This is a genomic window from Oceanisphaera litoralis (assembly GCF_016907015.1).
In the GTDB taxonomy this organism is placed as follows: Bacteria; Pseudomonadota; Gammaproteobacteria; order Enterobacterales; family Aeromonadaceae; genus Oceanimonas; species Oceanimonas litoralis.
In genome coordinates this window covers 1-57,671 of sequence record NZ_JAFBBE010000008.1, presented here as the reverse complement: position 1 = coordinate 57,671, position 57,671 = coordinate 1, and the positions used below count along the sequence as shown (strand labels likewise).

Below are 57,671 nucleotides of genomic sequence, written 5' to 3'. Positions count from 1 at the left end.
TGCACCATTCCTATGCAAGTCTGTCATCCTGGCTGCGTATCCGTCAGGCTCGGGGGCAGGCGGATAACATGGTTATCTGGCAAAGCGGCAAGCCCTATGATCCCAGCGATAGTGCCTTCGTGTTGCTCGACGAGTGGCTGACGACGGGCCGACGCCCGGCGGCGGCGAAAGACGCCTGCTGGACCGACCAAGGTGAACTGATAGCCGAAGGAAGCAGGGTATGGAACGGCCCCTGGCGAGGCGATGCCGACATGGGTACCTGCCTGAGTCACTACCCGGCCTACCGCTCACCGCGCAATGCCGCCGGCAGCCCGCTGACCGGCGACCTGTTCAAGTGCGCCCGGGTGCCGGTGGCCGAAGCGGTGGCGCGGGGCTTCTATCATCCTCAGGAGGTGGGATCCTACGGCGGCATGCTGGAGGCGGTGTTTCCAGATGGCGTATGCGATTACCAACAGGGTGATGTGGCGCGCCCCGAGGATGCCGAGCTGGGGTTGACTCCCGTGAACAGGGCGATGGCGTCAGGCACAGACCAGCCCGAGGGTACGTCGTTCGCGCGTAAAGGGGTTATACTGAAAGTGGGTATGCAAGACGAAGATTTACCGAGGTGACCATGAAAGCGCACAACGGCAAAATAAGGGTAACGGGAGTGACCGCAGTCCTGCTGCTTGGGCTGTCTGCCTGCAGCAACATGTCGGACCGGGATCGTAACACCGCCATCGGCGCCGGTGCCGGCGGCGTGGCGGGTTCGGTACTGACCGGCGGCAGCACCATGGGCACCATAGGCGGCGCCGTGGTCGGCGGTGTTATCGGTAACCAGGTCGACAAAGACAAGAAATAACGGCCCCATGATCCAAAACGGAAGACGTGATCAGGTCTTCCGTGTTAATAGGCAGACTCTCCCAGGTAGTTGCCCGGCGGGTAGTAGTTGCATACCAGAATCATGTTGTTGTTACAGACCGAGGTGGCACAACCCAGTTCCCGGGTGGTAGGCCAGACCATCTGGGTATAATGGCCCACTCTGAGTGCCAGGCTACGGCTCAGTGGTTGGCCTGCATAATCCCGTTTTTCTTCCTCCCAGGCCTTGATGCCGTCCAGCTCGTCATAAAACCCCAGGGTTCCCATAAACAGGTTTTCACCGAAGCCGGAGCCCTGACTGTGTTCTATGTCGCAACGGCGCGCCAGCACGCCAGCCCAGCGTTGCGCCTGCGACTCGGCGGCGGCAGACCAGGTGAGCGGCGGTGCCTTCACCTCGGCACGCACCTCATTGTGGGCATCGAGTAGTTGTCGGTGCTTTTCTGTCGAATTGGAGATAGCCGTCAGCCTGGTAGCATGATTCTGTTCCAGGGTCGCTTTTGCGCCACTGCAACCCAGCAGCAGGACCAATCCCGGCAGCGTGATCATTCTGCTCATTCTGTTCATGCCGCTCCCTACCTTCTTTGGCCTTCCTGAAGTATTGCATAGATTTCGTATCCTTCTGTACCTGGCTGAGCCGGGGTGAACAGGATGACTTACCCAGAGGAGCCGATAACCTGACACACCGCCTTTTCGTTTTTTTGGTTGAAAATAGAGCAATATATTTACCTGTTAAAGCGGTATGTCCCGAATCATCTTCTATCTTCAGTAGAAGGGGTTGTACGTAAAGGGACCTTACCCATGACTCTGGTCTGGTTTGATATTTTGAAATGTTTCAGCGTTTTGAAATGTTTCAGCGTTTTGATTTTTCAAGCAGAACGGGAATGCTGCTCGGCTTTTAGGTTATGGCACCAGCCGACGGGCAATCGTTTCCTCGCCACAAGGATGTCAGAGATGCGTTTTATCGTTCTATTATTGGCCGCGTTACCGGTAGTGGTGAATGCTGCTCCTCTGGAACAGGTGGATCAGGCGCGTGAGGCGTGGGTTATCCAGGCTCGCGAGGGAAACCTGGATCAAGCGGCGGCGGGACTCGAACAGCTGTACCAGCAAAGTGGCAATATCAGGGTGCTGGATGATCTGATTGCCGTTCAGCTGTGGCGCGGAGATCGGAAGGCTGCACTCGACAGCTGCCATCCCTGTGAATTCAAAAAGCTATCGGCCGACTCCCTGGAAGGGTTGGCGAGGGCGGCCAGAGATGAAAAAAATTACGGAGAAGCGCTGACCTACTATCGACAGCTGCAGCGCAGTGCTCCCGGGAATACCAATGCGTGGTTGGGATTATTTCTTTCGGCGGTAGACAAGGGTGACGATATCCTCGCTAAACAAGCCTATAGAGAATACGAACAACGCTTTGGACTGGACACATCCATTCTCGAGGCCAGGCTTTATCAGGCCCAGTTGCGTGAAGATGCGCTGGCCGAATTACAGGCTCGTCAGCAATTGCTTGCGCTGGAGCCGAATAGTAGTGAGCAAATCCAGGCCATGTACCGAGTCGCGGTTTCCGTGGGGGCTGCGCCCGCCGCCCAGGCCTTGATGAACCAGAATCCCGAACTGTTTACCGCCATTGACCGATACTGGCTGGATTATTATCAGGCGGCGGCCTTGCTGCGCACAGGGCAGGAGGTAGAAGAGCGGGAGACCTACCTTAAGGCGCTTGCACTCGATGAGAATATCATTGCGAATGTACCTCATGAACATCCGCTATATACTCTGGCGCGGCGTGATGCGCTGGTGGCGCTGGTGGGGCTGCGCCGCTTCAAACAGGCGCTGGCGCTGTCAACGGAGTTGATGGCTGAAGGTGAGCAACCCGAGTATGTTCTGGCGGCCAGAGCCCATACCTTGCTGAAACTCGATCGACCCCGGGAAGCGGCTAAAATCTACGATCGGCTGACATTGCTCAACCCGGACGACAAGGACCTTCGAGAAGAGCATTTTTATTCCTATACCGATTCCGAGCGCTATCGTCTGGCGCACAAATTGCTGATGCGCTGGCATGAGCCTGCCGAACGCTGGGACTTCATCGGAGTATCACGGCTTCCCAATGAAGATTTTGATCGGCTGTTGCAGCTGAAGGTGATGCTGACCGCCTGGCGCGGTAAGGCAGAAGAGGCCGAGCAACAGCTGACGCGTATTTTGGCGGATACCCCGGCCAACCCCTGGCTATGGCAATTGATGGGAGACCTTAGGCGCTGGCGAGGCAAGCCTGAAGGTGCTGAACAGGCCTACCAGGAAGCCATGCGCTGGCTGCCGGCCCAGCGGCATTACAAGGTGGAAGCTGACGTGATGCATTCACGTCTGGATAGAGGTCTCTGGCGCGGTAATGCCGAAAAACTCGGGGAATTACGCCAGAAGGGTGACAGTGAAGCCGTTGAAAAGCTGGACAGACGCGTACGTCGGGAAACGGGCCCCCAGCTGGTGACCGAGTTCAGTCAGGCCACCAATAACGGCCAGGTTCAGGCCAGTGATGAGTGGCGCCATGATACCCGGCTCTATAGTACGCGTAACAGGCTTGGCCAACGCGTGTATATACGGGGGATGGGGCAGAAGGGAGAGTTTGACGGGCAGGATTTACGGGCCTCTTACTATGGACTGGGGGTGGATCTGCCGTTCGTGATGCCGGGTACGGCTCAGGACCCGGCCCAGCTGACACTGGAAGCCGGTACCGGAGAGCAGTTGAATAAAAGAGGATATGTATGGACCCGACTCGACTGGCGGCTAAGTGACCTTTGGGCGTTGTCGTTGAGCGGCCAGCTCAATAGTGCGGACACCCCACTGCGCGCCCTGAACCGGGGCAGTTACGGCGACCAACTCAGCGGTGAGCTGCGCTGGCGACAGGATGAAACCCGAGATGCCGGATTAACGGGGCAACTGATGACCCTGAGCGACGATAACCTTCGTCGGTTGTTGGCAGCCTGGTTACGACAGGATATCTGGCGTCATGATACCTGGCTGCTGGACGGTACCTTGAGAATGTCTGCCTCCGGCAACCGGGTGCTGGATGTGGACTATTTCAATCCGGAAGAGGATCTCGGCCTGGGGCTGGATCTGCGTGCCAGTTACCGCCACGCCATGGAGAAACAGCGCAGCCTGACCCAGGTGCTGGGAGTGGGCGGTGGTCAGTACTGGCAGAGACGCTACGACAGCGATAATAACTGGCGTTTGAGTTACACCCATGACTGGGTGCTGAGCCCAGGTTTGAATCTGAGCTACGGGTTGGCGCGAGCAAAGTCTGTGTTTGATGGTGAAGGTGAATACGGAAACAGTGTCTTTGCCAATCTGGAATGGAGCTTTTATTGATGAGAACCTCTATTTTTACGCTATTACTATTGTGCTCTTTGGCGGTGCAGGCACAGCGTCAGCCCGGTGATTATGTCGCTCTCAGTTATCACGACATTGTCGATCTCAGCCTGCCCCCGGAACGCCAGCTCTACCCTCAGACCATAAAGCGCGACACCCTGGTTCGTCATTTCAACTGGATGCGAATGAAGGGTTATCAGCCGGTCAGCTTTCAGCAAATACTGGATGCAAAGGCTGGCAAGCGGCCCCTGCCTGACAAGGCGGTTCTGCTGACCTTTGATGATGGTTATCAGAGTTTTTATCACCAGGTATATCCCTTGCTCAAGTTGTATCAATACCCGGCGGTGCTGGCGGTGGTCGGCAGCTGGATGGAGGTAGCCGAGGGGGAGCAGGTGGCTTACGGCAACGACTCCTTGTCTCGCCATCGTTTTCTCAGCTGGGAGCAGGTTAGAGAGCTACAGAGCTCCGGACTGGTGGAGATTGCCTCCCATTCCTTTGATTTACATAAGGGAATTATCGGTAACCCTCAGGGCAATTCACAACCAGCCATGGTGACCGCGGGCTGGAGTCCGTCTGGCTACGAAACACGCGAAAGTTACCTTTCCAGAGTCAAGCGCGACTTTGCACGAGCGGCCAGTCTGTTTCAGCAACGACTAGGGCGAATTCCGCGCATCATGGTATGGCCTTATGGCGCCTTTAACGAAGCTGCACTGGATATTGCCGCCGAAACGGGCATGCCTTATACCCTGGATCTTCAGGACGGGATTAATCAGGCAATAGATTCAAGCCGCAACATACGCCGCTATCTGCTCGATGAAGAGACCTCCCTGCAGACGCTGGATGAAGTCATCTCGGGGCGGGTATGGGAGATCAACGCCGAACGGGTCGTGCAGGTGGATCTCGATGATGTGTATGATCCGGACGAAGCCCGGATGATGGCCAACATGGATACCTTGATCGAGCGGATAAACAACTACGGTATTACGACCGTCTATCTGAAAGCCTTTTCCGATCAGGATGGCGATGGCACGGCGGAAGCACTCTATTTCCCCAATCGTCATCTTCCGGTCAAGGCGGATTTGTTCAATCGGGTTGCCTGGCAACTGGATACGCGGGTGATGGTCAAGGTGTTTGCCTGGATGCCGGTGATGGCATTCGATATGGGGCCTGGTTACCTTTATGTGTCTGACCGTAATACCGGAAAACCCAACCAACAACAGCCTCTGCGTTTATCTCCCTGGGATAGACGAAACCGACAGGTGATGCTGGATATCTATGAAGACCTTGGTTATTACACCCATTTTCACGGCGTGTTATTCAATGATGACGCTTTTCTGACCGAGTGGGAAAGAGCGGATCTGTCGACACAGCAGAAAGGCCGCGAATTGATCGACTTGACCGAACAATTGGCCAAAGCTGCAGTTCGGTATCGGATGGACGGACGTAAGTATTTGCTTACGGCGCGTAGCATCTATGCCGATCCGATCATGAATCCGGATGCAGAACGCCGGTTTGCCCAGAGGCTGGAATCATTTACCGAAGCCTATGATTATACGGTGATCATGGCCATGCCTTATCGGGAAAAGGCAGAACGGCCAGCCTCCTGGCTTGCAACCCTAGCCGATCGGGCGCTGACCCGGGCCGGTGGAGAAAAGCTGGTGTTTGGATTGCAAAGCAGAAACTGGCAGACCAGGCAGCCGGTGCCCGATGCGGAGCTGGTGAGCTGGCTTAAGCTGCTTCAGGATAAAGGAATCCACAATCTGGGATATTATCCGGACGACTTTATTAATAACCAGCCTGATCCAGAGCGGTTGCGTCCTGTTTTTTCTCTTCGGGTAAATCCAGGAGTAAAATATGAATGAAACATTGATTTGGTTATTTAATTTTACCTGGATGTATCCTGGATTTATGGCGCTGTTCTGGATTTGTGGCGCAATTTATTATTACTTTCACTGGGAAAGAAAAGATCTCCAGCTGGCCGAGCAAGGGCCTTTGGTTCTGTCGTTTTATCCCAAGGTAACCTTGCTGGTACCCTGTTACAACGAAGGGGCGAATGTTGATGAAACCATAGGCCACTTGCTGAATCAAAAATATCCCAACCTTGATATTGTCGCCATCAATGATGGTAGCAAGGATGATACCGGGGATAGACTTGATGTGCTGGCTGCCAAGCACAGCCATATCCGGGTGTTACATCAGCCTAACCAGGGTAAGGCGATGGCCCTGAATAATGGAATCAAGCTGGCGAACGGCGAGATACTGGTGTGTATTGATGGTGATGCCATTCTGGCAGAAGATGCCGTCGGCTGGATGGTGAAACACTTCATCGAAAATAAATCGGTGGGTGCTGTGACGGGAAACCCCAGGGTTCGTACCCGCTCTACCGTGGTGGGCAAGATACAGACAGGGGAGTTCAGCTCTATTATTGGTCTGATCAAGCGGGCTCAGCGTATTTATGGCACCGTTTTTACCGTGTCGGGGGTTGTTGTGGCATTTCGCCGAGAGGCAATAGATCAAATAGATGGCTGGAATACCGATATGGTGACCGAAGATATCGATATCAGCTGGCGCCTGCAGATGGCCGGTTGGCATATCCATTATCAGCCATTTTCCTTATGTTGGGTGTTAATGCCGGAAACGATTCGTGGTCTTTATAAGCAGCGGCTGCGTTGGGCTCAGGGGGGGGCAGAAGTTTTTCTGCGCTATGGATTTCGCCTTTTACTCTGGAGGCATCGTCGTTTCTGGCCACTGATGCTGGAATATGTTTGTAGTATTTTCTGGTGCTATACCATATTGCTGATGGCGTTGCTTTTGTTGTTTTTTCCGTCAGGTTGGGATTGGCAGCGATTTGTTTTATACAGCTGGACTGGGATGCTGCTCACGGGGATCTGTTTTTTACAATTCTCGGTCAGTTATTTCATTGACAGCCATTACGAAAAGCGGATGGGTTATACTTTTCTTTATTGCATCTGGTATCCGTTAATCTACTGGTTGATGAACGTACTGACAGTGGTGGTGGCGGTGCCTAAGGCGGTGATAAGAAAGAGAGGGAAGTTGGCAGTATGGGAAAGTCCTGATAGAGGGGAGGAGTTCCGTGACGAAAAGTAAACAGGGAGTCGGACTCATTATTGATAATGGAAGTCGACGCAATTTTTTATATCGCATTAGAGATTTAATTGTCCTGATGTTAATCTGGTCTGGGTGGATACTTGTTTTGTTATTGCCCTTTTTACATTCGTACGAAATATTCGGTATTGATGATAAATTTACTGATAATTATGACGTGTTGGGTTTTTTTACCATGAAAGAGCTTGTGATTATAACGGTGCTCTTGATTTTCAGTAATTTTATTCTATTTCATTTTTGGGCAAAATATAAGCGTTTCATCTTTTCTTGGAAGTCACGCGCCTCTGCCCATCGGAAATATAAAGAAACCTGAGTGACGTTTTTTTATTAACTAACTTTAAACAGAGTGAGAAGAATAAAAAAAGCCAGCCTCTTCAGGCTGGCTTTTTGGTCAGACTCGGCGAGTGGTGTTACAGGCTGGCTATCTGCTCTTGCTGTTGCTGCAGCTTGACCAGAGTCGCCTTGTAGTCGGCCAGTTTTTCCTGCTCCTTGGCGACCACGTCGGCGGGCGCCTTGGCGACGAAGCCGGCGTTGTTCAGCTTGCCTTCCAGCCGCTTGATTTCACCGGACACCTTGCCCAGCTCCTTCTGCAGGCGGGCCAGCTCGGCGTCCTTGTCGATAAGGCCTGCCATCGGCAGCAGCAGCTCGGTGTCGCCGATCAGCTGCTTGCTGGAGGTGGGGGCCGCTTCGTCTGCCGCCAGCTGGGTGATGGCATCCAGCTTGGCCATGGCCTTGAGGAAGGCATCGTTGTCGGTGGCGCGGCGGGCATCGTCGGCCGTTGGGCGCAGCAGTACCGACAGGGCCTGACTGGGCGGAATGTTCATCTCGGCCCGCAGGTGGCGGATGGACACGATAAAGCGCTTCACCCATTCCAGATCGGCCATGGCCTGTGCATCTTCCTGGGTTGCATCCACTTCTGGATAGGCGGCCAGCATGATGCTGTCGCCACCGCGACCGGCCAGCGGAGCTACTCTTTGCCAGATCTCTTCGGTGATGAAAGGCATGATGGGGTGCGCCAGTCGCAGCAGGGTTTCCAGCACCTCGATCAGCGTCTTGCGGGTGGCGCGCTGCTCGGCCTCTGAGCCATGCCACAATACCGGCTTGGTCAGCTCCAGATACCAGTCGCAGAACTGGTTCCAGATAAACTCGTACAGTGCATTGGCGGCCCGGTCGAAGCGGTAGCTGTCGAGGGCGTCGCGTACCTCCTTGATGGTGACCTGCAGTTGGGCCTGGATCCAGCGGTCCGCCAGCGAGTATTTGAGCTCGCCGCCCTTGTCTTCGGCATGAGTGCCGCAGTCCTGCTCTTCGGTGTTCATTAGCACATAGCGGGAAGCGTTCCACAGCTTGTTGCAGAAGCTGCGGTAGCCGTCCAGGCGCGTCATGTCCCAGTTGATGTCGCGACCGGTCGAGGCCATCGCCGCCAGGGTAAAGCGCAGGGCATCGGTGCCGTGCGCCTCGATGCCGTCGGCAAATTCCTTGCGGGTGTCCTTCTCGATTTTGGCGGCCAGCTTGGGCTGCATCATGTTGCCGGTACGCTTGGTGACCAGAGACTCCAGATCGATGCCGTCGATCATGTCCAGCGGATCCAGCACGTTCCCCTTGGACTTGGACATCTTATCGCCGTTTTCGTCACGGATCAGACCGGTGACATAGACCGTCTTGAAGGGCACCTGCGGCTTGCCGTTTTCATCCTTGATGAAGTGCATGGTCATCATGATCATGCGCGCCACCCAGAAGAAGATGATGTCGAAGCCGGTGACCAGCACGCTGGACGGATGGAAGGTCGCCAGTTCCGGCGTCTTCTCGGGCCAGCCCAGGGTAGAGAAGGTCCACAAGGCCGAGCTGAACCAGGTGTCGAGTACGTCTTCGTCCTGGTTGAGAACCACGTCGGCACCCAGCTGGTAGCTGGCGCGCACTTCGGCCTCGTCGCGACCCACATACACCTTGCCGTCGGCGTCGTACCAGGCGGGAATGCGGTGGCCCCACCACAGCTGGCGCGAGATGCACCAGTCCTGAACGTCGCGCATCCAGGAGAAATACATGTTTTCGTACTGCTTGGGCACAAACTCGATTTCACCGTCTTCCACCGCCTGGGTGGCGACCTTGGCCAGGGGGCCGGCGCGCACATACCATTGATCGGTCAGCATCGGTTCTATGACCACGCCGCCCCGATCGCCGTAAGGCACGGTCAGGTCGTGATCCTTGACGCCGTCGAGCAGACCCAGTTCATCCAGGGCCGCCACGATGGCGTTGCGGGCCTCGTAGCGTTCCATGCCCTGGAACCGGGCCGGCAGCTCGGTGGAATAGACGGTACTGGGCTCGCCCTTGGTGGTAAAGACTTCGGCTTCTGCACGAATATCGGCGTTCAGGGTCAGCACGTTGATCAGCGGCAACTGGTGGCGCTTGCCGACCTCGGCATCGTTGAAGTCGTGGGCCGGGGTGATTTTCACACAGCCGGTGCCCTTTTCCATGTCCGCATGCTCGTCGCCGACGATGGGAATGCGCCGGTTGACCAGCGGCAGCAGAATGAAGCTGCCGATCAGATCCTGGTAGCGGGGATCTTCCGGGTTCACCGCCACGGCGGTATCGCCGAGCATGGTTTCGGGACGGGTGGTGGCCACCACCAGATAGTCCTTGCCGTCGGCGGTCTTGACGCCGTCGGCCAGCGGATAGCGGAAGTTCCACATGTGACCTTTTACGTCACGGTTTTCCACTTCCAGATCCGAGATGGCGGTGTGCAGCTTGGGGTCCCAGTTCACCAGGCGTTTGCCGCGGTAGATGAGATCGTCTTCATACAGTTGCACGAACACTTCCTTTACCGCGTTGGACAGGCCCTCGTCCATGGTGAAGCGCTCGCGCTCCCAGTCGACCGAGGCGCCCAGACGACGCAGCTGCTGGGTGATGGTGCCGCCGGACTCTTTCTTCCAGTTCCAGATTTTGTCGATAAAGGCATCGCGGCCGTAATCGTGACGGCTTTTGCCTTCTTCGGCGGCGATTTTGCGCTCAACCACCATCTGGGTGGCGATACCGGCGTGATCGGTGCCGACCTGCCACAGGGTGTTTTTGCCCTGCATGCGCTGGTAGCGGATCAGGGTGTCCATGATGGTGTCTTGAAACGCATGCCCCATGTGCAGGCTGCCGGTCACGTTGGGCGGCGGTATCATGATGCTGTAGGGGTCTTTGCTGGTGTCGCCGTGGGCCTTGAAGTAACCCCTGTTTTCCCATTGCTGGTACAGGGCCTGCTCGATGGCGTTGGGATTGAAGGTTTTTTCCATGATGTTATTCGTCTTGAGTTTGGGATGGTACAGGGGCGGTCGTGAGTTCGAAACCGGCCTGACGATAGGCTTTAAAGCGTTCCCGAGCCTGTTGTTTGCCCTCCTCATCGGAGGGCACGAAGTCAATCAGCTGCTTGAAACGCCGGGCGAAGGACGGCGCCTCGGGCGCCAGGTTGATCAGCACGGCGCGGCCGCTGTGCGGCGCCTGCCAGCTGATGATCACCGGCGCACCCTGGCGGGGGCCTTCGCCCTGAAGATTGTGCGCCACGAAGCCGTCGGGGGGCTGTTGCCACAGCCGTTCATCCAGCGCCTCGGCCTGAGCCTGGCTGCGGGTATGAATAAAAACGCCCAGCCCCTGGCGGTAACAGTCGGTGGTCAGTTGACACACCAGCTGCTCCTGCAGTTCGGGGCCGGGGGAGTCCGGCAGTAGATAAAAACAGCCCTGGCTCATGTTCACTCTTCGATGTTGTTGACGCCGGCCCGGTTCAGCAGAAACTGGGTCAGCAGCGGCACCGGACGACCGGTGGCACCCTTGTTCTTGCCGCTGTTCCAGGCGGTACCGGCCACGTCCAGGTGAGCCCAGTTGTACTTCTTGGTGAAGCGGCTGAGGAAGCAGGCGGCGGTAATGGTACCTGCCGGGCGGCCACCGATGTTGGCCATGTCGGCGAAGGGGCTTTCCAGCTGCTCATTATACTCGTCGCCCATCGGCAGACGCCAGGCGCGATCGCCGGCCTGTTCCGAGGCATTGAGCAGCTCGTGGGCCAGCGGATTATGGTTGGCCAGCAAGCCGGAGGTGTGGTGGCCCAGGGCGATGATGCAGGCACCGGTGAGGGTCGCCACATCCACCACCACTTCCGGTTCGAAACGCTCGACAAAGGTCAGGGCATCGCACAGCACCAGTCGGCCCTCGGCATCGGTGTTGAGTACTTCGATGGTCTGGCCGGACATGCTGGTGAGAATATCACCCGGGCGGTAGGCATTGCCGTCGGGCATGTTTTCACAACCGGCGATAATGGCCACCACGTTCACCGGCAGCTGTAGCTCGGCCAGCGCATGCATGGTGCCCAGCACAGAGGCGGCGCCGCCCATGTCGTATTTCATCTCGTCCATGCCGTCGGCAGGTTTGAGCGAAATGCCGCCCGCATCGAAGGTCAGGCCCTTGCCCACCAGGACGAGAGGGCGAGCGTTGGGATCCGGATGCCCCTTGTATTCGATCACCGACATCATGGCTTCGTTGTGGGAGCCGCGGGCGACCGCCAGATAGGCATTCATGCCCAGCTCGGCCATTTCTTCCTCGCCGATCACCCGGGTGCTGATGTTGTCCCAGGCATCGGCCAGCTGGCGGGCCTGAGACGCCAGGTAGGCGGGGTTGCACACATTGGGTGGCATATTGGCCACATCCCGGCACACCTTGACGCCCTTGGCCACGGCCAGACCATGCTGTATGGCCCGCTCGCCTATGGTCAGTTCCCGTCGGGTCGGCACGTTGAACACCAGTTTGCGCAGCGGACGACGCGGCTCGGCCTTGTTGGTCTTGAACTGGTCGAAGGTATAGAGGCTGGCCTTGGTGGTTTCCACCGCCTGGCGTACTTTCCAGTAGGTGTCGCGGCCCTTGACGTGGAGCTCGGTCAGAAAGCAGACGGCTTCCATCGAGCCGGTGTCGTTCAGGGTACTGATGGTGTTGCGAATGATCTGCTTGTACTGGCGCTCGTCGAGCTCCCGCTCCTTGCCGCAACCGACCAGCAACACCCGCTCGCTGAGCACGCCGGGTACCTGGTGCAGCAGCAGCATCTGGCCGGCCTTGCCTTCCAGATCGCCACGGCGCAGCAGGGAACTCAGGTAACCGTCGCTGATTTTATCCAGCTGTTCGGCGACCGGAGACAGACGGCGGGGCTCAAATACGCCAACCACGATACAGGCGCTGCGCTGTTTTTCGGGGCTACCACTTTTAACACTGAACTCCATGGATTCTCCTACAGCTTGAAGACAATGAGCGTCGGATCAACGATAATGGTGTCTATCGCTAAAAGACGCCGAACTTCGCGTACTTAATATGCGAAAATCATGATTTTACGCTTATTCTTAAGCGTTTCCATTAAAAAGACAAGATTACACTGGGATTAACGGTGATTGCATTCCGCTATTTGTTTTGGGAAACCCTGAAGACACAGCTGGCCGTGTTGTTTGTGCTGCTGCTGATCTTCGTCAGCCAGAATTTTATCGAGGTGCTGGGCAAGGCCGCCAGCGGCAAGATACCCGGCGCCCTGGTCGGTAAACTGCTGCTGCTGAACCTGCCGGAAATGGCCACCCTGATGCTGCCGATCAGCCTCTTTATCGGCATCCTGTTTGCTCACGGCAGGCTCTACGCCGAGAGCGAGATGACGGTGATGCGGGCGGTGGGCATAGGCCCGGGTAAAATCATGCGTACCACCCTGATGCTGGCCCTGTTCTGGACCGGGGTGGCGCTGTTTAACTCGCTCTGGCTCAATCCCTGGTCCAAGGCCCAGGCCTATCAGCTGCTGGAAGAGGTGAAGGCCGATCCGGGCTTTGCGGTACTGCGTGAAGCGCGCTTCATGAGCCTGGACGGAGGCCGCATCGTGGCCTATGTGGAGGATCTGGAGCCCGAAGATGAGGGTAACCGTCTTAATCGGCTGTTTGTGGTGCAGCGGGGTCAGGCCCAGCAGGCACCCAGCATAGTGGTGGCCGACGGCGGCCGGCTGCACGAGCGCGATGGCGGTCAGTGGCTGACGCTCGATCATGGCCGTCGCTACAGCGGCACCCCCGGCAACCGGGAGTTTGATGTGGCCGAGTTCGACGAATACAGCGCCTATATCCGCGCCGCCGAGGTCGGAGCAGCCGAGCGGAAGGAGGAGTCGACCGACAGTGCCGTCCTTTGGCAGTCGGATCAATTGATGGACAAGGTGGAGTTGCAGTGGCGACTGGTATTGCCGCTGTCGATGCTGGTGCTGACCCTGGCGGTGGTGCCGCTGGCGGTGGTCAACCCGCGCCAGGGACGTTATGCCAAGTTGCTGCCGGCCATTCTGCTGTATCTGGCCTACTTCCTGTTGCAGAGCGCCTCCCGCTCGGCGGTTGAAGGGGGGAGCCTGCCGGTGGTGCCCGGCCTCTATACGGTGCCACTGCTGTTCTTGCTGTTGGTGACCCTGCCGCTCAACCTGGTGGAAACGGCCTGGTGGAACCGGACCCGTGAACAATTCAAACGGAACAAGGCGGCCTGATGCTGACTATTCTCGATCGTTACATCGGCCGTACCGTGCTGATGTCCATCCTCTTGTGTGAACTGACGCTGGTGGGGCTGGCTGCCATTATCCGTTATGTGGAGCAGCTGCGCAGCGTGGGCGAGGGCAGCTACACCCTGCTGACGGCGTTTTATTATGTACTGCTGTCGATGCCCAAGGAAATCGTGCTGTTCTTCCCCATTGCCGCCCTGCTGGGTGGTCTGATAGGGCTGGGCCAGCTGGCCAGCAGCAGCGAGCTGGTGGTGATGCAGGCCGCCGGCAGCTCTCGTTTCAATATCGTTACCAGCGCCCTGAAAACGGCCTTGCCGCTGATGCTGCTCATCATGCTGCTAGGTGAATACGTGGCGCCGGTCACCAAGCTGGCCTCGGACGACTTGCGCACCCAGGCCCGCTCCAATGGGCAGGTGGTACTATCGGTCAATGGCGTCTGGGCCAAGGACAACCAGGCCTATATCAATATCGGCCAGGCCCGGCGTGATGGCACCCTGAGCAATATTACCCTCTATTACTTCGACGAGGACATGGCCCTCAGCCGTATCACTCAGGCGGCGGGAGCCGAATACCTGAACCAGCAATGGCAGCTGAGCAAGGTGACCGACACCCTGTTCACCCCCGGCGTGTCCATCACGACCGAGCAGGAAGCCAGCCGGGTCTGGCATTCCAGCCTGACCCCGGAAAAGCTGGGGGTGGTGGCCATCGATCCGGACGAACTGTCGATGCGCGGCTTGTGGGAATACCGGGGCTATCTGCAAGACAACGGGCAGGACAGCAGCCTCTATGAACTGGCGTTCTGGCGCAAGGCGTTGCAGCCGGTGATGGTCGTTGCCATGATGTTGCTGGCCTCTTCCTTCGTGTTCGGTGCCCTGCGGAGCGTCTCCATGGGCGCCCGTTTGTTGATGGGGATTCTGTTCGGGTTTGGCTTCTATGTGGCCAACGAAGTCTTCGGCCCCATCAGCCTGGTCTATGAGGTGCCGCCGGTGCTGGGAGCCCTGGGGCCCAGCCTGCTGTTTATCGGTGCGGCGCTGTTCTTGCTCAATCGCAGGGCGTAAATACAGACATTGTGAGGGGTAAGGGGTAAGGACCCCTCACTCCTCACCCCTCACTCCTCACTCCTCACTCCTCACTCCTCACCCCTCACCCCTCACCCCTCACTTATCCAGCAACTGCTTGTTCTGCTCCTTGCTCAGCACCACCATTTCGCAGTCGGCGATTTTATCCTGCAGCGCCAGTCTGGTGCCTGGATTAAACCAGATCCAGACGTTGCCCAGCCCCAGCAAGGCAGTGACGGCGCGGATCATGCACTGAGACAGCCGCAGGCGGCTGCCGTCGGTGTTCTGCACCCGCAGGCGCCAGGCGCGCATGCCAATGGTCTGGCCGCTGGTACGCCAGAACCAGCAATAAAAGCCCAGGGCCACGGCCAGCAGGCACAGTTGGTACAGCCGGCTGGCGCCGAGCAGCTCGGCGGTATCCTGATAGGGCCCCAGTGTTATCCAGCTCTGGCTCAGGGCCAGCGCGGTCAGGCCGAAGCAGATAAACCCCGCTACCATCAGCAGGGATATCACCACCAGCACATCATAAAGCCAGGCCCCCAGCCGACGCATTACCCCTGCCCTAGGCAGTCCCGTATAAGAAGTCACTACCATTACCCGCCATTTGCTGAAAAAGTTGCCGTATTCTAGCAAATGCCGTGGCTCGGGGTAATCGTCAATCGGGTGTATGATTAATGCGCAGTCATCACGGCCAGTATCATAATATGCTTGCGGGAGGCGGGGGGATACGTATAATGCAAACCGCTCACTCAGGTGACGCTATCAAGTGGCAGTGTGATGGAATTGGTAGACATGAGTGATTCAAAATCACTTGCCTTCGGGCGTGCCGGTTCGAGTCCGGCCTCTGCTACCACTTGATAATCAAAACCACCCTCGAGGTGGTTTTTTGCTTTCCGGCCGTCCTTTCCGTTCGGCAGTTTAGCCGTACACCCGCTTTCAGCCTGCTCACCGCCATGTATCCTGTCCTGTTCATCTGTTTCGATGACCGGTGGGTGACATGAGGGCCTTTCAAGCTCCATTCCCGCCAGCGACTGGATCACGTAGAATAACCTGTTTTTTTCGCTTCTTCGCATAGAGTGTATCCCCATGTTAAAACCCGGCCTGCTGGTCACCGTTTCCGTTCACAGCCTTACCGAGAAAGGAGATGGCATCGCCACTCTGGAAGGGCGTCCCTTGTATATCGAAGGCGCCTTGCCCGACGAGCAGGTTGAAGTACAGCTGAATCTGGTCAAGCCCAACTTCTGTCAGGGCACCCTGGTGCGAATATTGCGGCCTGCGGCGGCCCGGCGTGAGGACTTCTGCCCCTACACCGCCTGCGGCGGCTGTCAGCTGCGGGTGATGAGCGACGCCGCCCAGCTGGTGCTGAAGCGCCGGATGCTGGTTGATGTGTTGCGGGCCAAAGGGCTGGACTGCCCGGTGGCGGACACGCTGGGCATGAGCGAGCCCTTTCATTACCGTAACAAGGCCCAGTATGCGGTGCAGCCCGGGCCTGAAATCGGCTTTTATGCCAAGCACAGCCATCAGCTGGTGGAAGTCGACGAGTGTCGGGTACAGGCGCCGGTCACCACGGAGGTGGTGCAGCGGGTAAGAGCCTGGATGCGCCGTTGTGCCGTGCCGGCGTATAACGAGGCCACTCATGGCGGCAGCATTCGCCATATCATGGTGCGTAACGGCATTCACAGCGGTGAGCTGATGGTGGTGCTGGTGGCGGCCGAAGCCCCCTCGGATGAAGCGCTGGCGCAACTGGTGAGCGAGCTTGAATCCGTCACCGGGCTGGCCAGCCTGATGCTGAATATCAATGCCGCGGTCGGCAATCGGGTACTGGGGCCGGAGAACCGGCTGCTGTGGGGCAAAGAGCTGATCGTCGATAGCCTGGATGGACTGGAATTTGCCATTTCGCCGCTGTCTTTCTATCAGGTCAACCCGCGTCAGACCGAGGTGCTGTACCGGGAAGCCATGCGGCTGGCCAGGCTGCAGGGCAATGAAGTGGTGTTCGATCTTTACTGCGGCATCGGCACCATCAGCCTGTTTATGGCCCGTCATGCGAAGCAGGTGATCGGCATAGAACTGGTGCCCGAAGCCATTGACGACGCGCGCGCCAATGCCGAGCTGAACGGCATCAGCAATATCGAATTTCATCAGGGTGCGGCAGAGCAACTGGTGCCCCAACTGTATGCAGAGGGGATTACCGCCGATGTGGTGGTGGTGGATCCGCCGCGCAAGGGCTGCGATGCGGCGCTGCTGGCGACCCTGGCCGAGATGCGGCCCGAACGGCTGGTGTATGTGTCCTGCAATCCCAAGACCCTGGCCCGGGATCTGGCCTGGTTGTGTGAACATGGCTTCAGGCTGGAGCAGGCCACGCCGGTAGACATGTTCCCCCATACCATGCATGTGGAAACGGTGGCACTGCTGACCCGGGAACAGGGTAAATAATACCGAACCCATTAAACAAACGATCTATTTCATGTCAGTGTAAGCGTCGGGCCCTTTGTCCGACCTTTACAGAGCAACCAAATAGATCAGTTATGTAAGCTGTTTGGTGTCAGGACCGAGAGGATTTATAGCGCTGAAGATCAAGGGTGCTGTGCTTTAACTCGGCAAGAGACTTGCGAGCATGCGCTTTACAAAGGAATGGTTCGAATAACAGAGGGGGTATTTCTGAGGAGTACTACGTAAATAGCTGGGGACTTATTAGTTGATACAACAATCGTGGTGCGAAGGGGGGGACTTGAACCCCCACGTCCATAGGACACTAACACCTGAAGCTAGCGCGTCTACCAATTCCGCCACCCTCGCATACCTGATTGTTCGGCTGTTTGAGATGAGCCACCATCTTTTTATTTGAGTATATGAACAGACTCTGGGAGTCTGGTGCGAAGGGGGGGACTTGAACCCCCACATCCATAGGACACTAACACCTGAAGCTAGCGCGTCTACCAATTCCGCCACCCTCGCATACTCACATTGTCCGGCTGTTTTAGATGAGGCCGTCATCGTTTCCTGGCGTCAGTTACCTTTCGGTAACTTGGTGCGAAGGGGGGGACTTGAACCCCCACATCCATAGGACACTAACACCTGAAGCTAGCGCGTCTACCAATTCCGCCACCCTCGCGTTGCCAAGGACTGCGAATTCTATAGATTTTTTGTCGCCCGTCAATACACAGATTCCGAGAAAAGTTAAAAAAACCGGCGCTAAAGGCCGGTTGGTCAAAAAAGGGGCTGATTACTCGAGTTTGATCAGCGTCTGGCCCGGTAGATCTTGAACTTGCCGGTGGCGGCCAGGGTCTCGCAATGGCCGAAACTTTTTTCTATCAGTTCCGGGTAGGGCAGAAAGGCGTTGGCCACCAGGATCAGGGAACCGCCGGGCAACAGGTAATCGGCGGCCGAGCTCAGCAGCGTTTCTGTGGTGTGATAGAAGGTTTTCAGACCGGCATGAAAGGGTGGGTTGGTGATAATGTGATTGAACTTGCCACTCACCTGGCTCAGCCCGTCGGAGGGGTAGACCTTGGCGTCGAGCCGGTTTTCCGCCAGGGTCGTTCGGCTGGCCTCCAATGCCAGGGCGTTGATGTCGATGCACTCCAGCGTCATGTCGGCATTACGTTTCAACAGGCTGGCACCAATGACGCCGGCACCGCAACCGAAGTCGAGCACTCTGCCCTTGAGAGAAGTGATGGTCTTCAGCAGCAAACGAGAGCCGGAGTCCAGGTGTGCGGCACTGAATACGCCGGGCAGGGCGCAGATCTGCAGTTGCTCTTCTTCCAGCGGATAGCGGCTGACCCAGTCGGCCAGGCCGAAGGGGGCAGGCAGTGTGGTCAGCTCGGCCTGGTACAGGCTGGCGCGCCGGGCGCTGTCCAGCTTGTTGACCTGCTCGCAATAGGGGGCCAGCAACTTGGGGGCCGACTTGACGCCGCCCTTGTTGTCTCCGGCGATAAACACCGGAGCACCGGCCGCGAGCAACGGCAGGCAGGCAGCCAGCAAATACTCGGCCTCGGCCTTGGCCTTGGGCATCAGCAGCAGCAGGCCGGCAGCCGTACCGGGAGCGGGGCTGGTGCCAAATTCGATATCGGCAAGGCCCTGGGCCTGTTGCCACTGGAAATAGCGAAAATCGGTGGTAAATACCCGGGGCGCGGGGCCGGCCTCGGCCAGCAGGCCTGGCAGTCCGTCTTCGAGCAGACCGCATACCAGCAACGGCTGGCGACTCAGAATATCCAGATTACGGGTCAGCATGTCGCTGACCGGGGTCAAGGCCTCAAACATCTCGGGCTCCGCGGTAAATAAATCAATTGGGCATTATACATGCCACCGGCACTCTTGACATTTGTCGGTCATTAGCAAAAGATGCTGCTCAAGGTCTTTTCAGGTGTAAATCATGATTTTTATCGTTAAACGTAAACCGGGGACACCGCTCAAACGAAAAGCGGCAGCCTCTGTTGCGTGACCGACGCCTGATCTTCATCAAGACAAGATGTTCTCAAACCCCGGTGATGCAACAGCGACCGGGGTTTTTTATTTTAAATTCTTACATCCTCTACCAGGAGAAGGAGTTTCCATGTTTCGCGGTTCTTTAGTTGCCCTGCTGACCCCCTTTGACGGCGACCGACTCGACGAGGCGGCGTTGCGCCGGCTGGTTGACTGGCATATCGAGGAGGGGACTCACGGCATTGTGCCGGTTGGTACCACCGGAGAAAGCCCGACCCTGACACACGACGAGCATTGCCGTGTGATTGAAATTGTGGCGGAGCAGGCCGCAGGGCGGGTACCGGTGATTGCCGGTGCCGGCTCCAACAACCCGGTAGAGGCCATTGAATACAGCAACTGTGCCCAGGAGGTAGGTGCCGACGCTACCCTGCATGTGGCCGGTTATTACAACAGGCCGAGTCAGGATGGTCTTTATGCGCATTTCAAGATGCTGCACGATGCCACCGAACTGCCGATTATCGTTTACAACATACCGCCGCGGGCAGTCGTCGACATTCATCCTCAGACCATGGCGCGCATTGCCGAGCTGCCGCGTATCGTCGGGGTGAAAGATGCCACCGGTGATTTAGCACGGCCCTGGGCCGAACGCCAGCTGATCAAGAAGCCGTTTGCCTGGTTGTCCGGCGAAGACGGCACCGCCGTGTCCTACAACGTGGCCGGTGGCCAGGGGTGTATCTCGGTCACCGCCAACGTGGCCCCGCGCCTCTGTGCTCAGTTGCAGGAACTGACCCTGGCCGGCAAGTGGGAAGAAGCTCGTGCATTGCAGGACCGATTGTTGCCGCTGCATCAGGCCATGTTTGCCGAGCCCAATCCGGCCTGCCCCAAGTACGGTCTGTCGCTGCTGGGGCTGGCCAGCGAAAACTGCCGCATCCCGGTAGTGCCCTTGCAAGAGAGCACCAAGGCACGCATTCGCCGGGTAATGGAAGATCTGGAGCTGATTTAATCCCTGATGGCCGCGCAAGCGGCAATATGGGGCGGGGAGAGCCGGCTCTCCCCGCCGATAACCACAAGGTCAGCCTGAGCCGACCTTGTGGTTATCGAGATACTTGTGAATTAACCCTGATCGTCGTCGCCGGGGGGATCGTATTGATCATCCCGGCGATGATTATCTTCCCGTGGGGTCTGATGGCTTTCGTAACGGGGGCGACGGGGCTTGTTGATAATCACCCCGGTGCGCGGTGGCCGACGGGTCGCAGGCGAAATAGTGGAAATCTTGGCTTTATAAATCAGCTGCTGCTGACCGCGGGGGTCAGATAGCAGAATGCTGTATTGATCAAAGGCACTGATCATCCCTTCCAGCTTGATGCCATTGGTGAGGAAGATGGCGCAATGAGTCTGATTCTTGCGCAACCAGTTCAGTGCCGCATCCTGTCCGTTACCCAATGAAAAAGCTTGTTGAAGCGATTGGGGATTTGCTGGTTGGGCAGTCATGTAGGCAGTCCTGTTTGTGATTTTTCAGTCTTGATTGTGCTTAATGAATGCCCGACTTGTCAAAGTAAAGCTCACTTTAATCCAGCGGCCCCGATCCCATGGCTCTTATTCCGCAACCTTGATCCTATCACCCTGACCCTATCACCCTGAACTTATAACCCTGAACTTATCACCCTGATCGTATAACCAGAGGAAGATGCGTGGCGACATCCACTTCTACTACCCGCACCCTTATTCTGGCCTGTCTTATTGTCAGCATGGGGCAATTGAGCATAGGTCTGCTGTTACCTGTGTTGCCGGCCATCAGTCAGACCCTGGCCGAAGATCCGAGCCGGATACAGTGGCTGATTTCTGTCTATCTGTTTGCCTTTGGTCCGGTACAGCTGCTGTATGGTCCCTTGAGTGATGCCCGAGGTCGCCGTCCTGTGCTGCTGGCGGGGTTGGCGCTGGCCTTGTTGGGGGTAGGTCTGTGCCTGTGGCCTCAGGTGTCATTCGAGTGGCTGTTGCTGGGACGGCTGCTACAGGGGCTCGGGGCCGGCTGTGGTGCCGTTGTCTCCCGTGCCATGCTGCGCGATCGCTTCGAGGGGCCACTGCTGCGCAATGCGCTGTCCTATGTGGCCATGGCGGCGGCCTTTACACCTGTTGTGGCACCGGCGGTGGGAGGAATGATCGGCCACCACCTGGGGTGGGAAAGTGTGTTTATCGCCATGTTTGTGTACCTGCTGAGTCTGTGGCTGCTGCTGCTGGCCGGTTTTAAGGAGACCCTCAACGGCGAACGTCGCTCGATGAACCTGAAGAGCATTATCGTCAACTACCGCCGTCTGCTGGGATTACGTCACTTTCTCGGTTATGGCGGCATGCTGTGGGGACAGTTTTCGCTGATGATGGTGTCCGTATCTGTGATGCCTTATGTGATGCAGCGGCAAATCGGCATGAGTGCGGCAGAGTATGGCAGCTGGGCGCTGATCCCGGCCCTGGGGTTGCTGTTGGGGGGCATTATCAATAATCGTGTTCAGCATAGAGTCTCGGCCGAAGACATGCTGCGCCTGAGCCCTTGGGTGCAGATGGCCGCCGGCGTCTGGATACTGCTGATGCCATTACAGCCGGTATGGGTGATCAGCGCCATCTTTGTTCAGGCGATCGGCAATGGCATGGCCTTTCCCAATGCCATGAGTCGCTTACTGGAGCCTTATCGGGATCTGGCCGGTGCCGCCGCGGCGCTCTCTGGCGCGCTGCAAATGCTGATTGCCAGTCTGTTGACCGCAGGACTGGTCCATTACGGTGTCGATACCGCCTTCAGCCTTGGGCTGTGTATCTTGCTGGGGGCCGTGCTACTCAAGTTACTGTCCTGGTATGCCGTCGGTCGATGGTAAACAGGGGGAGGTAAAACGCAAGCAAAAAAAAGCCGCGCCCGAAGGCACGGCTTTAGGAATTCTTGGCGAGGTAGTCTCTTACAGAGGAACTACGTTCTCAGCCTGAGGACCTTTCTGACCTTGAGCTACAGTGAACTGTACTGCTTGGCCTTCGGCCAGAGTTTTGAAACCCTGGCTCTGGATGGCGCTGAAGTGTACGAACACGTCAGGACCTTGCTCTTGTTCGATGAAACCAAAACCTTTGGACTCATTGAAGAACTTTACTTTACCTTTAACGATATTAGACATACCTAAATCCTGTAACAAATCTACCATAAATAAATGAGCTTGGAAAAATACAGATTTAACTTATGAAACACAGGACGAGGTACTACTAGAACATCGTAACAAGAACATAAATATAGCCGTATTTTTCGAGCTGCGGTCACTCTAACCGGTTACCCGGTGGGGGTCAACAGGTATTTCACGGTATGGTGGCGTTATGGTGCCGACGGTAAGGACAGGAGGGTCAGGCTGTTCAGGCGGGGGCGGTATGTATTAGCATACCGGCTTTATTCGTACCGAGAGCCGATGATGTCAGATTTATACTGTGTTGCCCGTTTTAACGCCAGGCCGGGCAAGACACTGGAATTGCAGCAGGCGCTGAAGAGCCTGATCGCGAATACCCACAGGGAAGAAGGTTGTCTGCTGTACCAGCTGACCGAGGAAGTACCTTATGCGGGCGCCAGCGGCGAACCCTGGGATTGTGTTTTTATCGAGCAGTGGGCCAGCAGAGAGGCGTTTGAAGCGCACTGTGCCCAACCCTATATCAAGGATTATTTCGAGCAGTTGGCCCCGGCTTTGGTGGCCGAGGCGGATGTGCGGCTGTTTCGCCCGCTTTAAGTCTGCGTTTACTCAGCGTCTGAAAACCAGATCACCCTTGAACATGACTTCCAGCCGGAGACTAATGCCGAACTGGGGGTCGTAATCCTGGTCCCGGGGAAAATGCAGCTCCGGGATAAAGTCCACAAACAGGATCTCCCGGTGCAGGTTGCGTCTGTAGTGGCTGTACAGGTAATAATCATGCAGCCTCGGGTCCGAGGTGCTTCTTCCTACCGCGGCGATGGCGTAACGCATGACGCTACGCTTGCCCAGTATCTGATTGAGCTCCACCGCTTCGGAATACTCCAGGGTATCGACTTCTTCCTGCCACTGAAAGTTGGTGATAAAGCGCAGGTGATGGTTTTCATCCAGCGGCCGACCCAGATCCCAGCGGCTGCGTATGGAATAGCCTTCTTCGTTGAACCAGGAGGCGCGATTGTAGGACTCCAGCTGCCACTGTGATGCAAGCTGCCACAGCCGTTCGCCGGTAAAGCGCACATAAGGATCCGGCGGCCAGCGCACCTTGACCCCGGCCCCGGCCCGCAGGTTCCAGGCTTCTTTCTTGTCCCGCTTGCCGAGTCTGCTCAGGCCGACAATGGTGCCGGCGACGCTGCGCTGATCGGTACGCAGCCGGTTGGAGCCCTGCTCGGCCAGGGTGCCTTCGGATTCTTCCGGGTCGCTTTCGATAATGAAGCGCAGTCGTTCTTTGGTGGTGGGCAGGTCGAGGCGAAAACGCGCCGCCGTCTCGGCACTGAAGCCGTCCGTATCACTCCACTCCAGCTCCTGACTCAGGCGGAGGTAGGAGCCGTTTTCAATATGCAGGCTGTCGTCGGTACCGAAAAAACCGTCGATATTACGAGAGCTGTTGGTGACCCAGTGAGAAACGCTGTCATGCATGGGGGTGATTTTCTCCACGGCCCAGCCCGGCAAGTCGGTGTCGTCTGCTATTTCTGATTCTGTCTCGGCGCTGGCGGCAGTCGCCACGGCCAGCAAGGCAATCAAGCATATTTTCTTCATGGCAGTATCCCTTTGCCTGTTGCTTAAGACTATGTAGTGCGCAGCAAGAATGCCAATTCATACAGCACCATCATGATGATGATGGCCTGGGAACCAAGCAGAGTAGGGCAGAGCAGGGGAGGGCAATAAACACGGGCAGGGGCGGCCTGGTGTCGTGTTGGAGGAACAGAAGGAATAGCAGCAGGCAAAACGCAGACACAAAAAAACCAGCGCTTATGCTGGTTGGCAGGGCTGGTTTGAATGGTGCCGGCACCAAGAGTCGAACTCGGGACCTACTGATTACAAGTCAGTTGCTCTACCAACTGAGCTATGCCGGCGTCTTGTGCTTGCTTGAAGATGGTGCCCAGAGACAGAATCGAACTGCCGACACGGGGATTTTCAATCCCCTGCTCTACCGACTGAGCTATCTGGGCGTTGGACTTTATATAAAAGCACCGAAAATGGTGCCCAGAGACAGAATCGAACTGCCGACACGGGGATTTTCAATCCCCTGCTCTACCGACTGAGCTATCTGGGCTTTAGGTTCTCTTGTTACCAGAGTACCTTGAAACTTGTTTTCGAAACGTATTGCTTGAAATATGGTGCCCAGAGACAGAATCGAACTGCCGACACGGGGATTTTCAATCCCCTGCTCTACCGACTGAGCTATCTGGGCAACGGGGCGTCATTAAATAAGATCGCCCCAGGCAAGTCAACCGCTTTTTGAGAGGCTCAAGCGTGTTCGCTCAAGCCTTGAACAAAGCGGTGGTTTAGTCTGCGGAAGGAGGGGTGTAGCCATCAACCTTTACCTCGGCGCCTTCAAAAAGGTAGGCGACCATTTCCTGCTCAAGCAATTGACGGTGCTCGGCATTCATCATATTGAGCTTTTTTTCGTTGATCAGCATGGTTTGTTTCTGCTGCCAGCCGGCCCAGGCTTCCTTGGAGATATTTTCATAGATGCGCTTGCCCAGATCCCCCGGGTAGAGTTGAAAATCCAGCCCTTCGGCCTCTTTCTGTAAACGCTGGCAAAAAATGGTACGACTCATAAATTCCTCTCTTGCAGTTGCGGGTAGGCGAGCAGCTTCTTGGTGGCAGCCGCCAGGCCGACCGACGCCGGTTGCTGCAAGTTATACCAAAGTCGCTCCGCTCCGGCCATGACCTCGTCCGGTATCCGGGGTAATTCTACCAGCCAGGGCGCTATATCCAGATGAAAATGGCTGAAGGTATGACGAAAACCGGGCAGAGGCTTGGGCTCGGTTGCGTCCGGATAGCGCCTGAGCCAGGCCCTGAGTTCCTGCTCGTCCTTAAACTCGGGAAAGCAATAGAGGCCCCCCCATAGCCCTTGAGGCGGGCGCTGCACCAGCAGGATGTGATTGCCCTGCTTGAGTAACAGAAAACAGGACTGTTTTTCCGGCTGCACGGTTTTTTTCGGCTTGGAATGGGGAAAGGCGGTCGGGGTACCCAACCCCCGAGCCCGGCAGTCGTCCTGTACCGGGCATAGCTCGCATTTGGGTTTGGAACGGGTGCAGATGGTGGCGCCCAGGTCCATCATCGCCTGATTATACTGGGTTACCCCCAATGGCGGTGTCAACTGCTCAACCTGTTGCCAGAGCGCGTTTTCCACTTCTTTTTTGCCGGGCCAGCCCTGTTGCGCCAGCCAGCGGGTCAGTACCCGCTTGACGTTGCCGTCCAGAATGCCGTGATGCTGGCCGAGCGAGAGCGACAATACGGCACCGGCGGTAGAGCGGCCTATGCCCGGCAGCCCCAGCACCTCTTCGAACCGTTCGGGAAAATACCCCTGATAATGGTCACGAATCACTTGGGCGGCCTTGTGCAGATTGCGGGCACGGGCATAGTATCCCAGCCCGGTCCACAGGTGCAGCACCTCATCCTGTGCGGCGTCGGCCAGGCTCACCACATCGGGAAAGCGAGTCATAAACCGTTGATAATAGGGGATGACGGTGGTCACCTGGGTTTGTTGCAGCATGATCTCGGATACCCAGACCCGATAAGGGGTTTTATCCTGCTGCCAGGGCAGGGTTTTACGACCATGCTGCTCATACCAGGCCAGCACGCGTTCGGCAAAAGAAGCTGTGTTCACAATATTGACTGCATTAAAAATGAATGGCGGGATCAGAACACAGGGGGGCGGGCAGTGCAAACCGGCCGGCATCGGTACTGATATTGTGTGTTGTTACTGCCGGTTCACAGCAGAGAATGGCGCCGCTCAAGATACTCTTTTTCGCTTGGCGGTTTGTTATTTGTCTGTTTTCTGATACAAATGAAGGGTTTTATTGGCGCCCGCCAAGCCCGCTTTCAGAGAGACTCCTATGCAGCCCTTTTTTGCCCAGCGCTTTGCCAAGGTAGAGCCGTCCTTCATCCGTGAAATTCTCAAGGTCGCGGTTAACCCGGAAGTAATCTCCTTTGCCGGTGGTTTGCCCAACCCGGCTTTTTTCCCCAGTGAAGAGCTGGCCGTCGCCAGCGCCAGGGTGCTGCAGAACAGGGGCAATGGTGCCTTGCAATATTCCGCCACCGAAGGCTTTGCCCCCCTGCGGGAATATATTGCCGAGCGCTACTTTCAGCAGCATGGCATGCGGGTATCGTCCGACAATATTCTGATCACCAACGGTTCCCAGCAGGCGCTGGATCTGCTGGGCAAGGTGCTGCTCGACGAAGGTGACAAGCTGATCATCGAAGAGCCGGGCTACCTGGGCGCCATTCAGGCGCTGTCCGTTTATCAGCCCGAGTTTCAGGGGGTGTCGCTGAATGATGATGGCCTGGATCTGAACGAGCTGGATGCCTTGCTGGCCCAGCCCGACCATGCCCGCCTGCTCTATGGTGTGACCAACTTCCAGAACCCGACCGGCCTGAGTTACAGCCGTGAGAATCGTCAGGCGGTCGCCGAACGACTGATCAAGCACAACGTGCTGATGATAGAAGACAACCCTTATGGCGAACTGCGTTTCGAGGGCGAGCATCTGCCGCCGATCGCCAAGCTGGCACCGGACAACGTGGTGCTGATGGGATCCTTCTCCAAGGTGGTGGTGCCTTCGTTCCGTCTGGGCTGGATACTGGTACCGGACTGGCTGCGTCAGAAGCTGACCATCGCCAAGCAGGCCGCGGATCTGCATACCAACGGTTTCGTGCAGCAGGTGCTGCATGCGTATCTGCAGGAGAACAACCTGGATGACCATATCGAGCGCATCCGTACCGTTTACGGCCGCCAGAAGGTCGCCATGGAACAGGCTTTGCTGAAGCATTGCCCGGGCATCGACTTTACCCGGCCCGAAGGGGGCATGTTCCTGTGGTTGAAGCTGCCGCCGCATATCGATGCCATGGCGCTGTTCAACCTGGCCATCAAGGAAAACGTGGCCTTCGTACCCGGTCAACCCTTCTATGTGCGCCCGGATATTCTGAATACCGCCCGCCTGAGTTATGCCGGTGACGATGAGGCCACCATAGAAGAAGGCATCAGCCGCCTGGGCCGGGTGCTCCGTCAGGTACTTTAACCCACAGCTTTAAGCCCTAGCCTGTCTCTTGGTCACAAGTTTTTGTTGATATTAATGATGTCATCAGGCAAAGCGCACTGCTCAGCCGACACGCCGTAAACCCCTCCCTGGGGGCTCAAACCGCGCCATCCTTGGCGCGGATGGTCGGTTGAGCAGACACCCTTTGCCCTCCCGTTGGCAGCGGAGTGGTCTGTCAGTGGTGCTCACCGACGACTCGGCGCCTAAAAAGAGGCGGCTGGGATAGCCTCAGCCGACCATCACATGACAGGACGTCATGTGCTGAGCGTCGCAGGGATGCGGTTTAGCGCGTCGGAAGAGGCTACCCAGTTGCCTCTGAGCCTATTTTACGGCTTAAGACCGTGGTCTAAACATAACTTACAGCTGACAGCTTCAAGCTTACCGCTGCTTTTGGCCTTGCACCTTGGGCCGAACTTTGGATAATTCGCCTTCCCAAGCCCGCCGGAGAATACAGATGACAGACGAACACCAGCCCGACCAGACCGACCAGACCGAAAACGAACTGCGCAAGCGCAAGATCCGCAGCTTTGTGCGTCGTGAAGGGCGCCTGACCAAGGGGCAGGAAAAAGCCATGGCCGAGCAATGGCCGGTGATGGGCATCGAATACAGTGCCGAGTTGCTCGATCTGGATGCGGTATTTGGCCGAGCCGCTCCCCGGGTGCTGGAAATCGGCTTCGGCATGGGTGCTTCGTTGGTGGAAATGGCTCGGGTGGCCCCTGAGCAGGACTTCATCGGCATCGAAGTGCATACCCCGGGTGTGGGGGCCTGTTTGATGGGCGCTGCCGAAGCCGGGCTGACCAACCTGAGGGTCATGTGTCACGACGCGGTGGAAGTGTTCGAGCAGATGCTGCCGGAGCAGAGCCTGGATCGGGTGCAGCTGTTCTTCCCCGATCCCTGGCACAAGACCCGTCATCACAAGCGCCGCATAGTGCAGCCGGCCTTTGTGGAAATGGTGCGCAGCAAGCTGAAAATCGGCGGTGAATTCCACATGGCCACCGACTGGGAAAATTACGCCGAGCACATGCTGGAAGCGATGAATGCCGCCCCCGGCTATGCCAATGCCGCCATTCATTCCGGCAAAGAAGGCGATTACATGCCCAGACCCGATTATCGACCGCTGACCAAATTCGAACAGCGTGGCCATCGCCTCGGCCATGGCGTATGGGACTTGATCTTTACCCGCACCGCATAAAATTACCGAAAGCAAGGGTTGGGGATTAAACACAGCATGTTTTAGTCCCTATCCTGTCACGCCTCACGCCTCACGCCTCACGCCTCACGCCTCACGCCTCACGCCTCACGCCTCACGCCTCACGCCTCACGCCTCACGCCTCACGCGCCAGACTCAGATATTGCCGGTGCAGCCGGGCAACCTCGGCTTTTACCCGGCCGAGATCGGGGTCCTTGTTGTCGATCACATCGTCGGCGGCGGCCAGGCGTTGCTCCCGGCTGGCCTGGGCGGCCATGATGGCACGGATTTGCGCCTCGTCGGCCTTATCGCGCCGGGTGGTGCGGGCCAGCTGTTGCTCGGGGGAAACATCCACCACCAGCACCCGCCGGCACAAACCGGTCAGCTTGTTTTCCACCAATAACGGCACCACCAGCAGGCAATAGGGGGAGCGGGCGGCGGCACAGGCCGAGATCATGCGTTCCCGGATCAGCGGGTGCAGCAGGGCGTCGAGCCAGTCTTTCTCCGCCGGATTAGCGAACACCCGCCGGCGCAGTTCACGCCGGTCGAGGTTGCCGTCTGCCGCGATGATTTCGGGTCCAAAACGGGCGGCAATGGCGGCCAGTGCCGGCTCGCCCGGGGCCACCACCTGGCGGGCGATAATGTCAGCATCCACTACTTCCACGCCCAGCTCGGCAAAAAAGTCGGCGACGGTGCTCTTGCCGCTGCCGATACCACCGGTCAGGCCAACTATATAAGTCACAGCATTAGTCACAGAGTTAGTCACAGCGCCATACTCCAATACCAGCCCATCATTTGTTCACCCCACAGCAGGTAGAGCCAGCCGGCCAGCGCCAGCGCCGGGCCGAAGGGCAGCACCCTGTCTTCGCCCAGTCGCTTGCCGGCCATCAGGGCCAGCCCCAGCACGGAGCCGACCAGAGAGGCCAGCAACAGCACCGGCAGCAGCGCCTGCCAGCCAAACCAGGCACCGATGGCGGCCAGCAGCTTGAAGTCGCCGTAGCCCATGCCTTCCTTGCCGGTGGCCAGCTTGAACAGCCAGTACAGGCCCCACAGAATGCCGTAGCCGAGGGCGGCACCCAGCACGGCGGCAGGCAGGGACACGAACAGCGCCTTGATATTCAGCAGCAGCCCCAGCCACAGCAGCGGCAGGGTCAGGTTGTCGGGCAGCAACAGATGATCGATGTCGATCAGCGTCATGCACAGCAAGGCCCAGCTGAACAGCAGGGCCGCCAGCAGCTGCGGGCTGGCGCCGAAACGCCACAAGGCCAGGGCCGCCAGCGCCGCCGAGGCCAGCTCCACCAGGGGATAGCGTTTGCTGACGCCGGCCCGGCAATAGCGGCAGCGGCCGCGCAGCCACAGCCAGCTGAGCAGGGGAATATTGTCGAGTGCGCTCAGTTGATGCCGGCAATGGGGGCAGCGAGAGCGGGGGGTGCAGAGGTTGAAGGCCGGCAGTTCAGCCGGCGGCTGACCGTTAAACTCGGCGCACTCCTGCTGCCAGCCGCGTTGCAGCATCAGCGGCAGCCGATGGATCACCACATTGAGAAAGCTGCCCACCAGCAGGCCGAGCAGGGTAACAATAATATATAAGGCGGATGAATCCGCGGTTAGCCAGTGGCTCAGTGCAGCCATTCGGGTTCCTTGTAATACGGGTATGGGCTCGATTCATCGGTATACAGAAGGCGGTTGCCAGTATGTTACTTGACCACCTTGCCCAGCTCAAAGATGGGAAGATACATGGCAATGACCAGGCCGCCAACCAGAACGCCCAGTACCACCATGAGCAGTGGCTCGATCAGGCTGGTGAGGCCGTCTACCGCATCGTCCACTTCCTGTTCGTAAATAACGGCCACCTTGTTCATCATGTCGTCGATGGCGCCGGATTCTTCGCCAATCATCACCATCTGCACCACCATGTCGGGGAACATCTGGGTCGAGCGCAGTGCCAGGTTCATCGGAATACCCGCCATCACCTCGGAACGAACCAGCATCACGGCCCGGCGGTAGACCACGTTGCCGCTGGCGCCGGCGGCGGAGACCAGGCCCTCCACCAGCGGAATGCCGGCGGAAAAGGTGGTGGCCAGGGTGCGGGCAAAACGGGCCAGGGCGGCCTTGTGCAATATGTCGCCCACCACCGGCAGGCGCAGCACAAAGCGGTCGGTGGCATCGCGCACCTTTTCCGAATGGCGCCAGGCGCGCACATAGGCGAATACGGTCGCCATGGTGGCGGCCAGAATAAAGAGCCAGTAGTCCTGCATCCAGCGGGACAGCATGATCACCATCTGGGTAAAGGCGGGCAGGGTGGCACCGAAGCCGGCGAAAATTTCCTCGAACTGCGGAATCACGAACAGCAGCAGGATAGAGGTAACGATAATGGCCACCAGTATCACCATGGCCGGGTAGAACAGGGCCTTTTTAATCTTCGACTTCAGCGCCTCGGCCTTCTCCCGGTAGATGGCGATCTGAGCGAAGATATGATCCAGGGCCCCGGTTTGCTCGCCGGAATGCACCAGATCGCAATACAGGTCGTCAAACTGGCGGGGATATTTCTTCAGCGCCTCGGACAGCGGGGTACCGCCTTCCACATCGACGGCAATCATCCCGGTCAGCTCGCGGATGCTGCCTTTCTGGGAAGAGCGGGAGATGATCTGCAGGGTTTGCACCAGGGGCACACCGGCACCGAGCATGGTGGCGATTTGGCGGGTGATGACGGCAATATCCATCGGCTTGATGACGTTCTTGCGCTGGGAGAGAAAACTGTCCCGCTTGCGCTTTACCCTGGTGGTGCTGACCCCCTGGCGCTGCAGGTCCCGCTTGACCGCCTGAACGTTGGCCGCCTGAATGAAGCCGGATACCTTCTGTCCGCGTCGGTTGAGCCCTTCCCATTGGTAGGGCTGCACCCTGCTGTTTTTTGCTGCTGCCATGACTCATCCTTGTGCTTTCTGGCGGGGGCTAGCCGCCGATTCAGAGGGTGATGCGGCCGACCTCCGCCAGGCTGATGGTGCCGAGCAGGGCCTTTTCCAGTGCCGACTGGCGCAGGCTGATCATGCCGGACTCTTCTGCCGCCCTGGCCAATGTCAGGGAGTTGGCGCCGTCCATGATCAGGTTGGCCAGGGTGTCGTTCATCGGCAGTACCTCATAGATGCCGATACGGCCCTTGTAGCCTTCGGTGCAGTACTGGCAGCCGACGGCCTTGTACAGTGTCGGGGGGGGGCTCAGTTGGCTTGCACTGAAACCGAGCTTCCGCAGTTGCTCTTCGGGAATATGCTCTTCTTCCTTGCATTCGGGGCACAGCTTGCGCGCCAGTCGCTGGGCCATGATCAGGGTGACCGAAGAGGCAATATTATAGGCGGGCAGCCCCATGTTGCTGAGCCGGGTCAGGGTTTCGGCGGCGGAGTTGGTGTGCAGGGTAGAAAGCACCAGGTGACCGGTCTGGGCGGCCTTGACCGCAATTTCGGCGGTTTCCAGATCCCGTATTTCCCCCACCATGATGATATCCGGATCCTGGCGCAGAAAGGCGCGCAGGGCATGGGCAAAGCTCAGTCCCGACTTGGGGTTGATCTGCACCTGATTGATGCCGGGCAGGGTGATCTCGACCGGGTCTTCGGCGGTGGAAATATTGGCGCTGACGGTGTTCAGTATGCTCAGGCCCGTATAAAGCGAGACCGTCTTGCCCGAACCGGTGGGGCCGGTTACCAGTATCATGCCCTGGGGCTTTTTCAGGGCGCTCAGATACAGTTGTTTCTGTTGCTCGTCGTAGCCGAGCTTGTCGATGTCCAGCTTGGCGGCCGAGCTGTCGAGAATACGGATAACGATTTTTTCGCCCCACTGGGTGGGCAGGCTGTTGACCCGCATATCTACCGACGTAGTTCGGGTCAGCTTGAGCTTGATGCGGCCATCCTGGGGCAGGCGACGTTCGGCGATGTCCAGCCGTGCCATCACCTTGAGCCGGGCGGCAAAGCGGGTACCCAGGCTGATCGGTGGCGAGGCGATTTCGTGCAGTATGCCGTCGATGCGAAAGCGAATGCGATAGAAGCGCTCATAGGGCTCGAAGTGCAAATCCGAGGCTTCGCGGCGCACCGCATCCAGCATGATCTTGTTGATGTAGCGGACGATGGGGGCATCGTCTTCGATATTGCCGAGAGCGTCCTTGTTACGCTCGTCGGGATCTTCGCCCAGCTCCAGATCGGCAATATCGTTATCTTCGATATGATCCAGATCGAGAGCGTCACCGGCCTGTTGCAGGCGAGCAAGCAGCGGTTGCAGCTTGTCTTCCTCCACCAGCACGGCATCGGTAACCAGGTTGAAGCGAAAGCCGAAGTCTTCCAGCGCGGCCACATCGGTAGGGTCCGACATCGCCAGGTACAGCACCCGGCCCTGCAGCATGACAGGCGCCACATGATGGCGCTCAATCAGATCCATGCTCATGTACTGGGCTGGCACCTGATCCGGCGCTATCTCGTCCAGATCCGTCAGCGGCAGCCCGTATTCCCGCTCGCAGAACTGGGCCAGCTCGATACTGGACAGAAACCGATGTTCCACCAGCACGGTACTGAGCGACTTGCCGTCCTGCCGGGTCAGGGCGAGCGCCTGCTCCAGCTGGTCGGCGCTCAACTGGCCGGAAGCGGCCAGGCTTCTGGCCAGGCCGCTTTGGGTGCTGTTGATGGGCATGGTCATAGCTTTGTTAGCAAAGGCCGTTGGTTATACAACTGCCACTGGTGGACCATGTGAGTCTGCCACCACTTCCTGCACTAGTAAGAATAAAAGTGGATAAGTCGACAGCATTGGTACCGGTTGCTTTAATCTCAAAGGCGCCTGAAGCAGCATTGGTAGCTGTAACAGCAACTGTATCTACAATATCAGTTTTAACATTACCAGCAGCAGCAGCAACATCCGCTCTGGCTTTGCAGTCAGTACCTGTTGATTGGTAACAAATTTCAATGGCGGTCTTGGCCGGACCGACTGCAGCAATTACCTCACTGAATTTGGCTTTCTTGGTATAGGTCTGATACGCCGGCAGTGCCACGGCGGCCAATATGGCCACGATCGCCACCACTATCATCAATTCAATCAGGGTAAAGCCGCCCTGGGGGCGTGTAACGGGAAGCTGGTTCATATCGTCATCCTTGATGCTAATAAGAGACTGTTATTGGTTTATTGGTTTATTGGTTTATTGGTTCATTGGTTTATGGTTCATTGCAAGGGCGTTAATTGAGGCCCGCCTGATATATATAACAAGTCTTTGAAATTTTTCCCAATGAATTTATAGATATTTTGGGTTCAAACACCGAAAAACACCCGAGAATCTGTCTATTTATTGTATTGGTCGTTTTCCATTTTCTGTACTACCGCTATTTTTCTATTTTTCTGTTTTTCTATTTTTCTTTGTCCGGCAGCCGTTCGATAAAGGTCCAGTCGAAGCCGGTGCCCGGATCCGTCTTGCGCCCCGGGGCTATGTCGCTGTGACCGACGATGCGCGCCGGGGTAATGGCCGGATAGCGGGCCAGCAAGAGCCGGCTGACCGCGGTCAGCTGTCGGTACTGGGCGGCGGTAAATTCGCCGGTGTCGGTGCCCTCCAGCTCGATTCCTATCGAAAAATCGTTACATCGCTCCCGCCCCTCGAAACAGGACCGGCCCGCATGCCAGGCCCGCTTGTTGAAGGGCACATACTGCACCAGCTCGCCGGTGCGGCGGATCAGGCAGTGGGCCGACACCTTCAGTTGATGGATGCCGGCAAAGTAGGGATCCTCGTTCGGGTTAAGGGTGCCCAGAAACAGCTGATCTATATGGGGGCCGCCGAAGCGCCCCGGCGGCAGGCTGATGCTGTGCACCACCAATAGCGATATGTCCCCCTCCGGGCGGTCATCCCAATGGGGCGAGGGGCAGTGACGGGCGGGGGATAGCCAGCCGTCGGCATTCAGCTTCAAGTTCAGCTTCAAGTTCAACTGCAAATTCAGGGACGGGGTCGGAGACATGACGGCATACTCTTTACAGATGATTGACACACAAGGGAAAGGAGCTTGAGGGTATACTAAAAGCCTCGACGGTAAAGGGGCAAGCCCCGGGGATGGCGGCATGGGCAAAGAAACCAATACTCAGCGCCGGCTGGGCCGCATCATGTGGCTGCTGGTGTGGGGGCTGGGGATGCTGCTGCTGACCTGGTATTTTCAGCAAAAGCTGGAGCAGGATTACAACCCCAACCAACAGGTACAGCGGCTGGACGCCCGCACCATAGTGCTGGAGCAGAACCGGCAGGGGCATTACCTGGCCGGCGGCAGTATTAATGGCGAGCCGGTGGTGTTTCTGCTGGACACCGGCGCCACCCAGGTGGCGATCCCGCAGGCGGTGGCAGTCCGGCTGGGGCTGGAAGTCGGCCAGCAGCTTCGACTGAGCACGGCGGCGGGAACGGTCAGCGGTTATCGCACCCGGCTGAAAACCCTGTCTTTGGGTCCCTTCACCCTGTACGATCTGAACGCCATTATCATGCCGGCCGACAGCGACGAAATCCTGCTGGGCATGAACGCCCTGCGTCAGTTTGAACTGATCCAGCGGGACGGGCAGATGACGCTGAGACGTTAAACACAGCGGTAAGTTATCAGCCTGTCTCTTAGTCACAAGTCTGTCAGTCCGTAAAATAGGCTCAGAGGCAACTGGGTAGCCTCTTCCGACACGCTAAACCGCATCCCTGCGACGCTCATCACATGACGTCCGACCGCCAAGGATGGCGGGAGTGTCAGCATTGCAGGAGCCTTTGTTGACCTGTCATGTGATGGTCGGCTGAGGCTATCCCAGCCGCCTCTTTTTAGGCTCCGAGTCGTCGGTGAGCACCACTGACAGGCCACTCCGCTGCCCTCATCGGGCCGCTGAGTCGACTGATGACGCCTCCTGCAGATGGCTCCGAGCCATGCAAGAGGTAGCAGGGATTGCCTCCGTCGACCGTGAAATGCCAAGGATGGCATTTCCGAGCCCCCAGGGACGGGTTTATGGCGTGTCGAGGGAGGCAACCTTGCTACCTCTTTATTGCGACAAAACAGACAGATGAAAAACGGTAAAGAAGATAACCCAATAAAATTAGATAACAGGCTGAACAAGATGCTGAATTCTATGCTGGAACAAGAAATACGTTTTAATGTGACCGCAGCCCTGACCGAAGATCTGGGCGGTACCCTGGATCCCGCGCAGGACATTACCGCCCAGCTGCTACCCGAGCAGCAGCAGGTGGTGGCCCACCTGATCACCCGGGAAGACGGTATCTTCTGTGGCAAGGCCTTTGCCGAAGAGACCTTCGTGCAACTGGGTGGTGAAGTCGGGCTGGAATGGTGTGTCGCCGACGGCGACCGGATCACCGCCGGCCAGCGCCTGCTGACCCTGAACGGCCCGGCTCGCGCCATCATGACCGGCGAGCGCACCGCGCTCAACTTCATTCAGACCCTGTCGGCCGTGGCCACCGTGACCCGCCGCTATGTGGACCTGCTGGCCGGTACCCAATGTCGCCTGCTGGATACCCGCAAAACGGTACCCGGCCTGCGCCAGGCGCTGAAATACGCGGTGACCTGCGGCGGCGGTCATAATCATCGCCTGGGCTTGTATGACGCTTTTCTTATCAAGGAAAACCATATCTTCGCCTGTGGCGGCATCGACAAGGCGGTGGCCGAGGCGCGTCGCCTGCAGCCGGAAAAACCGGTCGAGGTAGAAGTGGAATCCCTGGCCGAGCTGGCGCAGGCGCTGAATGCCGGTGCCGATATCATCATGCTCGACAACTTCTCTACCGACGACATGCGCACGGCGGTGGCCACCAGTGCCGGTCGCGCCCAATTGGAAGTGTCCGGCAATGTCACCCAAGACACCATTGCCGCCTACGCCGCCACCGGCGTCGACTTCATCTCGGTGGGCGCCCTGACCAAGCATATCCGCGCCCTGGACCTGTCACTGAGGGTACAGGCTTAAAATACAGTGAGGGGTGAATGGTAAGGTGTGAGGAGTCCTCATGCTTTCCCTCACTCCTCACTCCTCACCCCTCACTCCTCACTCCTCACTCCTCACTTCTCACTTCTCACTTCTCACTTCTCACTTCTCACTTCTCACTTCTCACTTCTCACTTCTCACTTCTCACTTCTCACTTCTCACTTCTCACTCCTCACTCCTCACTCCTCACTCCTCACTCCCAATTCCTCCCTCTTTTTTTTGGTCTGACCAATCAAATTGACTGGCGTTTTGCCGGCTTTGGTCTACGTTAAGGGGTTTGCTGTTTTTCGCTGGTTGTTTTGCCATCCTTTGTGCGCAATCAGGATGAATTCATTGGACATTTTATCTCCGCTCTGATACCTTTTTTTAACAGTGTTAATTGGTCTTACCAATCGTGAAACGGACCCGATGACATACCAGCGTATCAAACAGCCGAAACTCGCCGACACCATCGCCGCCAAAATAGAGCAGATGATAGTGGAAGGCAGCCTGCAGCCCGGACAGCGTTTGTTGCCCGAGCGGGAGCTTGCCGAGCAGTTCGCGGTGTCGCGCCCCTCGGTGCGAGAGGCCATTCAAAAGCTGGAGGCGCGTGGCCTGGTGTCCCGGCGCCAGGGCGGCGGCACCTATGTGCAGAACGCCCTGACCAAGGGCCTGGCCGATCCCCTGTTTCAGCTGCTGGCCGAACACCCCGAATCCCAATACGATCTGCTGGAGTTTCGCCACACCATGGAAGGTATTTCCGCCTTTTATGCCGCCATGCGTGGCAACGAAGCCGACTTCGATAGCATTCGTGAGGCCCAGCAGGCCATAGTGCAGGCTCAGGAGCAGGGCGATCTGCCGGGTGAAGCCAAGGCGGCCGCCGATTTTTATATCGCGGTGGCGGCGGCGGCCCACAACGTGGTGCTGCTGCACCTGTTGCGGGCCATTCAGCCGATGCTGGAAACCAGCATATTGCGCAACATCAAAATTCTTAACCGGCGCGCCGGTATGGTGGAGAAGATTCGCGTTCATCGCGCCAATCTGATCCAGAGCATACTGTCTCGCGAGCCGGAACAGGCCCGGGATGCTTGTCACGAGCACCTGGCCTTTATTGAAGAAACCCTGCTCGATATTCAGCGTGAAGAAAGCCGCATTCAGCGTTCTTTGCGCCGGACCCGTCAGCAGGAATAATGATGCCTTCGGCAACGACGAAACCCATGGGCAGGTGCCCCAAACGAGATAGGAAACAGCCATGTCTGATATCCTGAACAATGATGTGGATTCAATAGAAACTCAAGAGTGGTTGGATGCTCTCGAGTCGTTGATCCGTCAAGAAGGACCCGAGCGCGCCCAGTATATTTATGAGCGTCTCACCACCAAAGCCATCAAGTCCGGGGTGGCTGTGGCCAGAAATGCCCACGCAGACTACGTCAACAGCATCAAGTCTGAAGACGAGCCCGAATACCCGGGTAACTGGGATCTGGAGCGTCGTATCCGCGCCATTATCCGCTGGAACTCGGTGATGATAGTACTGCGTGGCTCCAAGAAAGATCTGGATCTGGGTGGACACATGTCTTCCTTCTCTTCCAGTGCCACCATGTACGAAGTGGCGTTCAACCATTTCTATCGCGCCCGTAACGAAAAAGACGGCGGCGATCTGGTGTTCTTCCAGGGCCATATCTCGCCCGGCATCTATGCCCGCGCCTTTGCCGAAGGTCGTCTGACCGCCGCCCAGCTGGACATGTTCCGTCAGGAAGTAGACGGCAAGGGTATTCCGTCCTACCCGCATCCCAAGCTGATGCCCGATTTCTGGCAGTTCCCGACCGTCTCCATGGGTCTGGGTCCGATCAACGCCATCTATCAGGCACGTTTCCTCAAGTACCTGACCAACCGTGGCCTGAAAGACTGCTCCGAGCAGCGCGTATACGCCTATCTGGGCGACGGCGAGATGGACGAGCCGGAATCCAAGGGTGCCATCACCATTGCCGCGCGCGAGAAGCTGGACAACCTGTGCTTCGTCATCAACTGTAACCTGCAGCGTCTGGACGGTCCCGTTATCGGTAACGGCAAGATCATCGACGAGCTGGACGGTATCTTCAACGGTGCCGGCTGGAACGTGGTCAAGGTGATCTGGGGTCGTCGCTGGGACGAGCTGATCGCCAAGGACAAGAGCGGCAAGCTGGTTCAGCTGATGAACGAAACCGTTGACGGTGACTACCAGACCTTCAAGTCCAAAGACGGCGCCTATGTGCGCGAGCACTTCTTCGGCAAATATCCCGAGACCGCCGAGCTGGTCAAGGACATGTCCGACGAAGAAATCTTCGCCCTCAACCGGGGTGGTCACGATCCGGCCAAGATGTTCGCCGCCTACAAGAATGCCGCCGATACCAAGGGCAAGCCGACCGTTATTCTGGCCAAGACCATCAAGGGTTACGGCATGGGTGACGCGGCCGAAGGCAAGAACATTGCCCACCAGGTCAAGAAGATGGACATGTCTTCGATCAAGCACTTCCGCGATCGCTTCAACATCGAAGTGAGCGACGAAGAGCTGCCGAACCTGCCCTACATCGAGATTAAGGAAGGCACGCGCGAGCACGAATATCTGCATGCCCGTCGCCAGGCGCTGAAAGGCTATGTGCCGACTCGCCTGGAGCAGACCACCGACAAGCTGCAGATCCCCGCGCTGGCCGAGTTCCAGCCGTTGCTGGAAGAGCAGAAGCGTGAAGTGTCCACCACCATGGCCTTCGTGCGCGCCCTGAACATCATGCTCAAGAACAAGTCCATCGGTGAGCGCATAGTACCGATTCTGGCCGATGAAGCCCGTACCTTCGGTATGGAAGGTCTGTTCCGCCAGATTGGTATCTACAGCCCCAGCGGTCAGCAATATACTCCGCAAGACCGCGAGCAGGTGGCCTACTACAAGGAAGACATCAAGGGTCAGGTACTGCAGGAAGGTATCAACGAGCTGGGTGCCACTTCGTCCTGGCTGGCCGCCGCCACCTCCTACAGCACCAACGACTTCCCGATGATTCCGTTCTACATCTACTACTCGATGTTCGGTTTCCAGCGGGTGGGTGACTTGTGCTGGTTGGCCGGTGACCAACAGGCTCGCGGCTTCATGATCGGCGGTACGTCCGGACGTACCACCCTGAACGGTGAAGGTCTGCAGCACGAGGATGGTCACAGCCACATTCAGGCCAACGTGATCCCCAACTGCATCAGCTACGATCCGACCTATATGTACGAAGTGGCGGTTATCGTACAGGACGGTCTGCGTCGCATGTACGGCGACAAGCCGGAAAACATCTACTACTACATCACCACCCTGAACGAGAACTACCATCAGCCTGCCATGCCGGAAGGTGCCGAGGAAGGCATCCGCAAGGGTATCTACAAGCTGGATACCGTGGCCGGCGACAAAGGTCAGGTTCAGCTGATGGGCTCGGGTACCATTCTGAACGACGTGCGTGAAGCGGCCCGGATCCTGTCCGAAGAGTACGGCATCGGCTCCGACGTGTTCAGCGTGCCTTCGTTCAACGAACTGACCCGTGACGGTCAGGACTGTGAGCGCTGGAACATGCTGCACCCGACGGCCGAGCCGCGCGTGCCTTACATTGCCCAGGTCATGGGTGAAGCGCCCGCCATTGCCGCCACCGACTACATGAAGAACTATGCCGATCAGGTTCGTGCCTTCATGCCGTCCGCCAGCTACAAGGTACTGGGTACCGATGGTTTCGGCCGCTCCGACAGCCGTGAAAACCTGCGTCGTCATTTCGAAGTCAACAAGCACTATGTGGTGATTGCCGCCCTGACCGAACTGGCCAAGCAAGGCACCGTAGACAAGCAGCTTGTGGCTGACGCCATCATCAAATACGGCATTGACGCCGACAAAATCAACCCGCTGTACGCATAAGGGGTAATACATGTCTAAAGATATTCTGGTGCCGGATATCGGCGCAGATGAGGTTGAAGTAACCGAGATCCTGGTGGCCGTCGGCGACAAGGTCGAGGAAGAGCAGTCCATCCTCGCCGTGGAAGGTGACAAGGCCTCCATGGAAGTCCCTGCCCCCGCCGCCGGCGTGGTCAAGGAAATCAAAATTGCCGTGGGCGACAAGGTCAACACCGGCTCGCTGGTCATGGTATTCGAAGCAGAGGGCGGCGCCGCCGCCCCGGCCGAGGCTGCTCCTGCTGCCTCTGCCCCGGCAGCGGCCCCTGCGGCCGCGTCGGCCCTGAAAGAAGTACAGGTGCCGGACATCGGCGGTGATGAGGTGGAAGTCACCGAAATCGCCGTGGCCGTGGGTGACACCGTCACCGAAGAGCAGACCCTGCTCACCGTGGAAGGCGACAAGGCCTCGATGGAAGTGCCTGCGCCCTTCGGCGGCAAGGTAGCCGAAATCAAGATTGCCGTGGGCGACAAGGTCAACACCGGCTCGCTGATCATGGTCTTCGAAGTGGCCGGTGAGGCGGCTCCGGCAGCCCCTGCGGCGTCAGCCCCGGCAGCAGCACCTGCCGCTCCCGCTGCGGCCGCCGCCAAAGACGTTAACGTGCCCGACATCGGTGGTGACGAAGTGGAAGTCACCGAGGTGATGGTCGCGGTCGGCGACAAGGTGGAAGCCGAGCAGTCCATCCTCACCGTTGAAGGCGACAAGGCCTCCATGGAAGTGCCTGCGCCCTTCGCCGGCGTGGTGAAGGAAATCAAGATCGCCACCGGTGACAAGGTGTCTACCGGCTCTCTGGTGATGGTGTTTGAAGTGGCGGGTGCCGCGCCGGCTCCGGCCCCTGCTGCCCCTGCTGCTGCTCCGGCTGCCAAGGCCGACGCAGCCAAAGCCGCGCCTGCCGCCGCCCCGGCCGCTGCGCCTGCTGCCAAGGCCGAGTTCGTTGAGAACAACGCCTATGTGCACGCCACCCCTGTGGTGCGTCGTCTGGCCCGGGAATTCGGTGTCGACCTGTCCAAGGTGTCCGCTACCGGTCCCAAGAGCCGCATCCTGAAGGAAGACGTGCAGACCTACGTCAAGGGCATCATCAAGCAGGTTGCCGCGCAACCCGCCGGTGTCGCCGTTGCCGGCGGCGGCATGGCCGTGCTGGCCTGGCCCAAGGTCGATTTCGCCAAGTTCGGTGAAGTCGAAGAAGTGGCCATGACGCGGATTCAGAAGATCTCCGGTCCCAACCTGCACCGCAACTGGGTGAAAATCCCCCATGTGACCCAGTTTGACGAAACCGACATCACCGAGCTGGAAGCCTTCCGCAAGCAAGAAAACGCCATTGCCGACAAGCAGAAGCTGGGTTACAAGATCTCCCCGCTGATCTTCATTATGAAGGCCGCTGCCAAGGCGCTGGAAGCCTATCCCAAGTTCTGCTCTTCCCTGTCACAAGACGAGCAGTCTTTGATCATGAAGAAGTACGTGCATATCGGTGTGGCGGTGGATACCCCCAACGGTCTGGTGGTTCCCGTGGTCCGCGATGTGAACAAGAAAGGCATTCGCGAGCTGGCGCTGGAGCTGGGCGAAATCTCCAAGAAGGCCCGGGCCGGCAAGCTGACTGCTGCCGACATGCAGGGTGGCTGTTTCACCATCTCGTCTCTGGGCGGTATCGGTGGCACCCAGTTCACGCCTATCGTGAATGCGCCGGAAGTGGCCATTCTGGGTGTGTCCAAGTCCAGCATCAAGCCGGTGTGGAACGGCAAGGAGTTCGAACCCCGGCTGATGCAGCCGCTGGCTCTCTCCTACGACCACAGGGTGATCGACGGCGCCGACGGTGCTCGTTTCATCACCATGATGAGTGGTGTCTTGAGCGACCTTCGTCGTTTAGCCCTTTAATGTGACAAGGCAGGCATTCGCCTGCCTTTTTACTTTCTTTTCTATAACAGAGCAGTAAACTTTGGCCCGTTTAACCTGTAGTGGTCATATCGAGTCCGGGCTTTTCAGCGGTCCTTGTTCGATCATTGCTTGAACGGAGCTAATAATCATAATAGAGGTCACCATGAGTCAAGAAGTCAAAGCTCAGGTTGTGGTATTGGGCGCGGGCCCTGCCGGCTATTCTGCCGCTTTCCGTGCTGCCGATCTGGGTCTGGAAACCGTAATCGTTGAGCGTTACTCAACCCTGGGCGGCGTTTGTCTGAACGTTGGCTGTATTCCTTCCAAGGCGTTGCTGCACATCGCCAAGGTCATCGAAGAATCCAAGATGATGGCCAGCCATGGCGTGACGTTTGGCGAGCCCAAGATCGATCTGGACCAGGTTCGCGCACATAAAGAAAAAGTGATCGGTCAGCTGACCCAGGGTCTGGGTGGCATGGCCAAGATGCGCAAGGTCAAGGTCGTGAACGGCCTGGCCAAGTTCACCGGTGCCAACACCATGGTGGTGGAAGGCGAGGGTGGCAACACCACCATCAACTTCGACAACGCCATCATCGCCGCCGGCTCTCGTCCTATCAAGCTGCCGTTCATTCCGCATGAAGACCCCCGCATCTGGGACTCTACCGACGCGCTGGAACTGAAAGAAGTGCCCGAGAAGCTGCTGGTCATGGGCGGCGGTATCATCGGCCTGGAAATGGGAACCGTCTATTACTCACTGGGTTCCAAGATTGACGTGGTCGAAATGTTTGACCAGGTTATTCCGGCCGCCGACAAGGATCTTATCAAGATCTATACCAGGCAGGTGAAGAACAAGTTCAACCTGATGCTGGAAACCAAGGTGACCGCCGTTGATGCCAAAGATGACGGCATTCATGTGACCATGGAAGACAAGAAAGGCGAGAGCAAGACCTTCGTTTACGATGCGGTGCTGGTGGCCATTGGTCGCAGCCCGAACGGCAAGTCGCTGGATGCCGAAAAAGCCGGTGTCAACGTGGACGAGCGTGGCTTCATCAAGGTCGACAAGCAGCTGCGTACCAATGTGCAGCACATCTATGCGATCGGCGACATCGTCGGTCAGCCGATGCTGGCCCACAAGGGGGTGCACGAAGGCCACGTGGCGGCCGAAGTCATCGCCGGCATGAAGCACTACTTCGATCCCAAGGTGATTCCGTCCATCGCCTATACCGAGCCGGAAGTTGCCTGGGTGGGTGTCACCGAGAAAGAAGCGAAGGAACAAGGCCTGAACTATGAAGTGGCCAGCTTCCCCTGGGCGGCTTCCGGTCGCGCCATCGCCTCCGACTCCTCCTACGGCATGACCAAGATGATTTTCGACAAAGACACTCATCGTGTTCTGGGCGGTGCCACCATAGGTACCAACGCCGGCGAGCTGCTGGGTGAAATCGGTCTGGCCATCGAAATGGGTGCCGACGCCGAAGATATCGCGCTGACCATTCACGCTCACCCGACGCTGCACGAGTCCGTGGGCATGGCGGCCGAAGTATTCGAAGGCTCCATCACCGATATGCCAAACGCCAAGGCCAGGAAGAAAAAGAAGTAAGCTTCTCTCTTGTTGGTTAATGAAACGCCCGGCCCACGCCCGGGCGTTTTTGTTGGTGGGTTTGCGCCAACTGACGTGGTGCCTGCAGGTAGAACCATGTGTTCAGGCCGTCATCCTGACGAAAGTCAGGATCTTTCTGCGGATGGCAGTGTACTTCAGCAAAGAGCAAAGACTGTGCTCCATGCCATGGACTCCGGGGCAAGCCCGGAGTGACAATACACTGAACCTGGAGCGGGTTCAGCATGCCGATACCTGTCTTCACCGGTGTTACCTGATCTCCCCATTTTCGGCCTGACAGCCTACAATGCGAACATCATTTTCCCTGCCACCGCCGAACCGCCATGCGCCCTTCTCTTTTTCTGCTGACCCTGTTGCTGTCTCTGCCGGCCCATGCAGAACGCCCGAAAATCGCCCTGGTATTGAGCGGCGGCGGTGCCAAGGGGGCGGCTCATGTGGGTGTGATCCGGGTGCTGGAACAGCACCGTATTCCGGTGGATATCGTCACCGGCACCAGCATGGGGGCCTATGTGGCCGGCATGTATGCCCTGGGGCTGGATGCCACCGAGCTGGAGCGGCAATTGCTGGCGCTTGACTGGAATCAGGGTTATCAGGACAAGGTGGGGCGGGACCAGCTGTCGCTCCGGCGCAAGCGCCAGAACGACGAGTTTTTGCTGCGTACCGATATCGGCATCGACGAGCACTGGCGGCTGAGCCTGCCCGATGGCTTCTTTCAGGGCCAGGCCATGGGCGCGCTGCTGCGAAAGAGCACCCTCAACCTGCCGGGACTGGACAGCTTCGACGACTTGCCCATCCCGTTCCGCGCCGTGGCCACTAACATGGAAACCGTGACCCCAGTGGTATTGAAAGAGGGGAACCTGGCGACGGCGATGCAGGCTTCCATGTCGGTGCCCGGGGTCTTGCAGCCGGTGGAAATCGACGAGCATTTGCTGGCCGATGGCGGCGTGGTCAACAACATGCCGGTGGACGTGGCGCGTTCGCTGGGCGCCGATATCATTATCGCGGTGGATATCGGCGATGCCATGCTGTCCCGGCAACAACTGGATGGCGCCCTGGCCATGATCAGCCAGCTCACCAACTATTTGACCCGTTCCAGCACCGAACGCCAGATTGCCCTGATGTCGGCGGATGACATTCTGATCACCCCGGCCATCGAGGGCATCGGCGTCGGCGATTTCGCGCTGATGCCCGAGGCCATCCGTCGGGGAGAAGCGGCGGCGCTTGCCTTGCTGCCCCGGTTGCAGGGGCTGGCGCTGAGCGAAGCGGATTATTACGCCTACCAGTCCGACAAGCTCGACCGACGGGCGAAGTTGCAACGCGCCGACGCCGTCTATCTTGACCGGATCGAAGTCGTCAATCGCTCCAGGCTCAGCGATAAGGTGGTGCGCGATGTGCTGGGGGTGGTGCCGGGCCGGTTCCATCAGACGAAGGATCTGGAAGACGGGGTGCGCCGGCTCTACGCCCTGGATGCCTTCGAACGGGTCAGTTATCGCATCGAAGAAGAGGAGGGCGAGCAGCTGCTGAGGGTGCAGACCAGCGAAAAGGGCTGGGGGCCGGGCTTTGTCGATCTGAAGTTTGCGCTGGAAGACGACTTCTCCAATCGCTCCAATTATGAAATCGGTGCCCAGTTCCGGCGCACCAATGTCAACATGCTGGGTGGCGAATGGCTGCTGGAGACCACCTTCGGCAGCAACAAGCGGCTGGCGTCCGAGATCTATACCCCGATAGTGACCGACTACGATGCGTTCTGGAAATTGCGTGGTGAGTATGAACAGCGGCGCCGCAATTTCTTCTTCGAGCCTGACGAACCTCAGGCCGAGCTGTTCCGGCCACTGACCAACCTGGAGTTCGATTATACGACCTGGCGCCTGAACACAGAGCTGGGCTACAACCTGCGCCCCTGGAGCGAGCTGGCGTTCGGCGTGCAGGGGCTGCTGGGAGACATAGAGGCGCGCAATATCGACAGGCGGCTGAAAGTCGACTCGGTCGGCCCCTATCTGCGCTTCGGTTACGACACCCTGGATAACGTCTTTTTCCCCACCCGCGGCGCCGCGGTGGAAATACAGCTGGGTTACTATCGCAACGGCCTGGAAGTCGACGGCGGCAGAGAGCGCATCACAGGCCTGGATTACGAGCTGGAATTACTCAGGCCCTATCGGCGTGACCGCCATACCTTTATCGGCAAGCTGGCCCTGGGGGGCTCCAGTGCCGAACAGGAAGTGCCGGTGTTTGCCCGCAGCCTGGGCGGCCTGTTCAATCTGTCCGGTTATCAGCGCGATCAGCTCAACGGACGCTACAGCGGCTTTGGCGGCCTGCTTTATCACTACCGCTGGTTTGACAACGATTTTGGTGCCTTCCGCTCGCCGGTCTATCTGGGGGGCTCGCTCGAACGGGGCGGGGTCTGGAATACCGGCGCCGAGGTCAGTTGGGAGTCGGCATTGATGGCAGCCAGTGTTTTCATCGGTGTGGACACCAACTGGGGTCCCTTGTATCTGGCTTATGGCCAGGGCGAAGGAGATAAAAGCAGTGTTTATCTGTATTTCGGCAACCTGTTCAGTTTCTGATGTTAGGGTCAACAGCCCCTAATCTACCGTGCTGCATTTTATTGTTGTAATGACAAAACATATTTTGTTTTTATGATAATGTTTTGCGGGTGATACAGGCAGAGACTGGGGGAAGGTATGGTGGGGCAACTCGGAAAAGAGTGGGTACAGGTTGCCCAGGATATTACGTCGGGCATTTCTGCCCAGGACAGGTTCGACAGGTTGTTGCTGACCATTCGGGATACGCTGAACTGCGATGCGTCAGCCCTGCTGCAGTTTCGCGATCAGCAGTTTGTTCCGCTGGCCATCAATGGCCTGAGCAAGGATGTGATGGGGCGGCGCTTTGCTGTGGAGCAGCACCCCAGGCTGGAGGCCATTGCTCGGGCTGGGGATATTGTCCGCTTTCCCTCCGACAGTGATCTGCCTGATCCCTACGATGGACTGATCCTCGACCACGACGCTGAATTAAAGGTGCATTCCTGTATTGGCCTGCCACTTTTTCAGGAAGATCGCTTGATTGGGGCCGTGACGATTGACTCTTTTGAACCCACCCAGTTTGAGCACTTTAAGAATGCTGATTTAAGGGTCATCAGCGCCCTGGCGGCCAGCAGCCTGAATACTGCCCTGCTGATGGAAAAGCTGGAACATGTTGTCAGCATAGGAGCCCCGGAGCGCGCAGACCGGCTCACGCAGACTGCAGAGATCATAGGTCAGTCATCGGCCATGCTCGACCTGAAACGCCATATTGTCGCGGTGGCCGATACGGATCTCTCCGTGCTGATCATGGGAGAGACCGGGGTCGGCAAGGAGCTGGTTGCCAATGCGATTCATGCTCAGTCCGGTCGTAGCGAGGCCCCCATGGTGTACCTGAACTGTGCCGCACTGCCCGACTCTGTGGCGGAGAGCGAGCTGTTCGGTCACGTAAAAGGCTCATTTACCGGTGCCATCAGCAATCGGAAAGGCAAGTTTGAGCTGGCCGACAACGGCACCCTGTTTCTGGATGAAATCGGCGAGCTGTCGTTGTCGTTGCAGGCGAAATTATTACGGGCATTACAGTATGGGGATATTCAGCGCGTTGGTGATGATCGGAATATCAAGGTCAATGTACGTATTGTTGCCGCGACCAACCGGGTAATGCATGAAGAAGTGGCCAGGGGAGCTTTTCGTGCCGATCTTTACCACCGTCTGAGCGTGTTTCCGCTGTTTGTCCCGCCCCTCAGAGACAGGGAAAAAGATGTTATTCTACTCGCCGGCTTTTGCGCGGAGCGTTGCGCCCAAAAGCTGGGAGTCAACAGTATCAGTCTGGATCCACGCACGCTGGCGCTGCTCCAGGATTACAGCTGGCCGGGCAATGTGCGTGAGCTTGAGCACGCAATAAACCGGGCATCCGTTATTGCCAGGGCAAGCAACCCCAAAGAACAGTTGTTATTGCTGCCTTCGCATTTTAGCCTCTCCAGGTTCACGCCCGCCGATGTATCTCAAACCTTTACCCCGGAAGCGACGGCTGCTGAACCGGATTTGTCCGCCTACCGGACTCTCGGCCTGAAGGAAGCGGTGGAACAGTTCCAGATCCAGCTGATTCAGACGACTTTCCTTGCAATGGATAACAAGCTCAGCGCAACGGCCAAGCAACTTCAGCTCAACCCGGGAAACCTGCACAGGTTAATGAAAAGGCTGGGTCTTAAATAACGAGCAGATCCAGATGGAAATTAATTCCGGCCCGCGGCCGGATAACGTCAGGCAGACCCACCGAATGCCTGACCATGCTAACTGGCCGGGGGAGCTGTATCAGCAAGGGGGTTGATTACCCGGATACGGTCTGCAATTCCCTGAACAGCGGAAATGCCTGGTTCAGGTTGTTTTGCGTGACCACAAACCCGGTCATTCGCTGCCTGTGGTCATAGGCTTTGGCAATGACCCCGTGCTCGCTGATATCCACCTGCCAGCTGGATTCGGGATCATAGTGTCCGCCCAGTTGTATCGGGTAGCTCGGTGTTTTCACTTTTACCATCATGGCGGGAATATTAAGCGCAGCGTTATCCGATAACAGGGTGCTTGCCAGCGTGTTCGCGCTGAGGAGGATGGGCTGAAGAAACGACATCACCTTGCCTTCAATCTCTGCGCAATCCCCGATGGCATAGATATCTTCGATGGAGGTTTTCAGCTGCTGGTCAACCACAATGCCGCGATTGACCTCAATGCCGGCCTGTTTGGCCAGCCCGGTATTTGGCACCAGGCCGGCGGCAGAAATGACGCAGTCGGCTTCACAGCGCATGCCTTTGTGTGATGTCACCACCAGGTTGTTTTCGTTTCTGTCAATCGCGGTCACGTAGTCCAGACATTCAATCTGGACACCATCACTGCGCAGCTGCTTTTCCAGGGCCGTCGCGACAAAGTCGGGCATCAGTGCTGTCATCAGGTGAGCGCCCGGATCCAGAATTCTGATCTTCTTGCCGCTGGCAGCGAGATCCATGGCCAGCTCGGTACCTATAAGACCACCCCCCATAATCAGAATATGCTGTGAGTCTGCAATACGCTGTTGTGCGCTTCGGTATTCCTGCAGGCTGTTGAGTGTGAGCACCTCGGATACCGCATTGCCGCTGAGTTTTGGCACAAAGGTTTTCGCCCCCGTTGCAATAACCAGCCTGGCATAAGGGTAACTGGTGCCATTAACCTTAATGCAGCGGGCCTGTGCGTTGATTTCATCAACCCGCGTATTGGCATACAGCTCAATCTGATGCCGGGCTGCAAACATCTTGCCTGTCATGGAAACAAGATCATCGGCGCCTTGTTGCTTGGTGAACACATGGCTCAGATCGGGTTTGTTGTATTCATCACCATTATCGGCAGTAAACAGCTGGATGGGCATATCACTGCCTTTACGGCGCAGGGTTTTAACCAGTTGGTAAGCGGCAAAGCCGCTACCAATAATAATCAGAGGAGCATTCATCAAGCGACCTCCTCACTCACTTTGCTGTGGGTAACAAAAACATCCTTGCCAAGGTTGCACTCCGGGCAGAGGAAGTAATCCGGTACCTCATTCCATGTTGTGCCTGGCTCAACGCCCTGATTGGGTTCGCCGGTGGCAGGGTCATAAATCCAGTTACAGACAGTGCAGATCATGCACTGGCAATCTTCCGGGTGTGCGCTCTTGTTATGGGATGCCGGCTTGGCTATCGGAGTCGCTGCGGGTGTGTTTTCCGTTGGTGCGACCGAGCCCGGTTTGATGCCATCTGTTGTTTTATCATGCAATGCCCACTGCCTGGCAATGTGCCGGCCATGCTCACGACATTCGAGCATGGCTTTGCCGTCCGGGCGCCATTTGGTTTTCAGGCTGACTGCGGTTTCAAAGCCTGCATCGGTCAGGCGGGCGTGAATACGATCCACGGCGCCACCGTTCCAGCCGTAGCTGCCAAAAGCAGCGGCCTTTTTGTTTTTGAATCTCAGGCCGGTGATCTCTTCCAGCATGCCGGCAATCTTGGGCATCATCACATTGTTCATGGTAGAGGAGCCGACGAAGATTCCCTTGGAACGGAACACATTGGTAAGGATCTCGTTCTTGTCGTGTTTTGAGACATTAAATACTTTTACCGCGACTTTAGGGTCAACATCGTTAATCCCCTGGGCTATCGCATCAGCCATCATGCGGGTGTTGTTCGACATGGAGTCGTAGAAAATGGTAATCCGGTCTTCCTGATAATTGTCTGCCCACTCCAGATACTGATGCACTATCTGGGTCGGGTTATCACGCCATACAATACCGTGTGAGGTGGCTATCATATCGACTGGAAGGTTGAAGCTGAGCACTTCTTTTATCTTTGCCGTTACCAGGCTGCTGAATGGAGTCAGGATGTTGGAGTAGTAACGCAGACACTGGTCCATCAGTTCATTCTGATCCACTTCATCATTAAACAGACGCTCATCACAATAATGCTGACCAAAGGCATCGTTACTGAACAAGACAGCATCACCGGTCAGGTAGGTCATCATACTGTCTGGCCAGTGCAGCATAGGTGCTTCGACAAAGATCAGCTGCTTGCCATTACCAATATCGACACTGTCACCGGTTTTAACAATTTTGAAGTTCCATTCGGGATGGTGATGATGACCCACAATGGAGTCAATCGCCGCCTCAGTACAATAGATGGGCGTGCCGGGAATTTTTTCCATCAGGGCAGACAGGGCGCCGGAGTGATCTTCTTCGGCGTGGTTGATCACCACAAAGTCGATGTCATTCAGAGCAATCTCCATCTCCAGATTCTGCAGAAACTGGTAGCTGAAGCGGTGGTCAACGGTATCAATCAGGACGGTTTTCTCTTCACGGATCAGATAGCTGTTGTAGCTGGTTCCCCTGGTCATTTTATATTCTGTGCCATGAAAATCCTGCACTTCCCAGTCACGCTGCCCTACCCAGTGAATATTGTTTTTTACATGGATGCTCATGATGTTTTCCTTTTATTGCAAAACCAAGTGAAGTTGTTGCCTTACATAGAGCACGCACCGTGCCACCTTTGTAAAATTTTGATTTTAAAGGGTTTTAGTTAAGGCTTGTCAGTGGTTTTGTCATTTTGATAGTTGTTTTTCTTTTGTGTAAATGACAATCTTTGTCTATTTGACAAGGCTTTTGGTCCGGGCTGATGAGGGTAAATCACAGTGCCCGCTGGCTGGCGATTCAGGGCCGTAACCGGGCACAGCTCCAGACACGCAGTGCAGTGTGTTTGTCGGCGTCGATACCCACTGGAGACCCTTATGGAGAGGGGGGGGGAGGGAAAATCAGTTTTTATCTCTATTTTGGCAATCTGTTCCGTTTATGATGTTAATGACTTGTTTTTAATTTGACGGAGTTCGAATAAGTCGATAATTTTTTTAAACAAAACATCGGCTTAGTCTCGTATTCGATCAAAGGGCAGAGGGGCTCGATTTTAATTTACGGTTAAAACTTATATACTGCTGCGGCATCCGCAAGGGACTAGCCCCCCGTAAGGACGCGCCCAACAAGGATATTTCCGCCCTAGGTGGCGAATGATAATAAGAGGATACAGTCGTGCTTGAAGCCTATCGTAAACACGTCGAAGAACGTGCCGCCGAGGGAGTGGTTGCCAAACCCCTCGACGCAGAGCAAGTTGCCGCCCTGGTTGAATTACTCAAGAATCCCCCCGCCGGCGAAGAATCCTTCCTTTATGAATTACTGTCCAACCGTATCCCCCCGGGTGTTGATGAAGCCGCTTATGTAAAAGCCGGTTTTCTGGCGGCCGTGGCCAAGGGTGAAGTCAGCTCCCCCGTGGTGTCGGCCGAGCAGGCCACCCAGCTGCTGGGCACCATGCAGGGCGGTTACAACATAGCGCCGCTGGTCGAGCTGCTGGACGTCGACGCCCTGGCGCCGATCGCCGCCACGGCCCTGAGCCACACCCTGCTGATGTTCGATGCCTTCCACGATGTGGACGAAAAAGCCAAGGCCGGCAATGCCTTCGCCAAACAGGTGATGCAGTCCTGGGCCGAGGCCGAATGGTTCCTCGAGCGCGCGCCCCTGGCCGACAAGATCACCATGACGGTGTTCAAGGTGCCCGGCGAAACCAACACCGATGACCTGTCTCCGGCCCAAGACGCCTGGTCCCGCCCGGACATCCCGTTGCATGCCCAGGCCATGCTGAAGAACGCCCGTCCCGGTATCGAGCCGGACGAAGAAGGCGTGATTGGCCCCATCAAGGCCATCGAAGCCCTGAAGGAAAAAGGCTTCCCGCTGGTCTATGTGGGTGACGTGGTCGGTACCGGCTCCAGCCGCAAGTCCGCCACCAACTCGGTGCTGTGGCACATGGGCGACGACATTCCTTTCGTGCCCAACAAGCGCGCCGGCGGCATCTGCATCGGCAGCAAGATAGCGCCCATCTTCTTCAACACCATGGAAGACGCCGGTGCCCTGCCCATCGAATGCGATGTCACCAGGCTGAACACCGGTGACGTGATCGACATCTATCCCTATGAAGGCAAGATCTGCCGTCAGGGTACCGACGAGGTGGTCAGCACCTTCAAACTGAAGACCGAGGTGCTGCTGGACGAAGTTCGCGCCGGCGGCCGTATTCCGCTGATCATCGGTCGTGGCCTGACCGACAAGGCTCGCGAAGCGCTGGGTCTGGATGCCTCAACCGTGTTCAAGCGTGCGGCTGCCGTGGTCGCCTCCAGCAAGGGCTTTACCCTGGCCCAGAAGATGGTGGGCAAGGCCTGCGGCGTGAAAGGCGTGCGCCCCAACCAGTACTGCGAGCCCAAAATGACCACGGTCGGCTCTCAGGACACCACGGGCCCCATGACCCGGGACGAGCTGAAAGATCTGGCCTGTCTGGGTTTCTCCGCCGACCTGACCATGCAGTCGTTCTGTCATACCGCCGCCTATCCCAAGCCGATAGACGTGACCACCCACCACACGCTGCCGGACTTCATCATGAACCGGGGCGGCGTCTCGCTGCGTCCGGGCGACGGTGTTATCCACTCCTGGCTGAACCGCATGCTGCTGCCCGATACCGTGGGTACCGGCGGTGACTCCCACACCCGTTTCCCCATCGGTATTTCCTTCCCGGCGGGCTCCGGTCTGGTGGCCTTTGCCGCCGCCACCGGCGTCATGCCGCTGGACATGCCGGAATCGGTACTGGTGCGCTTCAAGGGCGAAATGCAGCCCGGTATTACCCTGCGCGATCTGGTGCATGCCATCCCTTACTACGGCATTCAGAACGGTCTGCTGACCGTGGCCAAGGAAGGCAAGATCAACGAGTTCTCCGGCCGTGTCGTGGAAATCGAAGGTCTGCCCCAGCTGAAAGTCGAGCAGGCGTTCGAACTGGCCGACGCCACCGCCGAGCGCTCTGCCGCCGGTTGTACCATCAAGCTGGACAAGGAGCCGGTGGCCGAGTACCTCAACTCCAACATAGTGATGCTGAAGTGGATGATGGCCGAAGGCTACGGCGATCCGCGCACCCTGGAGCGTCGCATCAAGGGCATGGAAGAATGGCTGGCCAATCCCGAGCTGATGGAAGCCGATGCGGATGCCGAGTACGCCCATGTGCTGGAAATCGACATGAGCGAGATCAAGGAGCCCATTCTGTGCGCGCCCAACGATCCCGACGATGCCCGTCTGCTGTCCGAGGTGACCGGCGAGCAGATCGATGAGGTCTTCATCGGTTCCTGCATGACCAACATCGGCCACTTCCGTGCCGCCGGCAAGCTGCTCGACAAGTACAAGGGCCAGCTGCCGACCCGTCTGTGGGTGGCACCGCCCACCAAGATGGACAAGGATCAGCTGACCGCCGAAGGCTATTACGGCATCTTCGGCCGGGTCGGCGCCCGCATCGAAATTCCGGGCTGCTCCCTGTGCATGGGTAACCAGGCACGGGTAGGGGACAACACCACTGTGGTGTCTACCTCCACCCGTAACTTCCCCAACCGTCTGGGCAAGGGTGCGAATGTGTACCTGGCGTCCGCCGAGCTGGCTGCCGTGGCCGCCATTCACGGCAAGCTGCCCACGGTCGAGGAATATCAGGCTTACGCCAGGGAGCTGAACGCCACCGCGGCCGACACCTATCGTTACCTGAACTTCGACGAGCTGGACAGCTACGTGGAAAAAGCCGATACGGTGATCTTCCAGCAGGCTATCTAAGCCGCTAAAGCAGCTATGTAAGCAACTACGTAAAGCAGCTACATAAAGTAACGACGTAAAGCAACTGCCAGCAACTACGTGAACGTCAAAGCCAGCCTTCGGGCTGGCTTTTCTGTTATTGGCCTTTTTATTAATCAGTTGCACTCAAGAAATGATAAATATGTTGATCTGAATACTGAGCTAAATGAGAATGACTCGCCTTTACGTTCATTATCATTTCATTCAGCCTGCAAGGAGCTACTGTGCAAACCTTTATCCAGTCTTCCCCCCTCCCACCGCGAAAAATGATGGCGTCTGCCGTCGGTCTGACGATGGCGTCACTGGCCATCTCCGGCCAGGTTCAATCCGCCCAGAGCCAATCCGTCCAGAGCCAGGCGCAACAAGTGACCCTGCTCGACACCATTACCGTGCAGGATGTGAGGGAGCAGGGCTATCGGGCTGAAGAATCGGCCTCATCCAAGTACGTGAAGCCCTTGCTGGATACCCCGCAAACCGTAACCGTGGTGCCGGAAGAAGTGATAAAAGAGCAGCAGGCGCTGAGCCTGAGACAGGTGCTGTCCAACGTGTCGGGCATTACCTTCGATGCGGGCGAGGGCGGCGGTGGCTCCGGCGACAAGATCAACATTCGCGGTTTCAGTGCCAACGCCAACATGCAGATCGACGGCCTGCGCGACAGCAGCCAGAACAACCGTACCGATACCTTCAACATCGAGCAGGTGGAAGTATTGAAAGGCCCCAACTCGGTGTTTGGCGGCGCCGGCACCACGGGGGGCGCCATCAACCAGATAAGCAAGGCGCCCAAACAGCGAGACTTCGCCGACATCGGCGCCAGTCTGGGAACCGATAATTATCGCCGTCTGACCCTGGATGCCAACAAGACGCTGGATGACGTAGGCATAGACAGTGCCGCCCGCATCAACCTGATGGTTCACGAAAATAATGTGCCAGGTCGTAACGACGTCGACCGTGAGCGCTTCGGTATCGCCCCCTCGGTGACCATAGGCCTGAGCGAACAAACCCGGGCCACCCTGAGCTACTTCCATCAGCAGGACGACAACCTGCCCGACTACGGCCTGCCGGCCCGGGACGGCAAGGTACTGCCCGGTGTCGGTCGGGAAAACTACTATGGCTGGCGCAACCTGGACGAAGAAAAGATTCAGTCCGATGCCATTACCCTCAAGCTTGAGCACGAGCTGAGCGACGGCACGCGCATCGAAAACCAGACCCGTTACAGCCGGGTAGACAGAGATACCACCATTTCTGCCGCCCATGTCAATACCGACGGGCGGCCCGAAGGCCGTTATACCCCGGCCGGCCCGCAGGCTTATCGCCGTGATGCCCAGACCGAGATGTGGATTAACCAGACCGGGCTGGCGTTCGAGTTTGACACCGGCGCCTTCAGGCACGATATGCTGGTAGGCGGCGAGATCGCCCGGGAAAGCCATGATCTGACTTCGTCCAACCTGGGGCTGGACTTTACCGGTATCGATTATGATCTCTACCATCCGCCCGGTTACTGGAACGGCCCCACAAGCCATACACCGCTGCCGGACCGCAGCACCAAGGCCGAGTTGAACACCCGCGCCCTGTATGCCTTTGACACCATTACCCTGGCCCCGCAGTGGGATTTGAGCCTGGGCCTGCGCCACGACTGGATCTCCGGCGAGGCCACCAACCAGGGCAGCGGCGAGACCATTTCGAGCAGCGATCAGATGTTCAGCGGCCGCGCCGGCGTGGTGTTCAAGCCTGCAGACAACGGCCGACTCTACCTGGCCTACGGCACTTCCTTCAATCCCTCGGCCGAGGCGCTGGCCACCTCCGGCAGTCTTTCTGGTGAAAACCTCGAGCCCGAGAAAAACAAGACCTGGGAGCTGGGCACCAAGTGGGAACTGCTGGACGGCCGCCTGGGGCTGGACGGCGCCCTGTTCCGGGTCGACAAGACCAACGCCCGGGAAACCAACGAGCTGACCGAAGAGCTGGAGCTGGCCGGCGAGCAGCGAGTGCAGGGCGTGGAGCTGGGCCTGACCGGCGAACTGACCGACCAGTGGAAGGTGTTTGCCAACTATACCTTCCTCGACAGTGAAACCCTTAAGTCGGTCGCCGCGGCACAAGACGGCGGCCGCGACCCCGAGGGCCAGCCGCTGGGCAATACGCCGCGCAACAGCGCCAACCTGTGGACCACCTATGAGGTGCTGCCGGGGGTGGAGCTGGGCTACGGCGCCCGCTACGTGGGCTCCCGTTATGTGGCGTCCGACGTGGATGCCAAGATCGACAGCTACTGGGTGCATAACGCCATGGCCTCCTACCGGGTCACCGACGCCTTCAGCCTGCAGCTGAACATCAACAACCTGTTTGACGAGGAGTACGTGGAGCGGGTGCGTGGCCGCCCCGGCCTGGACAACCGCAGCTCGGCGGTGGAGCTGGGCGACGGCCGCTCTGCCGTGCTGTCCGCCAACTACCGGTTCTGATGAAAAACATCTGGTTTGGCGAAAGTGTCGCCTGTAGTGCCGGGTAACGTCGGACAAAGGGCCAGATCCCCCGACACGCCGTGAACCCATCCCTGGGGGCTCCACCGCGCCATCCTTGGCGCAGAGGGTCGGCGGAGCTACGCCCTTTATCCTCCCTTAATCCAGGGAGTCACCTGTTGGTGTCTACAGATAACTCGGTGCGCGAGAAGAGGCAACAGAGAACGACTCCCACGACCGTGACATGCCATGGATGGCATGTCCGAGCTTACAGGGATGATGAGATGGACACCTCTTGTGTCACCGGCGTCGCGATGCGCCATATTTGGGTTACCCACTCAAATATCATCACAAAAGGTGTCCACTATGAACATTACGCTGATTGGTATCGATTTGGCAAAAAATGTGTTTCAGGTTTGTGGCGTCAATCAAGCCGGCAAGGCGATCTTTAACCGCCAGGTTCGCCGCGCAGAATTACTGCCGTTGCTGGCTCAGTACCCATCGGTCCCCATTGCGATGGAAGCCTGCAGCGGCTCCAATTACTGGGGCAGAACCTTGCAGAGCCTGGGTTATACGGTGATGTTGCTGCCACCCCAGCATGTGAAACCCTTCGTCAAGGGCAACAAGAATGACCGCAACGATGCTTTCGCCATCTGTGAAGCGGCACGGCGACCGCATATCACCGTGGTCACGCCCAGAACCCTGGAGCAGACGGACATGAATCTGGTCCATCGTATCCGCGAACGGCGCGTGGAAGAACGTACCCGACTGATTTGTCAGCTGCGCGGCCTGCTGAATGAGTACGGTATCGTACAGCCTCGCGGCAAGGATGCGTTTCAGGCAGCCATGCCTGATATTCTGGAGGAGGCTGACAACGAAC

General features: G+C 57.5%; 44 protein-coding genes and 8 tRNA genes (1 of these 52 running past the window's edge). 26 read left to right on the top strand and 26 right to left on the bottom strand.

Annotated features, from left to right (window positions below; all coding sequences use genetic code 11):
• A protein-coding gene (locus HNR62_RS06680; protein ID WP_204795312.1) for a DUF6351 family protein crosses the window boundary here: on the top strand, positions 1–608 show its 3' end. The gene continues 1,762 nt to the left of window position 1, outside the view; 608 of the gene's 2,370 nt are visible here — the last part of the coding sequence; its start codon lies off the left edge, out of view; it ends in the stop codon at positions 606–608.
• Positions 609–610: 2 nt separating this feature from the next.
• A complete protein-coding gene (locus tag HNR62_RS06675; RefSeq protein ID WP_204795311.1) occupies positions 611–838 on the top strand; it encodes a glycine zipper 2TM domain-containing protein in 228 nt (75 codons plus the stop codon).
• Positions 839–882: 44 nt separating this feature from the next.
• Here HNR62_RS06675 and HNR62_RS06670 read toward each other — a convergent pair whose 3' ends face one another.
• Positions 883–1,419 carry a CAP domain-containing protein gene (locus HNR62_RS06670; protein ID WP_239552646.1) on the bottom strand — a complete coding sequence of 179 codons (537 nt, stop codon included), beginning with the start codon at positions 1,417–1,419 and terminating at the stop codon, positions 883–885.
• Between the two features lie 387 nt (positions 1,420–1,806).
• On the opposite strand from HNR62_RS06670, the gene pgaA reads away from it, so the two are divergent.
• Genes pgaA through HNR62_RS06650 form a run of 4 tightly spaced genes read left to right on the top strand, consistent with a single transcriptional unit; the run spans position 1,807 to position 7,648 of the window.
• Positions 1,807–4,209 (top strand): poly-beta-1,6 N-acetyl-D-glucosamine export porin PgaA, encoded by a 2,403-nt coding sequence (gene pgaA, locus HNR62_RS06665; RefSeq protein WP_204795310.1) that lies wholly within the window; start codon positions 1,807–1,809, stop codon positions 4,207–4,209.
• On the top strand, positions 4,209–6,071 hold the full coding sequence (gene pgaB / locus HNR62_RS06660; RefSeq protein ID WP_204795309.1) for a poly-beta-1,6-N-acetyl-D-glucosamine N-deacetylase PgaB: 1,863 nt from the start codon (positions 4,209–4,211) through the stop codon (positions 6,069–6,071). Before pgaA ends, pgaB begins: the two co-directional genes overlap by 1 nt.
• Positions 6,064–7,317 (top strand): poly-beta-1,6-N-acetyl-D-glucosamine synthase, encoded by a 1,254-nt coding sequence (pgaC, locus tag HNR62_RS06655; protein WP_204795308.1) that lies wholly within the window; start codon positions 6,064–6,066, stop codon positions 7,315–7,317. Before pgaB ends, pgaC begins: the two co-directional genes overlap by 8 nt.
• A complete protein-coding gene (locus HNR62_RS06650; RefSeq protein WP_204795307.1) occupies positions 7,304–7,648 on the top strand; it encodes a hypothetical protein in 345 nt (114 codons plus the stop codon). The genes pgaC and HNR62_RS06650 overlap by 14 nt, the downstream gene beginning before the upstream one ends.
• 97 nt (positions 7,649–7,745) lie before the next feature.
• Here the strand turns inward: HNR62_RS06650 and HNR62_RS06645 are convergent, their stop codons facing one another.
• The 3 genes from HNR62_RS06645 to pepA are packed head-to-tail and all read right to left on the bottom strand — an operon-like array spanning position 7,746 to position 12,575.
• Positions 7,746–10,610, bottom strand: a complete 2,865-nt coding sequence (locus tag HNR62_RS06645) for a valine--tRNA ligase (RefSeq protein ID WP_204795306.1) — start codon at positions 10,608–10,610, stop codon at positions 7,746–7,748.
• Positions 10,611–10,614: 4 nt separating this feature from the next.
• On the bottom strand, positions 10,615–11,061 hold the full coding sequence (locus HNR62_RS06640; protein ID WP_204795305.1) for a DNA polymerase III subunit chi: 447 nt from the start codon (positions 11,059–11,061) through the stop codon (positions 10,615–10,617).
• A 2-nt stretch (positions 11,062–11,063) separates the two neighbouring features.
• Positions 11,064–12,575: a leucyl aminopeptidase gene (gene pepA / locus HNR62_RS06635; RefSeq protein ID WP_204795304.1), complete on the bottom strand. Its 1,512-nt coding sequence runs from the start codon at positions 12,573–12,575 to the stop codon at positions 11,064–11,066.
• A gap of 161 nt (positions 12,576–12,736) precedes the next feature.
• On the opposite strand from pepA, the gene lptF reads away from it, so the two are divergent.
• Together lptF and lptG are read left to right on the top strand one after the other, a co-directional pair.
• Complete coding sequence (gene lptF / locus HNR62_RS06630) at positions 12,737–13,846, top strand: LPS export ABC transporter permease LptF (protein WP_338044080.1); 1,110 nt, start codon at positions 12,737–12,739, stop codon at positions 13,844–13,846.
• On the top strand, positions 13,846–14,916 hold the full coding sequence (gene lptG, locus HNR62_RS06625; RefSeq protein ID WP_204795303.1) for an LPS export ABC transporter permease LptG: 1,071 nt from the start codon (positions 13,846–13,848) through the stop codon (positions 14,914–14,916). Before lptF ends, lptG begins: the two co-directional genes overlap by 1 nt.
• Positions 14,917–15,015: 99 nt before the next feature.
• Here lptG and HNR62_RS06620 read toward each other — a convergent pair whose 3' ends face one another.
• The gene (locus tag HNR62_RS06620; RefSeq protein ID WP_239552645.1) at positions 15,016–15,468 is read right to left on the bottom strand and encodes an RDD family protein; all 453 of its coding nucleotides are present in this window, start codon (positions 15,466–15,468) and stop codon (positions 15,016–15,018) included.
• Between the two features lie 216 nt (positions 15,469–15,684).
• On the opposite strand from HNR62_RS06620, the gene HNR62_RS06615 reads away from it, so the two are divergent.
• Positions 15,685–15,769, top strand: a tRNA-Leu gene (locus HNR62_RS06615).
• A 233-nt stretch (positions 15,770–16,002) separates the two neighbouring features.
• Positions 16,003–17,349 (top strand): 23S rRNA (uracil(1939)-C(5))-methyltransferase RlmD, encoded by a 1,347-nt coding sequence (gene rlmD / locus HNR62_RS06610; protein ID WP_204795301.1) that lies wholly within the window; start codon positions 16,003–16,005, stop codon positions 17,347–17,349.
• Positions 17,350–17,626: 277 nt separating this feature from the next.
• On the opposite strand, the gene HNR62_RS06605 is transcribed toward rlmD, so the two are convergent.
• The 4 genes from HNR62_RS06605 to rsmC form a co-directional block, all read right to left on the bottom strand.
• Positions 17,627–17,712: transfer RNA gene (locus HNR62_RS06605), tRNA-Leu, on the bottom strand.
• 73 nt (positions 17,713–17,785) lie between these two features.
• Positions 17,786–17,871 (bottom strand) — tRNA-Leu (locus tag HNR62_RS06600).
• A 71-nt stretch (positions 17,872–17,942) separates the two neighbouring features.
• Positions 17,943–18,028, bottom strand: a tRNA-Leu gene (locus tag HNR62_RS06595).
• 125 nt (positions 18,029–18,153) lie between these two features.
• Positions 18,154–19,173, bottom strand: a complete 1,020-nt coding sequence (gene rsmC, locus HNR62_RS06590; RefSeq protein ID WP_204795300.1) for a 16S rRNA (guanine(1207)-N(2))-methyltransferase RsmC — start codon at positions 19,171–19,173, stop codon at positions 18,154–18,156.
• A 292-nt stretch (positions 19,174–19,465) separates the two neighbouring features.
• Between rsmC and dapA the strand changes: the two genes are divergently transcribed.
• A complete protein-coding gene (gene dapA / locus HNR62_RS06585; RefSeq protein ID WP_204795299.1) occupies positions 19,466–20,338 on the top strand; it encodes a 4-hydroxy-tetrahydrodipicolinate synthase in 873 nt (290 codons plus the stop codon).
• A 110-nt stretch (positions 20,339–20,448) separates the two neighbouring features.
• Here dapA and hfq read toward each other — a convergent pair whose 3' ends face one another.
• The gene (gene hfq, locus HNR62_RS06580) at positions 20,449–20,826 is read right to left on the bottom strand and encodes an RNA chaperone Hfq (RefSeq protein ID WP_239552644.1); all 378 of its coding nucleotides are present in this window, start codon (positions 20,824–20,826) and stop codon (positions 20,449–20,451) included.
• A 200-nt stretch (positions 20,827–21,026) separates the two neighbouring features.
• Between hfq and HNR62_RS06575 the strand changes: the two genes are divergently transcribed.
• Positions 21,027–22,199 carry a Bcr/CflA family efflux MFS transporter gene (locus HNR62_RS06575; protein WP_204795298.1) on the top strand — a complete coding sequence of 391 codons (1,173 nt, stop codon included), beginning with the start codon at positions 21,027–21,029 and terminating at the stop codon, positions 22,197–22,199.
• A gap of 78 nt (positions 22,200–22,277) precedes the next feature.
• On the opposite strand, the gene HNR62_RS06570 is transcribed toward HNR62_RS06575, so the two are convergent.
• Positions 22,278–22,487: a cold-shock protein gene (locus tag HNR62_RS06570; protein ID WP_071472183.1), complete on the bottom strand. Its 210-nt coding sequence runs from the start codon at positions 22,485–22,487 to the stop codon at positions 22,278–22,280.
• A gap of 282 nt (positions 22,488–22,769) precedes the next feature.
• Between HNR62_RS06570 and HNR62_RS06565 the strand changes: the two genes are divergently transcribed.
• Complete coding sequence (locus tag HNR62_RS06565; RefSeq protein ID WP_204795297.1) at positions 22,770–23,081, top strand: putative quinol monooxygenase; 312 nt, start codon at positions 22,770–22,772, stop codon at positions 23,079–23,081.
• Positions 23,082–23,093: 12 nt separating this feature from the next.
• On the opposite strand, the gene HNR62_RS06560 is transcribed toward HNR62_RS06565, so the two are convergent.
• The 7 genes from HNR62_RS06560 to mutY form a co-directional block, all read right to left on the bottom strand.
• Positions 23,094–24,077: a hypothetical protein gene (locus HNR62_RS06560; RefSeq protein ID WP_204795296.1), complete on the bottom strand. Its 984-nt coding sequence runs from the start codon at positions 24,075–24,077 to the stop codon at positions 23,094–23,096.
• A gap of 241 nt (positions 24,078–24,318) precedes the next feature.
• Positions 24,319–24,394 (bottom strand) — tRNA-Thr (locus HNR62_RS06555).
• Between the two features lie 20 nt (positions 24,395–24,414).
• Positions 24,415–24,490 (bottom strand) — tRNA-Phe (locus tag HNR62_RS06550).
• Positions 24,491–24,518: 28 nt separating this feature from the next.
• A tRNA-Phe gene (locus tag HNR62_RS06545) sits at positions 24,519–24,594 on the bottom strand.
• 62 nt (positions 24,595–24,656) lie between these two features.
• Positions 24,657–24,732: transfer RNA gene (locus tag HNR62_RS06540), tRNA-Phe, on the bottom strand.
• Between the two features lie 94 nt (positions 24,733–24,826).
• A complete protein-coding gene (locus tag HNR62_RS06535; RefSeq protein WP_204795295.1) occupies positions 24,827–25,102 on the bottom strand; it encodes an oxidative damage protection protein in 276 nt (91 codons plus the stop codon).
• On the bottom strand, positions 25,099–26,157 hold the full coding sequence (mutY, locus tag HNR62_RS06530; protein WP_204795294.1) for an A/G-specific adenine glycosylase: 1,059 nt from the start codon (positions 26,155–26,157) through the stop codon (positions 25,099–25,101). The genes HNR62_RS06535 and mutY overlap by 4 nt, the downstream gene beginning before the upstream one ends.
• A 229-nt stretch (positions 26,158–26,386) precedes the next feature.
• Here mutY and HNR62_RS06525 point away from each other — a divergent pair, with 229 nt between their 5' ends.
• Complete coding sequence (locus tag HNR62_RS06525) at positions 26,387–27,565, top strand: aminotransferase-like domain-containing protein (RefSeq protein WP_204795293.1); 1,179 nt, start codon at positions 26,387–26,389, stop codon at positions 27,563–27,565.
• Positions 27,566–28,037: 472 nt separating this feature from the next.
• Positions 28,038–28,775: a tRNA (guanosine(46)-N7)-methyltransferase TrmB gene (trmB, locus tag HNR62_RS06520; RefSeq protein ID WP_204795292.1), complete on the top strand. Its 738-nt coding sequence runs from the start codon at positions 28,038–28,040 to the stop codon at positions 28,773–28,775.
• A 133-nt stretch (positions 28,776–28,908) separates the two neighbouring features.
• Here trmB and coaE read toward each other — a convergent pair whose 3' ends face one another.
• The 6 genes from coaE to ampD form a co-directional block, all read right to left on the bottom strand.
• A complete protein-coding gene (gene coaE / locus HNR62_RS06515; protein ID WP_204795291.1) occupies positions 28,909–29,514 on the bottom strand; it encodes a dephospho-CoA kinase in 606 nt (201 codons plus the stop codon).
• A gap of 20 nt (positions 29,515–29,534) precedes the next feature.
• Positions 29,535–30,401 (bottom strand): prepilin peptidase, encoded by an 867-nt coding sequence (locus HNR62_RS06510; protein ID WP_204795290.1) that lies wholly within the window; start codon positions 30,399–30,401, stop codon positions 29,535–29,537.
• A 65-nt stretch (positions 30,402–30,466) separates the two neighbouring features.
• Positions 30,467–31,693 carry a type II secretion system F family protein gene (locus tag HNR62_RS06505; RefSeq protein ID WP_204795289.1) on the bottom strand — a complete coding sequence of 409 codons (1,227 nt, stop codon included), beginning with the start codon at positions 31,691–31,693 and terminating at the stop codon, positions 30,467–30,469.
• Between the two features lie 40 nt (positions 31,694–31,733).
• A complete protein-coding gene (gene pilB, locus HNR62_RS06500) occupies positions 31,734–33,446 on the bottom strand; it encodes a type IV-A pilus assembly ATPase PilB (protein WP_204795288.1) in 1,713 nt (570 codons plus the stop codon).
• Between the two features lie 7 nt (positions 33,447–33,453).
• Positions 33,454–33,885 (bottom strand): pilin, encoded by a 432-nt coding sequence (locus tag HNR62_RS06495; RefSeq protein WP_204795287.1) that lies wholly within the window; start codon positions 33,883–33,885, stop codon positions 33,454–33,456.
• Positions 33,886–34,144: 259 nt separating this feature from the next.
• Positions 34,145–34,744 carry a 1,6-anhydro-N-acetylmuramyl-L-alanine amidase AmpD gene (ampD, locus tag HNR62_RS06490; RefSeq protein ID WP_204795286.1) on the bottom strand — a complete coding sequence of 200 codons (600 nt, stop codon included), beginning with the start codon at positions 34,742–34,744 and terminating at the stop codon, positions 34,145–34,147.
• 100 nt (positions 34,745–34,844) lie between these two features.
• On the opposite strand from ampD, the gene HNR62_RS06485 reads away from it, so the two are divergent.
• The 8 genes from HNR62_RS06485 (at position 34,845) to norR (ending at position 48,373) form a co-directional block, all read left to right on the top strand.
• The gene (locus HNR62_RS06485) at positions 34,845–35,348 is read left to right on the top strand and encodes a retropepsin-like aspartic protease family protein (RefSeq protein ID WP_204795285.1); all 504 of its coding nucleotides are present in this window, start codon (positions 34,845–34,847) and stop codon (positions 35,346–35,348) included.
• 525 nt (positions 35,349–35,873) lie between these two features.
• Positions 35,874–36,716 carry a carboxylating nicotinate-nucleotide diphosphorylase gene (gene nadC / locus HNR62_RS06480; protein ID WP_239552651.1) on the top strand — a complete coding sequence of 281 codons (843 nt, stop codon included), beginning with the start codon at positions 35,874–35,876 and terminating at the stop codon, positions 36,714–36,716.
• Positions 36,717–37,142: 426 nt separating this feature from the next.
• Complete coding sequence (pdhR, locus tag HNR62_RS06475; RefSeq protein WP_204795283.1) at positions 37,143–37,904, top strand: pyruvate dehydrogenase complex transcriptional repressor PdhR; 762 nt, start codon at positions 37,143–37,145, stop codon at positions 37,902–37,904.
• Positions 37,905–37,965: 61 nt separating this feature from the next.
• Positions 37,966–40,626, top strand: coding sequence for a pyruvate dehydrogenase (acetyl-transferring), homodimeric type (gene aceE / locus HNR62_RS06470; RefSeq protein WP_204795282.1), 2,661 nt, complete (start codon positions 37,966–37,968; stop codon positions 40,624–40,626).
• 10 nt (positions 40,627–40,636) lie between these two features.
• Positions 40,637–42,529 (top strand): pyruvate dehydrogenase complex dihydrolipoyllysine-residue acetyltransferase, encoded by a 1,893-nt coding sequence (aceF, locus tag HNR62_RS06465; protein WP_204795281.1) that lies wholly within the window; start codon positions 40,637–40,639, stop codon positions 42,527–42,529.
• A 163-nt stretch (positions 42,530–42,692) separates the two neighbouring features.
• On the top strand, positions 42,693–44,123 hold the full coding sequence (lpdA, locus tag HNR62_RS06460; RefSeq protein ID WP_204795280.1) for a dihydrolipoyl dehydrogenase: 1,431 nt from the start codon (positions 42,693–42,695) through the stop codon (positions 44,121–44,123).
• Positions 44,124–44,464: 341 nt separating this feature from the next.
• Complete coding sequence (locus HNR62_RS06455; protein WP_204795279.1) at positions 44,465–46,705, top strand: patatin-like phospholipase family protein; 2,241 nt, start codon at positions 44,465–44,467, stop codon at positions 46,703–46,705.
• A gap of 117 nt (positions 46,706–46,822) precedes the next feature.
• Positions 46,823–48,373 (top strand): nitric oxide reductase transcriptional regulator NorR, encoded by a 1,551-nt coding sequence (gene norR, locus HNR62_RS06450; RefSeq protein ID WP_204795278.1) that lies wholly within the window; start codon positions 46,823–46,825, stop codon positions 48,371–48,373.
• Positions 48,374–48,488: 115 nt separating this feature from the next.
• On the opposite strand, the gene norW is transcribed toward norR, so the two are convergent.
• Positions 48,489–49,634 (bottom strand): NADH:flavorubredoxin reductase NorW, encoded by a 1,146-nt coding sequence (gene norW, locus HNR62_RS06445; protein ID WP_204795277.1) that lies wholly within the window; start codon positions 49,632–49,634, stop codon positions 48,489–48,491.
• Entirely contained in the window at positions 49,634–51,127 is a 1,494-nt protein-coding gene (norV, locus tag HNR62_RS06440) for an anaerobic nitric oxide reductase flavorubredoxin (RefSeq protein WP_204795276.1), read from the bottom strand. Before norV ends, norW begins: the two co-directional genes overlap by 1 nt.
• A gap of 601 nt (positions 51,128–51,728) precedes the next feature.
• Here norV and acnB point away from each other — a divergent pair.
• The 3 genes from acnB to HNR62_RS06425 all read left to right on the top strand — a co-directional run.
• Positions 51,729–54,326 carry a bifunctional aconitate hydratase 2/2-methylisocitrate dehydratase gene (gene acnB, locus HNR62_RS06435; protein WP_204795275.1) on the top strand — a complete coding sequence of 866 codons (2,598 nt, stop codon included), beginning with the start codon at positions 51,729–51,731 and terminating at the stop codon, positions 54,324–54,326.
• Between the two features lie 242 nt (positions 54,327–54,568).
• Entirely contained in the window at positions 54,569–56,794 is a 2,226-nt protein-coding gene (locus tag HNR62_RS06430) for a TonB-dependent siderophore receptor (protein WP_204795274.1), read from the top strand.
• A 363-nt stretch (positions 56,795–57,157) separates the two neighbouring features.
• Positions 57,158–57,671 (top strand): IS110 family RNA-guided transposase (locus tag HNR62_RS06425; RefSeq protein ID WP_204795273.1); only part of this gene is annotated, 514 nt, incomplete at its 3' end.

Bases quoted from the DNA above. Each gene is read 5' to 3' on its own strand.
- HNR62_RS06675 (WP_204795311.1), top strand. From the start codon at position 611: ATGAAAGCGCACAACGGCAAAATAAGGGTAACGGGAGTGACCGCAGTC.
- HNR62_RS06670 (WP_239552646.1), bottom strand. From the start codon at position 1,419: ATGAACAGAATGAGCAGAATGATCACGCTGCCGGGATTGGTCCTGCTG.
- pgaA (WP_204795310.1), top strand. From the start codon at position 1,807: ATGCGTTTTATCGTTCTATTATTGGCCGCGTTACCGGTAGTGGTGAAT.
- pgaB (WP_204795309.1), top strand. From the start codon at position 4,209: ATGAGAACCTCTATTTTTACGCTATTACTATTGTGCTCTTTGGCGGTG.
- pgaC (WP_204795308.1), top strand. From the start codon at position 6,064: ATGAATGAAACATTGATTTGGTTATTTAATTTTACCTGGATGTATCCT.
- HNR62_RS06645 (WP_204795306.1), bottom strand. From the start codon at position 10,610: ATGGAAAAAACCTTCAATCCCAACGCCATCGAGCAGGCCCTGTACCAG.
- HNR62_RS06640 (WP_204795305.1), bottom strand. From the start codon at position 11,061: ATGAGCCAGGGCTGTTTTTATCTACTGCCGGACTCCCCCGGCCCCGAA.
- pepA (WP_204795304.1), bottom strand. From the start codon at position 12,575: ATGGAGTTCAGTGTTAAAAGTGGTAGCCCCGAAAAACAGCGCAGCGCC.
- lptG (WP_204795303.1), top strand. From the start codon at position 13,846: ATGCTGACTATTCTCGATCGTTACATCGGCCGTACCGTGCTGATGTCC.
- HNR62_RS06620 (WP_239552645.1), bottom strand. From the start codon at position 15,468: ATGCGTCGGCTGGGGGCCTGGCTTTATGATGTGCTGGTGGTGATATCC.
- rlmD (WP_204795301.1), top strand. From the start codon at position 16,003: ATGTTAAAACCCGGCCTGCTGGTCACCGTTTCCGTTCACAGCCTTACC.
- rsmC (WP_204795300.1), bottom strand. From the start codon at position 19,173: ATGTTTGAGGCCTTGACCCCGGTCAGCGACATGCTGACCCGTAATCTG.
- dapA (WP_204795299.1), top strand. From the start codon at position 19,466: ATGTTTCGCGGTTCTTTAGTTGCCCTGCTGACCCCCTTTGACGGCGAC.
- hfq (WP_239552644.1), bottom strand. From the start codon at position 20,826: ATGACTGCCCAACCAGCAAATCCCCAATCGCTTCAACAAGCTTTTTCA.
- HNR62_RS06570 (WP_071472183.1), bottom strand. From the start codon at position 22,487: ATGTCTAATATCGTTAAAGGTAAAGTAAAGTTCTTCAATGAGTCCAAA.
- HNR62_RS06565 (WP_204795297.1), top strand. From the start codon at position 22,770: ATGATGTCAGATTTATACTGTGTTGCCCGTTTTAACGCCAGGCCGGGC.
- HNR62_RS06560 (WP_204795296.1), bottom strand. From the start codon at position 24,077: ATGAAGAAAATATGCTTGATTGCCTTGCTGGCCGTGGCGACTGCCGCC.
- HNR62_RS06535 (WP_204795295.1), bottom strand. From the start codon at position 25,102: ATGAGTCGTACCATTTTTTGCCAGCGTTTACAGAAAGAGGCCGAAGGG.
- HNR62_RS06525 (WP_204795293.1), top strand. From the start codon at position 26,387: ATGCAGCCCTTTTTTGCCCAGCGCTTTGCCAAGGTAGAGCCGTCCTTC.
- trmB (WP_204795292.1), top strand. From the start codon at position 28,038: ATGACAGACGAACACCAGCCCGACCAGACCGACCAGACCGAAAACGAA.
- HNR62_RS06510 (WP_204795290.1), bottom strand. From the start codon at position 30,401: ATGGCTGCACTGAGCCACTGGCTAACCGCGGATTCATCCGCCTTATAT.
- HNR62_RS06505 (WP_204795289.1), bottom strand. From the start codon at position 31,693: ATGGCAGCAGCAAAAAACAGCAGGGTGCAGCCCTACCAATGGGAAGGG.
- pilB (WP_204795288.1), bottom strand. From the start codon at position 33,446: ATGACCATGCCCATCAACAGCACCCAAAGCGGCCTGGCCAGAAGCCTG.
- HNR62_RS06495 (WP_204795287.1), bottom strand. From the start codon at position 33,885: ATGAACCAGCTTCCCGTTACACGCCCCCAGGGCGGCTTTACCCTGATT.
- ampD (WP_204795286.1), bottom strand. From the start codon at position 34,744: ATGTCTCCGACCCCGTCCCTGAATTTGCAGTTGAACTTGAAGCTGAAC.
- HNR62_RS06485 (WP_204795285.1), top strand. From the start codon at position 34,845: ATGGGCAAAGAAACCAATACTCAGCGCCGGCTGGGCCGCATCATGTGG.
- nadC (WP_239552651.1), top strand. From the start codon at position 35,874: ATGCTGGAACAAGAAATACGTTTTAATGTGACCGCAGCCCTGACCGAA.
- pdhR (WP_204795283.1), top strand. From the start codon at position 37,143: ATGACATACCAGCGTATCAAACAGCCGAAACTCGCCGACACCATCGCC.
- aceE (WP_204795282.1), top strand. From the start codon at position 37,966: ATGTCTGATATCCTGAACAATGATGTGGATTCAATAGAAACTCAAGAG.
- aceF (WP_204795281.1), top strand. From the start codon at position 40,637: ATGTCTAAAGATATTCTGGTGCCGGATATCGGCGCAGATGAGGTTGAA.
- lpdA (WP_204795280.1), top strand. From the start codon at position 42,693: ATGAGTCAAGAAGTCAAAGCTCAGGTTGTGGTATTGGGCGCGGGCCCT.
- HNR62_RS06455 (WP_204795279.1), top strand. From the start codon at position 44,465: ATGCGCCCTTCTCTTTTTCTGCTGACCCTGTTGCTGTCTCTGCCGGCC.
- norR (WP_204795278.1), top strand. From the start codon at position 46,823: ATGGTGGGGCAACTCGGAAAAGAGTGGGTACAGGTTGCCCAGGATATT.
- norW (WP_204795277.1), bottom strand. From the start codon at position 49,634: ATGAATGCTCCTCTGATTATTATTGGTAGCGGCTTTGCCGCTTACCAA.
- norV (WP_204795276.1), bottom strand. From the start codon at position 51,127: ATGAGCATCCATGTAAAAAACAATATTCACTGGGTAGGGCAGCGTGAC.